Below are 56664 nucleotides of genomic sequence, written 5' to 3' on the forward strand. Positions count from 1 at the left end.
CCGCGACGCCCGCATCGTCGGCGGATGTCTTCGCCATGCCCGTCAGCATCGAAAAGAAAAGCGGCCCGGACGAGCCGCCGACCGTCGACAGCACCTTCGTCGCCGCGAGCTTGAGCGCAGGCGCGAAGGCTTCGGCGTCGATCTGCGCGCGCATTCCGGCGAGCGCATCCATGCCGCGCAGCAGATTGATGATGTGATCGCCGTCGCCGATCGCCTGATCGAGCGACGCGATTTCGTCGGCATGTTCCCTGAGCGATGCGTGGGCCGCATCGATGCACGCCATGACCGTCTTGCCGTTCATGCGCCGATCCTCCGTTCACGAGTTCCGCGAGCAGAAAGGATACAGCGTCACGCGGCCTTGCGCAGCCGGATCAGGTCCAGGGAACGTGCACGCGATCGAGATTCCTGTCGAGCTGATAGGCCGCGCTGATGAGCGCGAGGTGCGTCAGCGCCTGCGGAAAATTGCCGAGCGCCTCGCCGCTCGTCGCCACTTCTTCCGAAAACAGTCCGACATGATTCGCGTAAGCCAGCATCTTCTCGAAGACGAGCCGCCCTTCATCGACACGGCCCGCGCGCGCGAGCGCCTCCGCATACCAGAACGAGCACGCGGAGAAGCCGCCTTCCGTGCCGGGCAAACCATCGAGCGTCGAGCCGCGCGTGTAGCGGAAGATCAGCGGATCGACGCACAAATCGCGGCCGATTGCATCGAGCGTGCCGATCCAGCGCGGATCTTTCGGTCCGATGAAACGCACGAGCGGCATCATCAGCGAGGAGGCATCGAGCGTGGCCGAGCCGGGCGTCTGCACGAAGCTCTTGATGTCGTTGTTCCAGAATCGCTCGTGGATATCGCGATGAATCTCATCGCGCGCACTGAACCAGCTTGCAAGCGGTGCGGGCAGCGAGCGCTTTTCCGCCAGCCGCAGCGCGCGATCGACGGTCACCCAGCACATCAGGCGCGAATGCAGCAACGCGCGCGTGCCGTTGCGGAATTCCCAGATGCCGTTGTCCGCGTCCTGCCAATGCTCGACGACGTAATCGACCGTGCGCGTCACGTGACGCCAGCCATCGTAGGAAATCGCCGCGCCGTACTTGTTGTAGAGATAGACCGAATCGAGCAGCGCGCCATAGACGTCGAGCTGGATCTGTTCGCGCGCCTCGTTGCCGACGACAACCTGCCCCGGCACTTTGCCGACGAGACTCGTCAATTCGCTTTCGGGGAGCGCGTCGGTGCCGTCGACGGAATACATCACGCGCAACTGGCCGTGAGAGCTGCAATCGCGGCTGCGCTCGGCGATCCACTTCATGAAGCGTTCCGCCTCGCCGGTGTAGCCGAGGCGCAGCAACGCGTAGACGGAAAACGCGGCGTCGCGTATCCACGTGAAGCGATAATCCCAGCGGCGTGCGCCGTCCTGCGACTCGGGCAAGCCGAAGGTCGGCGCGGCGACGATCGCGCCGAATTCCTCCGAGCTCAACATCTTCAGCGTCAGCGCCGAGCGCAGCACGACTTCGCGATAACGCCCGCGATACGTCGAACGCGACGACCAGGCTTTCCAGTAATCGATGGTATCGGCAAGGATCGCATCGTGGTTCGTTTCGACGTCGGCGAGCCCTTGCGCATCGCCGAGCGCGAAACAGGCGCAGTCGCCCTCGGCGAAGTCGAGCGTCGCGCAGGCGCCGTTACCGTCGATCGCAAGCGGCACGTTGGCGAGCAGTTGCAAGGACGGCGCGCCATCGTCGCGCACGAATTCGACGCCCTTCTCCACTGCATGCGCCGTATGTTCCACGCGTGCGTACTCGAAGCGCGGATCGCAGCGCACGTCGAGCGTCATGCGTCCGTACACGAGCCGCACGATGCGCAGCACGCAGTTCGGCAAGGCATCGGCGCGCGTCGCGTTCGATGCGACCGGCATCAGATCGAGCAGCTCGCACACGCCATCGCGGGTCATGAAACGCGTGAGCAGCACGTTCGTCTCGGGCAGATACATCTGCTTGACGTTCGCATCGCGCGCGCGTGGCGTGATCGAGAAAGCGCCGCCGTGCTCGCCGTCGAGCAGCGCGGCAAACACCGTCGGCGAGTCGATGCGCGGAAAACACATGAAGTCGATCGCGCCGCACAGCGACACGAGCGCAGCCGTCTTCATGTTGCCGATCATGCCGCGTCCATCGACGGGCAGCGCGGCCGGTGGAACCTGCTCAGGATGGTGTCCCATCGCGAAATGCTCCCGACGAGCCTGGAGTGACATGGTCGGAAGTCGAGCAAGTCATATTCCTGTCGATGGCGACAGTTTCGATGCCTGCGACAAACGCTGGACGCCTCGCGTTAGCGCGCGGCGGTCTGTTCGCCCTGCGTCGTGTCCGGATGCTTCGGCGCGGTGTCGAAACCCGCGGCGCTCGCGGCGCTCTCTTGCGCGGCGAGCGCAGACGTTGCGGGCACGGGCGCATCCGCATGATGCGACCTGCCGAAGCTCGCGATATAAACCACGGCCGCCACGGCGACGCCCACCAATACTGCCGCCACCGCCACGCCCGACGACTTTCGTCTCATTACTCCTCCCTTTCGGATACGATGACCCGGCTCGCGGCCCGGCCCCGCGCTGATGGTAGCAGCGCGACGCGTGCCGCCTGCGTGGGCCGCCGCGCACTGCCGCGCATATTTCACCGCAATCCGAGGACATTCCATGCACGCCGCCACGGCATTCAATCTGGTGCTCGTTTCGCTGATCGCCATCATCGCGCTCGAAGTGCTCGCCCGGAGGCTGAAGCTGCCGCCCGCGGCCGCGCTGCTCGTCGGCGGCGTCGCGATGGCATTCGTGCCGGGCTTGCCGCATCTCGAACTGGACCCGGAACTCGTGCTCGTCGTGTTCCTGCCGCCGCTTCTGATGTACGGCGCGTACTTCTTCGTGTGGGACGATTTCAAGCGCAACCTGAGCGGCATCCTGCTGCTCGCGATCGGCGCGGTCGCGTTCACGACGCTCGTCGTCGGCGTGGCGGTGCATCTCGTCGTGCCCGAACTGCCGTGGGCCGCGTGCTTCGCGCTCGGCGCGGTCGTTTCGCCGCCCGACGCGGTCGCGGCGAAGGCCGTGCTCGAACGTGTCGCGCTGCCGCGCCGGCTGATGGTGCTGCTCGAAGGCGAAAGCCTGCTCAACGATGCGGCCGGCCTCGTGCTCTTTCGCTTCGCGCTCGTGGCCGCGATGAGCGGCGTGTTCAGCGCGCCGCGCGCCGTCGCGAGTTTCGCGGGGCTCGCGATCGGCGGCGTCGTGGTCGGCATCGTCGCGGGTTTCATCGCCGTGAAGCTGCTGCGCGCTCTGGAGGACGATTACCTCGTCATCACCACGTCGATGCTCACGTCGTGGGTCAGCTATATCGCGGGCGAGGAACTCGGCGTGTCGAGCGTCATCGCGACGGTCACGTGCGGCATGGTCGTCGGCTGGCATCAGCACGAAGTGTTCACGGCGGCGCAGCGCATGCGCGGCACGGCGTTCTGGCAGGTCGTCGTGTTCGTGCTGGAGTCGCTGGTGTTCGTGCTGATCGGTCTGTCGCTGCGCGGCATCGCGGTGCGGCTCGGCGGCGTCGGCGATGCCTTCTCGCTGCTTGGACCGGCGACGGCCGCCGTGATCGCCGTCGTGATCGCGTCGCGCTTCGTGTGGGTGTTCGGCGTCGAGGCGGTGAAATGGATCGCGTGGACCTTCACGGGACGCCGGCGCGCGGACGCCGCCGCCGTTCCCGACTGGCGCGCGGCTACCGTCGTCAGCTGGGCCGGCATGCGCGGCGTGGTGACGCTCGCGGTCGCGCTGTCCCTGCCCGAAACGATGCCGGGCCGCGATCTCATCCTCTTCGCCGGCTTCGCGGTGATCCTCGTAACGGTGCTCCTGCAAGGCGCGACGATCGGCCCGCTCATCGCGCTGCTATCGCTCGCGCGCGGCCACGAGCGTTCGTCGCGGCATCTCAGCGAGCCGCAGGCGTGGGCGCGCATGGAAACCGCGCAACTGGCCGCGATTCAGCCGCTCGTCCACGACGCCGACGGCAACGTGATTCATCCGCGGCTTTTGGAGCAATACACGTATCGCGCGGGGCTCACGAAGCGCTTCGAGGACATGGAGGAATTTCCGGCGGACGCGCGTCACGCGCACTACGACGTCGTGCTCGCCGCCATCGCCGCCGGGCGCGCGGAACTGCTGCGGATGCATCGCGCGGGCGAGATCCACGACGAACTGCTGCATTCGCTGGAGCACGACCTCGATCTGCAGGAGATCATCGCGCTCCATTCGCGCGGTTGAGCGCGCTTCAGGCTTCCGCGCCCGGCGTCGCCCCGGATGACTCGTCGCACTGCATCCACGCGTAGGCGGTGACGACCGCGGGCGCGCGGTTCCTCAGGCGAATGAGCCACTCGCCCGCCGTCGCGCGACGCATGCCGCCGCGCGCGGCAGTCGGCGCCAGCGCGACGAGAATCATGTGCCCTGCGCCGCGCGCGCCACGGCCGAGATGCACGACGGTGCAGATCGGCTCGCCGCCGCGCGTGTATCGGCCGATGTCGCCGAGCGTGAACCAGGCGCTCGCGACTCCATCGGGCGGCACGATCTGCACGTCGACGCCGGGTGCGTCGTCATCGCTCGAAAGCCAGATTTCCGCGAGACTCGGCGATGCGGCGTGCGCCCGCACCGGCCAGCGCAATGCCGACTCCGCGCCGTCCGCGATGGTCAGCGCCGCACGGCAGCGCGACAGCTCCAGGTTGCCGGAAGGCAGCACGACGGAGCACGCGCCGGTGTCCATCAACTCGTCGAGCGCGCTTTCGATGAGCGAGCTGCCATCCTGCTGCCACGCGACGTTCCCCGCATGCAGGCTGACGAGCGCATGACACGCCGCGCCGCCGATATCCTGCGCACGCTGCACGACATAGCGGACGGCGTCGAGCACTTCGGCGTCGGGGCACGGGCCGAAGGCGTCGCGCATCGTGCGATAACGTCGCTTGAGCTGCACGCCGATCATCGGCAAGGGCGTGTCGTGATCGGCGCGGGGTTGCGGGGAATCGCCGTCGGGCGCGAAGCCGTAGATGCGCGCTCCGCCGGCCGCGTGCGCCGCTTCGGCATGCGCGCGCGCCTCGTTGAGCAGCGCGTCCATCTGAGGTTTGAGCAACTCGCTTCCGTAACCGAGACCGGCGGCGGAATCGGCGGCATCGTTCTGATTCCAGAAGCACTGGAAGCGCGTGCGCGTTCCGCTCGCATCCTCCGAGAAACGCGGATGCGTGAACGCGACATCTTCGTCGCACACACCGACGATCGCGTTTCCCAGCCCTTCGCGCGTGGGCGCGTGATCGGCGGGCACGCGCTCGATGCGCGCATCGACGTGCGAGGGAATCGCCAGCGCTTCCGTGAAGCGTTCGAACTGACCCGCGAGATCCGTGTGCAGATGCGCGTAGAACTCGCGCGTGACGTGCGCGGTGCAAAAGCGCGTGCTTTCGAGGGCGGCGGGCGGATCGCGATACAGCGCCGACATCCAGATCCAGGGCTGCCAGCCGTTGCGCTCGATCGTGCGCGCGAACTGCTGCGCGGTGTGACCGCCCTGCTTCATCTCGATGGCGATCGGGATACGGTCGCGCGGCATGCCGCCCAGGTCGCGATAGTGCGTCGCATTGGCCCACACGATATATGGATCGATTCGCGCGACGGATGCGAGCGCGCGCGGCGCGATGGGCTCGAAGCCTTCGCTCGCCGTGCCGATCTCCCAATGCGGGCTCATTCGTCCCCCCTCTTGCCTGCGTTCCTGGGAAGCGAGGCCGCGGGTCCATGCCTGATCGCTCGTGCGCGGTTTTTTTCTATTGTGTGGACGATTGATCGCGATGCCGCTACGCGCGAATTCATCGGTGGATAGTTCGGGAACCGAAAGGAATCGGGCGTTCGCTATCGCATAACGTAGTCACTTGGGCGGGGAGAAGCAAGCGGATTCCCGCTTGCGAGCGCGTGGAGTGCGGGGCGGCGCACGGTGGAGGCTTCACCCCGACACGCCATCCAGACGCGCCTGCTCTTGCGTCCGCACATTCCCCTCACGTTTGCCCTTCGCCCGCCTCGAAAGCAGATTCAAACCTTCGACGAATCCCGCGAAGCCCATCGCCGCGTAGATATAGCCCTTCGGTACGTGCGTGCCGAAACCTTCGGCGATCAGCGTCATGGCGATCACGAGCAGGAACGAGAGCGCGAGCGTCACGACCGTCGGATTACGTTCGATGAAGCGCGAGAGCGGTTGCGCGGCAAACAGCATCGTCGCGACCGCGAAGATGACGGCGATGAACATGATCGGCAGATGATCGGTCATCCCGACCGCCGTGATGATGCTGTCCACCGAGAACACGAGATCGAGCAGCAGGATCTGGCCGATCGCCGCGAACGCCGTCATCTGGCCGACGCCCGAGATCACGCCGGGCTCGTCATGGTGATCCCTTCTGACGTGATGATGCATCTCCTTGGTCGCCTTCCAGACGAGGAACAGGCCGCCCGCGAGCAGAATGAGATCGCGCCACGAGAATGCATGATCGAATACCGAGAACACCGGCGTGGTCAGTTGCGCGATCCACGCGACGGTGCCGAGCAGCGCGAGCCGCATCACCAGTGCGAGCATGATGCCGATACGCTGCGTGCGCGCGCGTTGCGCCACGGGCAGCTTGTTGCTGAGTATCGAAATGAAGACGAGATTGTCGATGCCGAGCACGACTTCCATCACGATCAGGGTGACGAGCGCGGCCCAGACAGCGGGATCGGCGGCAAGCGAAAGGAGATATTCCATGAGAGCGCGAAGGTTCGATCGGTTGAATGTATCGCGCCATGTTGGCTGAGATCGGCATGTGGAAAAATCAGCGATAATCGAAACCACACTTCGGTTTTTTCGAAGCATCGGAAGAACGGAAAACGCCCATGCTCAATTATCGTCATCTGCATTATTTCTGGGTCGTCGTGAAGGAAGGCGGTTTCGCGCGCGCGGCGGAGCGGCTCGACATGGCCGTGCAGACGATCAGCGCACAGGTGCGCGAGCTGGAAAAGTCGCTCGGACACCAGTTGCTCAAGCCGGCTGGCCGCGGCGTCACCATGACCGAAGCGGGACAGGCGGCGTTCGCGCGCGCCGAGGAAATCTTTCAGATCGGTCAGTTCATTCAGGACGAAGTGCGAGAAGCCGCGAGCGGCACGCTGGCGCGGCTTGCCGTCGGTCTGTCGGACGGCATCTCCAAGCTCGCCGCGCATGCGCTGCTCGCGCCGGTGCTCGGCAATCCTTCGCTGCGTCTCTTGTGCCACGAAGGCGAAACCGATGAATTGCTCGGCGAACTGGCGCTGCATCGGCTCGATCTCGTGCTCGCGAGTCATCCCGCGCCGCACAATCAGAATCTGCGTCTGACGAGCGAGCGGCTGATCGCCTCGCCGGTCGACTGGTACGGGCCGGCTTCCATCGTGCGCAGAAGCGCGATCGATCACTTCCCGGACAGTCTCGCCTCGCTGCCGATTCTGTTGCCCACCGGCCATTCGTCGCTGCGCGCGCGGCTCGATCGATGGCTCGAGGCGCAAGGCATCGCGCCGCGCATCGTCGGCGAGTTCGAGGACAGCGCGCTGATGGCCGTGTTCGGTGCGCGTGGCCTCGGCGTATTCCCGCTCGCGGAATTCGGCGCCGGCGATGCGCCGCTGTTGCGCGGTCTGCGCTGGCTCGGCCGCTCGCCCGAGGTGAAGGAGGAAGTCCACGCGATCGTGTCGCGGCGCGGGCGGCATCATCCGTTGACGCAACAGGTGCTGGCGCGTGCCGCAGCCTGACTTCGGTTTTTTCGAAGTTCGAGTTCCGTTCTATCTGCTTTTCCGCACCGTCGAGAGGCCTTACGCTGAATCCATGTTCAACGAGGAGGCCTCAATGAAAGTCCTGTTCAAGTCCCGCGACCCCGAAGCCATTGCGATGCACGAACTCGCGAAGGCGCGCAGCGAATTCGTTTTTCGCCGTCTCGCGTGGCTGATCTCGAAGGCGACGGTCAGCCTGTCCGACATCAACGGACCGCGCGGCGGCGTGGACAAGCGCTGTCAGGTCGAAGTGCAGTTGAATCGGGAAAACAAGGTCGTGGCGACGTCGATCGCACGTGACTGGCGCGGCGCGATCGATCTCGCGCTCGCCCGCGCCGTGCGCACGCTCGTGCGCCGGCGCCAGGACATCAAGCCGACGCGCCGCGTGCGTGCGCGCGGATTTGCATGGAATTTCGCGGAGGAGCCGGCGCTGCAGGAAGCCGTCGATCCGCGCATGCGTCTGATGAGGAAGATGACTGGCGCGTAAGCCGCGGTCACGACGGCATCCGGACTTGAAGCAGCATCCGCGGCGCGGTGACCGAAGCCGCGCGCGGCGCTGCCTGTTCGACAGCCTCGAAGCCGCCGTCCGGCACGGCGTCCATCGACATATAGAGTGCGCGCATCTCGCTGCTCAGGCCGTGGAAGTGGCACAGGAACGTGTTCCGGTCCGCGTAGTACCACGGCGTGTTCAACTCCCGGAAGCTTACGAGTTCGGCCGAGTCCATCTCGGGGCAGAGGCCGTGCGCAATCAGTTCCTGCATGAAGATGTATTGGTCGCCTTGACTCGAGAACGTGTATCTGACGTCCTCGATCTCGCGCACCTTCGCCAGCACCGCATCCAGCACGTTCGCGTTCGCTTCGGTATTGCGAAAACCCATCACGCCTGAATTGAAACGCCAGCCGCAGATATCCGCGGTCAACACGCGATCGCGTCCTTCAGTGAACTTCTCGAGCGTCACCGTCTGGTTCATCGCGATGATATCCGCGTCCATCCAGAAGACCCATTCGTGCTGCGGCAGATACTTCCTGAGCAGGAGCGGCTTGGCCCAGTTGCCGCAAGCATCGCGCCCGAAATCCGGCGGCACTTCGCGATGGATGTAGAGCGTATATCCATGCCGCTCGCAGTACGCGCGCAGGCTTGCTTCGCCGAAGCGCGCATAGCTCGCGATGTTCGGCGTGTACAGCATCACGACCGCGATCGAGCGGCCCGGCTGACACACCGAGAACGGCTCGTTCGAATCGGCCGACAACGGTGCCGTGTTCTCGAAGATACGCAAGTCGCCCGACGCATGACAGGCGTTCACATGCCGCGCGAGCATTGCGCGCCACATCGGCCCGTACTTGCTGTAGAGGCGCGGTGTGTAGACGAGCGATACCGCGACGACCTCCCGCCCGCGCAGATCAGGATGCTGCCCCGACCACATCGACGCGATCGGCACGACGCCGTTCAGATCGTCCCAGTCAGGCACGGTCGGCAGCCCTTCGAGCAGTTCTTCTTCCGGCACGAACTTGCCGTAGTCGAAGTATTCGCGGCATCGCGCGGCGAAGCCACGGGCCATGCGCCGGTTCTCTTCGGTGTTTCTCAGCACGAACATTTCCGTGTTGACGCCGAAGTGTCCTTTTGTCAGCAGCATATCCCGGTCCGCCGTGATCTGCCCGAAGTCGTGGAAGCGGATGAAAAGCGCGTTTTCCGTGGCGAAGAGGATGACTTCGCCCTCCTCCGCCTCCCGCAACACGTCGCTCAACAACTGGTACTTGTAGAGCGTGCGCAGTTCGAGCGAATCGATGCAGCTCGACATCGGCTCGAAACGATGTTTCGTGTTCGTGCGCCGGCAATATTCAGCGTGGTTGTCGAGGGACGATGTCGCGTTGCGATCGGAGAAACAGCTAACCAGAGTCACCATGGAAGGGTCAACAGTCGAAAGACGGAAAGCAGGAAACGTGAAACGCGGGCCGGTCTGCCCGCGTGAATCGTGCGAGCATATCCGGCCATGTTTAGTGGATTTGTGAATTATTGAGTCAAACGGGACGAGCGGCGCTAGGATTCGGCCGATTCTCGGAGCTTCTTGAGACAATTCGCCAAAATTTCAAGATGCGGTTCGGACGCGCCCCGATCGGCGCGATTGTCGATGTCCGAACATGGCCGGCATTCGATGAGCGACACGCGCTGTGCCCTGGCGCCCGACGTGCGCGAGACTCAACGAACGGCACCGGAGCCGCGAATTCAACCTGACACCGCGACGCGCGGCCCGCGCATCACCGATGCATCGTCGAGCTGCGCCTTGCCGCATTCGATCGCGTAATTGGCCGCGCCCTGCGCCGTCGGAAATGCGCGCATCGGCCCGATCGCGCGCCGCACGCCGCCGGGCCGCTCGATCAGAAGCGTCGCGACGAATTCTCCAGCCCGATGCTGGACGATGACCGAAAGTTCGCAGCCTCGATATTCGATTGGAGTGGAGTCCATCGCTGACCTCGCTTGCCTGTATGCACTGGGAAGAAGTCAATCTACGCAAGGTCCGCCCAACGCGTAACCCCGCCTGTGAGTGGCTGCGAACGCAGGCCGAGCGATTGTTTCGTCCGACGTCCGCGCAAACGTTTCACCTTCAGATCTGCGGAAATAGGAATTAATCAGATTTCGACGCGAATTTTCCTAAGTCTGTATCCTGATCCGAACAGACCAGACGAAGGATGCCGGCGCCTTCCGGAATCCGCCCTCGCCGATGACAAGAGCCAGGAACGAACGACGTTGCAAAACGGCCGCCTGGCTGATCGCGCTCGCTTCGCTCGGCATGGCGGGCAAGGCGCTTCACGCGCAGGAATTCTCCTTCCTCGCTGGTCCGCTCAAGAGCAATGGTCAGAATACCTACTCGTGGGAAGCGAATTATCGCGAAGGGCTCGGACGCTACGCCGCCTGGAGCTTTTCCTGGCTGAACGAGGGTCATATTCCCGATCATCATCGCGACGGGCAGGCTGTGCAGATCTGGGGACGCATGCCGCTCTGGGACGACCGGCTGGAACTGTCGGCGGGCGCCGGGCCGTATCGATATTTCGACACGAGTCAGGCGCAGGCCGGCGGCGAATACTCGAACACGCACGGCTGGGGCGGCATGTTCACGCTGCGCGCGGCGTATTACTTCGACAACCGCTGGATCGCGGAGATGAAGCTGAACCGCGTGCAGGCGTTCGGCGGACCGGATACGACCGCGCTGCTCTTCGGCATCGGCTATCAGCTCGATGCGCCCGACGGCCGCGGACCGCGCGCGCGTGCCGTGCCGCGCACGACGAATGTCACGAACAACGAAGTCACCGTGATGCTCGGCACGACGATCCTCAACAGCCCCGACTCGGAGACGAATCTGGCGGAGAGCATCGAGTACCGGCGCGGACTGTGGCGCTACCTCGATTTCACCGCGTCCTATCTGCACGAAGGCGGACAGGTTCAGTCGCGCCGCGACGGCCTCGCCGCGCAACTCTGGGCGACCCGCGCGTTCTTCGACGACAAGCTCACGCTCGGCGTCGGCGTGGGACCGTATCTGTCGATCACGCAAAACGACGACCTGCCGCAAAACCGCACCGGCGATGGCCGTTTCTCGGGCCTCGTGTCGGTATCGGCGAGTTATCGATTTACGGACCGATGGCTCGCGCGCGTGACGTGGAACCGCATGATCACGCGTTACGACCGCGATGCGGACATCATCGAAGCGGGCTTCGGCGTGCGTTTCTAGGCCTAGAAAAGCTCTTTCTGGCCGGACATCAGCGCGGTGAAATCGTCGCGCATGAAAGGCAGGATGCCGTCCGCGACCGGCTGAAGCTGCTTGCTCACGTAGTGCTCGTAGTCGATCGGCGCGTGTCGCGCTTCCACCGGCTCGGGGCCGGCCGTCGTCATCACGTAGCTGATCCAGCCGCCGTTCTGATATTGCAGCGGGCGTTTGGCGCGCGCGTTGTATTCATCGGCGATGCGGGCCGCGCGCACGTGCGGCGGCACGTTGCGCTGATAATCGCCGAGCGTGCGGCGCAGCCGCTTGCGATAGACGAGCAGTTCATCCAGCTCGCCGCGCCGCGTGCGTCCGACATAGTCGCGCACGTAATCCGCGTACGCCTCGCCCTTGAACACGCGCATGTACAGCTCCTGCTGGAAGCGCTGCGCGAGCGGCGTCCAGTCGGAGCGCACCGTTTCGAGCCCTTTGTAGATGATTTCCTCGCTGCCGTCCGCGCGCGTCGTGAGTCCGGCATAGCGTTTCTTGCTGCCCTCTTCCGTGCCGCGGATCGTCGGCATCAGAAAGCGTGTGAAATGCGTCTCGAACTGCAATTCGAGCGCGCTGTCGAGTCCGAAGGTTTCGCGCAAATGCTCGCGCCAGTATTCGTTCACATGCGCGACGAGCGCCCGGCCGATGCGCGCCGCGTCGTCCTCGCCGCGCGCGCGCCGCAGCCAGACGAAAGTCGAATCCGTATCGCCGTAGATGACGCTGTAGCCGCGCGCCTCGATCAGTTCGCGCGTGCGATGCATGATTTCATGGCCGCGCATCGTGATCGACGACGCGAGACGCGGATCGAAGAAGCGGCAGCCGCTCGATCCGAGCACGCCGTAGAACGAGTTCATGATGATCTTGAGCGCCTGCGATAGCGGCTTGTTGCGTTGACGTTTCGCCGCTTCGCGCCCTTCCCACACTTGCGCGACGATCGCGGGCAGACAGTGCGTGTCGCGTGAAAAGCGCGCGCCCCGAAAACCCGGCACGGTGTCGGTGTCATCGGGCGTCGCCATGCCTTGCGCGAGTCCGGCCGGATCGATCAGAAACGTGCGGATGATCGACGGATACAGGCTCTTGTAGTCGAGCACGAGCACGGAATCGTACAGACCGGGGCGCGAGTCCATGACGAAGCCGCCGGGGCTCGCTTCCTCGGGCACATCGCCGAGATTGGGCGCGACATAACCGAGCCGATGCATCCGCGGCATGTACAGATGCGTGAACGCGGCCACCGATCCGCCGCTGCGATCCGCCTGCAATCCGGTGACGGTCGCGCGCTCCAGCAAGAAGGAGAGCAGCTCGGTCTTCTCGAATACCTTCGTGACGAGTTCGCAGTCGTTCAGGTTGTAACGCGCGAGCGCGGGCTTGTCCTCCTGAAAGCGCCGCTCGATCTCGTCCATGCGGGCATACGGACTGTCGATCGCCTTGCCTTCGCCCAGCAGCGACTGCGCGACGTATTCAAGGCTGAACGACGGAAAATTCCACGTCGCCGAGCGCAGCGCCTCGATGCCGTCGATCACGAGCCTTCCCGCGATCGAAACGAACCAGTGATTCCGGTTCATGCCGTGCTCGCGCCATTCGACCGTGCCACCGTCGCGGCCGAGCGCGAGCGGCACGCCGTAGTCGTCGGCGTGTCGCTGGAGAATGCGCAGGTCGAACTGCACGACATTCCAGCCGATGATCGCGTCCGGATCGTGTTGCGCGATCCACGCGTTGAATTTGCGCAGCATGTCGGCGCGGGAATCGCAGTAGTCGAGGGCGAAATCCGTTGGTTCGGCGTCGCCGTTCGGCGGCCCGAGCATGTACACCTGACGCGCGCCGCAGCCTTCGAGCGCGATCGAATAGAGATCGCCCTTCACGCTCGTTTCGATATCGAGCGACACCACGCGCAGCGACGGCCGATAGTCCTGCGCCGGCTTCAGTTCGCTGGAAATGTAACCGTCGCGCGCGACGCCCTCGAACGCGACCGGCGCGGTGATGAAGCGCTCCATCAGATAGCGCTCGTGCGGACGGATATCGGCCTCGAAGACATGGACGCCCGCGCCTCGCAGGTTCTTCTCGAGCGCAAGCAACTGGCGATACTGCGGGCAATAGAGCCCGAGCACCGGCTGCTGGCGAAAATCCTTCAGCGGCAGCTCGCGCAGATACGCATCCCGCACACCGGCGACGACGGGCTCCGCCTTCGCGCGATCCTCGGCGCGAATAAACGCGACGCTCGTCTGGAGCGCGATGCGGATTCTTCTCGGACCCTCTTCGGTTGCGAGCCAGAAATCGACTTCCGTCCCGGCTGCGGTGTCGCGCCAGTGACGAGTCAACAGAAAGCCCTGTTGTGCGGAAGCCAAGCCGGAATCTTCGAGAGCGCGTGCCATCGACACATTTTACTTGGCGGCAAAACAAAAAAGCCCGGCGCGCCAATCGGCGCCGGGCTTCGGGATTCGGGAGAACAGAAAAGATAAGTAAAACGCGGTAGCGGCGGCCCGGTCATCCACCATCCTCGCGGACGGTCCCCGGAAGATGGCCGGCGGCCGCTACCGCCTAAGCAGCCTGTGCGACCAGGCCCGCCCGTTGCGGCTGTAACGCCGCTACTGCCGCTACGTTAGCGAGTACCGTGTGCTCCGCAAGCTCCGGCACTTCGTTCTTCGACATCACCACCTCCAGCGCGGCTTCTTTGCTGGCCTGTTTGGCGGCCGCCGCTTTCTTGGTCTTCCCCGCGCGTGACGGCGGCTGGCAGGCCCCGCACACCACGTTGTTCTGCAAATCATGCTTGTGTGCGACAAACTTCCCGGTGCAGCGGCAGCACGGCGTCATCTGCAGCATGCCCGCGTCGAAGAAGCGCACAAGAGTCCAGGCCCGCGTCAGGTCGAGTACCGCCTCGGCACCGCTATGGTTGCAGTGCTCGAGGTACAGCCGATACCCCTTGGTCAGCGCATTGAGATGCGAACAGCCGGCTTCGTTCTTCAGGAACGTATAGGTGTTATAGAAAAGCGATGCGTGGATATTGGCGAGCCACGTCATGTACCAGTCGGCCGAGAACGGCAGCATGCCCTTCGGCGGCGACACGCCCTTCACTTCGCGATACAGGCGGATCATGCGATCGCGCGAGAGCGTGAGTTCGCTCTCCAGCACTTGCATGCGCGCGCCAAGCTCGATCAGCGCGATGGCGCGGAATACTTCCTGGGCGTCTTCAGTGAGGCTCTTCTTCAGCATGGCTCGCTCCGTCATCACTTAAGCGAACTGTTCGGCCGGCTGGCCAGCCAGCAGGATGGCTGCGTGCGTCGGCGCAATGTCCGCGTTCTTCGCGGGTTGCACCAGAGCGGACAGCATCGTGTGATCGTTGAAGCGGAATGCGCAAAGCAGGTTATCCGACGACGCGAGCTTCACGACCTGTGCGAGCGTGAGGCCCGACAGCAGATCGGCGAGCTGCGCCGACAGACCGAGCCGGAACATGCCGATGGCGCGGTCCTCGCGCAACAGACGCTGCGCGAGCATGATGTATGACAAGTTGATTTCCCGGATCGATTCCAGCGTTTCGCGACCGTTCATGGTTGCAACTTCCAGTAAATCCCCGAATTTCCCGCCGGCTTTTTGCCGATATCTTTTTTGTGCCTCACCGGACTCGTTCTGCCCGGCTACGTCCTGCGTAATCTTTGTTTCAGTGAGTTACATCTTGTAACAACCACTGTGAGACGGATTCTAAGAACTGTCTGAATCTAAAGCAAGGGTGTCTCAATAATATTTTGTTGCAAACAACACTTTCGATCGGTAATTTTTTCGGTCTGGAGATTTCTGACGTTTTGCGGGTCGCATCGGTATTTGTCTAACGTTTGCGAGGTCCAGCCGGCGGGCGTTCATTTTTATCGTAATAATTGCCTACAGCGCCATATAACGGGCATTTGGCAGATTCCGTTGACGCCAGAACCCAGCTTTTATTCGCCATTAATATGAAGTTATATGGCAAAAAAATGCCGCGCTATCGGCAATTACCGGTGCGCGGCTCAACGGGTAATAATTACTTTTAGTCCGTAACAACGGTGTTACCGCCAGAAACAGGGGTTTGTTACGGCACGCGTAACGCCTCCTGTTACTTCTGCGGCACGCCTTTGCGCCACGCGCCCCAATGTGTAACAACCTCCTGTATGAAAGGACTGCCCGTTCGATACAGATTTTCGATCGCCGGCGTAAAGCCGCCCTGATCCGCGTAATTGAGCAGATTGTCCGACGCGGTCTGCCCTTCGTAAGGCCGATCGAAGTCGGACCCGGCGCGCAGCACCGCCACGCGCGACAAATCCACCCGTTTCACGCTCGCCGCGCGCTTGAGCGCCTCGTAGGTCGCGTTGTCTTCCTGTTGCGTCGTGCAATAGACGCCGCGCCCGTCGGTCAGCAGCTTCGTCCAGGCGCGCGCCCGCTCGCCGATATATTTGCCGGACCACCACGTATCGCCCGCGAGCGTGTCGCACTGGATCACGCGCGGCGGCTGGTTCGCTGGCGCGTAGCCGAACTTCGCGCGCGCGACCTTGGCCTGGTCGCTGTCCGAGAGCGTTACATTTCGCGAGATGGCGAAAGCCGCATCGGCCAATGATGCGTTGAGCGCGAAAACCTCCGTCCGGTAGTCGAGCGGCGGTTTCTCGTATGGACTCTTGGTGTTGATCCCGAGGAAACCTGTCGGCCAGTCGGCGGGCTTTTCGCGCGCGTCGAGTTCCCACTGGATGCCGAAATCGACGAGATATTTCGCCCACGCCGCCGAACCGAGCGTGCCCTGTTTCGGATCGATGCCCGCGATGCCCGCGACCAGAAAATACGTGTGCCGCAGATTGAAGCGGTCCGAAAACGCGAGCGCCATGATCGACGCGGCTGCGTTCGTATGGCCCATGCCCGTCGTCATGACGCAGACATCGTCGCGATTGCAGTTCACCTCGGGATAATCCGGCGACAGTCCCGGCACCTTGACCGCCTGCCACGGCCCGAGCTTGTCGAGCCAGATCTGCCCTTCGGGCCCGAACATCGTGATGATCATGACCTTGACGTGACGGCCGCCGTCGCCGTGGCCGCTTGATTCGTCGACGTCATTGGACTGCTGGGCGAACGCGCAGCCGGTGAAGCTCGCGAGACTCGCGAGGCCGGCGGCGCAAAGCGTTGCGCAGGCGGTTTTTCTGAGCCTTAGCGCTCGGGGCGTGCCTTGTTGCGCTTTCGATCGTGACGCACGGACTTTTCTCATGGCGGGCTGATCCTCGTAAGGGTTCGACCTTCGAAAGAAGACCGCGCCCGTCGAGAGCGCAGTCAGCCCGCACGATTATAGGAGAGCGAATAAAACGTGTTTCGCGCGATGTCCGCGCGGCCTCAGGTGCCGCTTTGCGACGTGCGCGGCGGCGGCGCGTTCGATGCGACATCCGGCGAGCCTGCCGCTTCGCTCGTCGGATGCTGCGCGGCCTTCGACGGCTCGCCGCGCTGATCCGCGCCCGTATCTTCCGCGTCCTGAACGCCTTCCGGCGCGCCTTCGTGATTGCTCCCGTTCACGATCACGAAGTTGCGCTGCGGATTCGCGATCTCGATGCCGCGCGCCGTGAACTCGTTGAGGATGCGCCGGTTGAACTCGCGCTGCACGGGCCAGCGCGAGCTGTCGCGGCACTGGATCTGGCCCGCGAGCGTGACGGTCGAGCCGTCGACGGCATCGACGCCCCAGAAGCTGAAGTCGGAGAGAATGCCGTCGCGGAAGGCTTCGTCGTTGCGCAAGGCCGAGCCGATTTCCTTCAGCGTGGAGATCGCGAGATCGACATCCTGGCCGAGCGCGATCGACACGCGCACCGCCGCATTGCCGATGCCGCGATTCGTGTTGTTCACCGTCGACACCGAGCTGAACGGCACCGTGTAGAGCGAACCGTCGCCGCCGCGCAGGCGCACCGTGCGGATCGACAGATACTCGACCGTGCCCGACACGCCCGCGAGCGTCACCCAGTCGCCGACCTGCATCGCGTTTTCCATCAACAGGAAGATGCCGGTGATGAGATCCTGCACGAGCTTTTGCGAGCCGAAGCCGAGCGCCACGCCGAAGATGCTCGCGCTCGCGAGCAACGGCGCCGTGTTCACGCCGAGCTCGGAAAGGCCCGTCAGGACGACGACCATCGCGATGATGATGAAGAGGCCGGTGCGCATCATCGGCAGCAGCGTGCGCAGGCGCGCGGCGCGCAGGCGTTCGCCGCTCGCGGTCCATTGTTCGAGCCGCCGCTCGACGACGATATTCGCCGCTTCCCACACGAATACCGCGAACACGGCCGCGATCACGATGGTGATGAGCGCCGACGCGAGCCGGTTGCCCACGCCGCCCGACGTGAAGAAATGCACGATATCGACGTGCCATACCTGCAGCAGCGCAACCACGGTGATGACCGAAATAAGCGCCTGCACGACGCGCCGCAGCGCCGGGTAATAGCGATACGCGCGGCGCCGCGCGATCGACTCGTTCGCGAGATCGTCGTCGTCCTGATGGAAAACGCGGCCGAGCGCGCCGAACGCGACAATTGCCAGCACGCGCGCGCCGACCAGCACGAGCAAGGACACGCCGCCCAGATGAAAGAGCGTCCGGTAACCGTTCTGCACGTCGAGCGCCCAGACGAACCACAGCGCGATCACGAAGAAAATGGCGACGCCCGCCCAGACATCGGCGATCCACGCGCCGAAGAACCGGGTCGAGCGATTCGCCCTCGCCCGCTCCCGGATGCGCTCCGCCACCGACGTGCGGCTCTGGAAGATCACGAACGCGATCATCAGATGCACGATCAGCAGCGTGACCTTCAGCACCGCGATGCGCGCATCGCCGGACAGCCCGATCGGTTCGCCGCCATTGGCAAGCGCGATGCCCGCGCCCGCCACGCACACGATGCGCAGCACCCAGCGATGCGTATAGGCCGCGAAAAAGTCGCGCATCTGGATGAGGCGCAGTCCGGGCGCACGCGGCGCGAGGAAAAATCCGCTCACGATGACAATTGCGCGGCACGCCAGATAGACGTCGATGAGCGCGCCCGCGACGTTCGCCTCGGGCGTGTTGTCGTCGATGAGGATGGACATCAGCAGCGTCACCACGCCGATGAACACGACGAGCGGAACCAGTGACAGCAGCCCGTACAGCAGCGCGCTCGGCAGGCGCTGCAACAGCGTCCAGTGACGCGCGGCGTGACGCTGGCCCCGCGCGGAGTCGGCGTTGCGCTCGGCGAGATGCATCGCGGTCGCGTCGCCGCTGTGCGCCGCGGCGTCTTCCGCGCGCTCGGCGGCGTTTTGTTCGCGCACGAGGCTGGGGTCCTGCGCTTCGGCATCGGCGACGCCGCGTGCGGCGATCCGTGCACGCGGCCGCTTCAGCAGGCGCAGGCACACGAATTCGAGCAGCAGCGCGGGCACCAGCGACGCCAGCACGGTCCACGCAACATGGCCGATCAGCGCACGGCCGTTCTCACTCGACGCCCGATCGCGCCACCACGAAACGACCGAGCCGAAATCGAGCAACGCCACCGTCGAATGCCGCAGACCCGCGCCGATCTGCACGAGCCAGTGCCCGGCCTGCCGCGACAACTGCGATGCGAGCCCGTTCGCCGTCAACGAATGCGCGAGCACGCCCGACGCGCCCGATGCAGGCGCCGCCGCCGATGCCGCCTGCGGTGCGCTCGCGGGCGCGGCCAGCGCGCCTGCCGCCGCGATGGCGCGCAACGTATCCGCGACTTGCGAACGGCGCGCCGGATCGTTGAGCACCGTGAGCGCATCGCGCGCCTGTTGCGGCGTCAGCGCGACGGCCGGCTGCGAGGCGTGCTGTGCGGAAGCGGCTGCGGCGAAGGAGGATTGAGAAAAAATCGGAAGGAAGCTCGATACGACGACGAGCAGCACTGCAAGGAGCAATTTGCGCATGGGTCGATTGAAGATCTCGAAATTTCAGGGACTCGATGCGGACGACGCGCACAACCTATGCTAACGCGAGGCCGTCGGCACGGCAGAAGCGGGTCAGGAGGACCCTGAACGGGTAGCACGCCGCGCTCCTGCCCCGCGCTGTACAGGCTCAGAGGGCCGTCGGCTCGCCGCGATCGCGCGCGACGTCGGGTTCGAAAAACACCCAGCGCACTTGCGGAAAAGCACGCTGCAGGTCGTCTTCGATGACGTTGATCGCATCGATCATCGCGCGGCCGCTCGCGTAGTCGATCATTTCGGCCTGCACCGCGACCACCACGTGTTTGCCCCATTGCAGCGTGATGAGGCTGATGATGCGCGTGATTTCGGGACGCGCGCGCAAGTGCGCATCGATCGCCTTGCGCACTTCGGGGCTCGCGGATTCGCCGACGATCATCGACTTCACTTCGCGCGCGACGAGAAACGCGATGATCATCAGCAGCACGCCGACGCCAATCGAGCCGGCGGCGTCGTAGGCCGGATTGCCGGTGAGCATCGTCATGAGCACGGCGGCGAACGCGATCGCGAGGCCGAGCAGCGCCGCGACATCCTCGCCCGCGACGACGAGCAACTCCGATTCGCGCGTCTCGCGGAACCATCGCCACAGGGTTTTATTTGGTGCGCCCTTGCGGATTTCGCGCACCGCGCCCGCGAGCGAGAACGCTTCGAGCACGACCGAAATGCCGAGAATCACGAGCGCGACGATCGGATTCGACAACGGCTCGTGATGCATCAGCCGATGCGCGCCCTCGTACACCGAAAACGCGCCGCCGACGAAGAACAGCAGCAGCGCGACGATCAGCGCGTAGAAATAGATCTCGCGCCCCGAGCCCAGCGGATGCAGCGCGTTCGCGGGCGCTTGCGCACGCTTCAGGCCGAAAAGCAGCAGCAGCTGATTGCCGCAATCGGCGGTGGAATGGATGGCTTCGGCGAACATCGCGCCCGAGCCGGTGAAGGCCGCCGCCCCGAACTTGCAGACGGCGATGCCGAAGTTCGCGGCGAGCGCGTAGAAAATGGCTTTCGGTGATTCTTCCTTCATGCCGTTTATGTTCGATTAACTCACGTCGATACGGCCGGGGCCGTCTACCATTTCGCCGATCACCGCTGCATCGTTGAAGCCGTCCGCGCGGAAGATGGCGAGCACGTCGTTCACCGCGCCCGGCGCGCACGACACGAGCAAACCGCCCGACGTCTGCGGATCGGTGAGCAAGGCGCGGGCCTCGTCGCCATCGACGTTCAGGGAAATATCGCTGCCATACGCGCTCCAGTTGCGCCCCGACGCGCCCGTATAGATGCCCTCGCGCACGAACTCGCGCACGTGCGGCAGCCACGGCAGATCGGCGTAACGGATGCGCGCCGTCAGCTTCGCGCCGCGCGCGAGTTCGAGCGTGTGACCGAGCAGACCGAAGCCGGTGACGTCGGTGAGTGCATGCACGCCGTCGAGTTGCGCGAGTTCCGCGCCGGGGCGATTGAGCTTGGTGGTCGCGTCGATCATCGCCTTGTAGCCTGCGGCATCGAGCTTGTCCTTCTTCAGCGCCGCCGACAGCACGCCGACGCCGAGCGGCTTGCCGAGCACGAGCACGTCGCCCGCGCGCGCGGCCGCGTTGCGCTTCACGCGCAACGGATGCACGATGCCGAGCGCCGCGAGCCCGTAGATCGGCTCGACGGAATCGATCGAATGGCCGCCCGCCACCGGAATGCCCGCTTCCGCGCACACCGCTTCGCCGCCCTTCAGCACTTGCGCGATCACTTCATGCGGCAGCACGTTGATCGGCATGCCGACGAGCGCCAGCGCGAGAATCGGCTTGCCGCCCATCGCGTAGACATCGGAGAGCGCGTTGGTCGCGGCGATGCGGCCGAAGTCGAACGGATCGTCGACGATCGGCATGAAGAAGTCCGTCGTCGCGACGATGGCCTGTTCGTCGTTGAGCTTGTAGACGGCGGCATCGTCGGCGGTGTCGTTGCCGACGAGCAGATTCGGGAATGCGGGCAGCGGCGTCGCGCGCCTGAGGAGGTCGGCGAGCACGCCGGGCGCGATCTTGCAGCCGCAGCCGCCGCCGTGGGACAGGCTCGTGAGACGGGGAGAAGTCATGTCGGTCATGATCGGGATATCGTGTGTTCAGTCGTGTGACAGGCAGCATTATCGCCGCTAGCCGCCGATGACGCGTTTGAAGAGTCCCGGATAGTCGATCACGAGGCCGCTCTCGTCGACGGTGATTTCGGCCGTGAAGCCCGTATCGAGCCCTTCGTAACGATAGCGGCGATCCGGTTCGATGCACGTATAAGCCTGCTCCACCGCGCTCACGGAGAGTTCCGGCACGCGCACATAGACGACGCGGATCACGCGCCGTTCGCCGCGTTCCAGTTGCAGGCGGCGGATCGGCAGCGTGTTGGTGAAAGGTGTCGCGGTGATATCCACGTCGATGCAGCCGCGCAGCGATTCCTGCGGCGCGCCGTTCGCGTCGGTCCAGGCGTGCGCGTCGCCATTGTTGCCTTCCCGGCGATGCAGATCGAGCGATGCGCCGCCCGCCAGCTTCAGCGCGAGCCGCGTGACCTGCCAGCGCGCATCGCACTCGATGCGATACACGAGGCCGAAGGCATGCGCCTCGTCTTCGCCCACGACCGCGCTCTCGATCACGATGCCATCGCGCGTCTCGTTCAGAACGAGATGCTCGAGCCCCGTGCCGTCCTGTTGCGACCATCGCACTGATTTCATCGCGCGCCTCTGCGTTTTTTGTCGGCATGAAAGGATACAACGCGGCGCGCGATGCTTTCGATCGGCATTCAGAATGCGCGAATCGCTCGACGTCACAAAACGTCACACGGTATACTCCGCGCCATTCCTGCGCAGGCGCGCGCACCGCACTTTCAGCGCCATTCACGCGATCCGTGCCCCGGCGATCCGCGCTCTGCCGAACGTTCCCCGAACGCCTCTTTCCATCGCCCATCGCATGAAGAACATTCTTGCTCCCGCCGTGTTCGCGCTCGCCTTGTCGGCGTCGATGTTTCAGCTCGTCCAGGCACAGGAAACACCGGACCTGTCCGAGGATTATTCGTATCTGACGCGGCTGCACGTGCCCGACGCCGTCGCGCAATGCGTCGCCGCATTCGACCGCTGGGTGGCGCAGGCGCCGAAGTACGACACGCTGATCGTGCCCGACCGCCGCGTGCTCTCCGCGAAGATCGACGACGATACTGCGATCTTCAGTGTCGGCAATCCGATTCCGGTCGACAAGGTCATCGTGATGCGCGCGTTCGCGAAGGCGCGCGGCAAGGAGCAATGGACGCGCGTGGACAGCCGCTGCGGCGTGCGCGATGGTCAGGTGGTCGGCGTGTCGCTCACGCCGAACATGAAGCCGAAGATCGTCCGCTGAGGTCTGTCAGTTCTTCGCCGCGCGCCGCTGATGCGTGCGTTCGTCGAGCCATTTGACGACCTGCGGGCCGAACGTGCGCGGCGCTTTCGCATGAACGCGGCCCGCCAGATCCGATAATCGATCCGCCGCGAGCGCCTCGCGCATGCGCTTCTCCGCGTTCTTCATCACCGCGTGAACGGCGCATACGCCGCTCGTCGCCCAGGGCGGCGCGTCGTCGCCGAACACCGCGCAGCGCGCGCGAATCTCCCTGCAATCGAAGAGTGGCTTGTCGCCGTCGATCGCGTCGACGACATCGAGCACGCTGATCTGCGCCGACGGCCGCGCGAGCGCAAAGCCGCCGCGTGCGCCTTCCGTCGCGACGACGAGTCCCGCCTTGTGCAGCTTCGTAAAGAGCTTCGCGACGTATTCCGCGGGCACGCCCTGCAATTCCGCGAGATCGCGCACGCTCGCCTCACGCACGCCGTGCGGCGGTTCCGCGAGATAGAGCATGCAGTGCAGCGCGTACTCGACGCCCGTGCTGATGTGAGACATAGCCACTCCGACATTTCGAATCGGAGTTCAGGATAACGCGTCGCGCGTTCGCGTGCAACGGCGGCGCCGTTTGCAGCCGGCGATCGTAAATATTTCACATTACACGTTTGCTTACAAACGAACACGGCTTGTCATTTTGCGAACCGCTAAATTGATCTCCATGGATTCACACGGAGAAACCCATGAAGAAACTAGCGATTCTTGCAGCGTTGAGCGTGTTGTTGGGTAGCACGCTATCGGGCTGCATCGTCGTGCCGGACGGTGGCGGTTATCACCATCATCACGATTACTACCGCTGATGGTCCCGTTCTGAATCACGCATGAAATCTCGGTGGAACTGCTACCTCATGACTCGCGGTTTCGTCTGCAAAGCAAACGGGAAACAAACGACCAAGGAGCAAACATCATGACCAAGACGAAGAAGAGCCTGCTGATCGCTTCCCTTGCCGCCGCGCTCGGCATGGGCCTCGCCAACGTGGCGTCGGCCGACGTGCGCCACGACGCCCCGCATCACGTGACGGTGAACGTGGGCTGGCACGGTGACCGCTACTGGGACGGTCATCGTTACTGGGAGCGTCGGGAGTGGGAGCGTAATCATCACCATGTCGCGCCTCCGCCGCCGCATCGCTACTACTGAGCTCGATGAAACATAAAAAGGCCGCAGCGACGAACATCGCTGCGGCCTTTTTTGTCGATTCGCGGCTTACCAGCTCTTGGGATCGCCGCCGAGTTCCTTGCACGTGTCATAGGCGATCGCCTGCAGCTTCGCCTCGCCGATCTGCCCCGAGAGCGCATACCCGACGCGGTCCCACGCCCAATAAAACGTCGTGCGCTGGCCGTCCTTCAGCGTGCGGATCTTGCTGTCGTTGCGTCTGATCGTGGCGGTCGTCATGTAGAGCGTGAGACGCTCGCCCGCCGCGTTCTGATACATGAACTGCGCCGCCGGCCCCTCTTCGTCCGGCAACAGGCGTCCGCCGACGAGCTGAAACCCGTACTCGGCCAGCGACGGAATCGTTACCGCGCGATTCAGCCGCTTCGATAGCCACGTCACGAGATGATCCTGCTGCGACGCCGCCACTTCGACCGCGTGACGCTGCTCGGGCGCATAGACGGCATAGGCGATATCGGCGCGCTCCGCGAAGCGCGGCTCGTCGCCGAAAAGCGCGGGCAGCAGCATGTGCATCAGAAATCCACACGCGACGCCGACGACCATGAAGCACGCCGCGATCAGATAACGCTCGCGCGAGCGCGGACGCAGGCGCACGATCTGCGGTTCGCCCTGATCGGCGAAAAGCGCACGCAGCGCATTGTCCTGCGCGCGATACGCGGCGGCGGTCGCCTCGCTCGCGGGATCGTTCGCGATGCGTTCGGCCACGGCGTCGCGTTCGTCGCCGTGCAGTTCGTCGTCGATGAAGGCGGACAGCGCCTGCAGATCGCGATCGGGTTTGGGCGGCCCCATACGGTCGCCGCCTTCGGATGGACGGTCTTGGTTGGTCATGAGCGGCTCACCACTTTCAGCGACGACGGCGACGCCTTGCGGCCCGTTTCCTCACCGAGCAGAACGCGCATGTGCTCGCGCGCTCTCGACAAGCGCGACATCACGGTTCCGGTCGGCACGTTCAACACCACGGACGCCTCCTGATAACTCATTTCCTCGACACACACGAGCAGCATCACTTCGCGCTGCTCGACCGGCAGACAGTAAAGCGCGCGCTGCACGTCGCGCAGCACGAGGCCATCGACTTCGCCGCGCGGCGCGGCCATCTGCCGCCAGGGCGCGGTTTCGTCGTCGACCGCGATATCGCGGCGCCCGCGCAACTGATCGATATACAGATTGCGCATGATCGTGAACAGCCACGCGCGCAAATTCGTGCCCGCATGGAACGACCTGGCGCGATTGAGCGCGCGCTCGGTCGCGTCCTGCACGAGATCGTCGGCCCAGGCGCGGTCGCCCGTCAGCGCGCGCGCGTAGCGACGCAACTGCGGCAGATGCGCGAGAAGATCGCTCTCGAAACTCAAGGCCGTGCGCTCGCTCGAATGCGGGCAGCGCGAGAAGCGTCCGGCATCAGTAGCTTCCTCCGCCCGCCGGCGCGCCCGGTCCGCCCGATGTTCCGGGTGCGGTTTGCGTGCCGGTCGCGCACCCCGCCGCGCCGAGCGCGAGGCTCAACGCGATCAGGAGCGCCGTCACTCCGATCGATCGTTTCATGATCGTTACCTTTGATTGAAAGACTGGCGGACTCGCCGGTTTATTCCGCGAGCCCGCATCGACGCGAAAGGCGCTTCAGGGCTTCACGACGTGCCAGACGTCGCGGAAGTTGTCCCCGTTCTTGTCGCCGGGCTTCGTGTCCTTCGAGAATCGATAGACGCGCTTGCCGTCGTAGGCCCACTGCTTGCCGCCGTCGGCGGCTTCTGTGGTCCATTTGCCACTCGGCTTGTCGGAGTCGCTCGCCATCGCGGCGGGCCAGGCCTGCGCGCAGCCGCCGCTGCACGCACTCGGGCCGCCTTTCGTGTCCTTGTCGAAGGTATAGAGCGTCATGCCGTTTTCATCGACGAACGTGCCGTTCGATTCTTTCGGCGCCGCGGCATAGGCGGATGAAGCGAGCGAAGCAAAAGCGGTGGCGACCGTTGCGGCAGCGGCGAACATCTGGATGCGCTTCTTCATTTCATCTTTCCTTGTTGTAGAAGTATCCGTAGAACGTTCGGAAGCGCTGCACTATTCCGCGGACGATGAAATAAACCGATGCGGCAGCGCCGTCGCATCGCCAGTCGGCAATCCATTCAAGACCATTCGCGCGCGCTCGGCCAGTGTTTCATTGAAATTTCGTCGATCATGCGCCGGCGGCGGCCGCGGTTGCGTCGCGCCAGCGCCGCGTGTCGCGCAGCGGCGGCGCGCCGAAGAGCCGGCTGTACTCGCGGCTGAACTGCGACGCGCTCTCGTAGCCCACGCGATGCGCGGCCGTGGCGGCGTCGACGACATCGAGCATCATCAGGCGGCGCGCTTCCTGAAGCCGCAACTGCTTCTGATATTGCAGCGGGCTCATCGCGGTGACGGCCTTGAAATGATGATGCAGCGACGACACGCTCATGTGCACGTCGCGGGCGATGTCCTCCACGCGCAGCGGCTGGTCGAAATGCTGGCGCAGCAACTGGATCGCCTTCGCGATGCGCTGCGTCTGGCTGTCCTGCAGCGCAATCTGCCGCAGCCGCGCGCCCGACCCGTTCATCAGCAGGCGATACAGAATCTCGCGCTTGACGAGCGGCGCGAGGATCGGCACGTCCTCGGGCGTGTCGACGAGCCGCAGAAGGCGCAGCACGGCGTCGAGCATCGAGTTGCCGAGACGGTTGACGTAGAGGCCGCGCGAGGCGTCGGTCTGCATCGCGGGCGGCAGGCTCTCGTCCTGAATCAGGGACGTGATTTCGTCGACGTCGAGTTCGAGCCGCATGCCGAGATACGGCTCGGACTCGCTCGCCACCGAGACCTGCCCGCACACCGGCAGATCCACCGACGACACCAGATAGTGCATCGGATCGTAGATATAGACCTCGTCGCCGACCATGAGACGCTTGCTGCCCTGCGCGATCAGCGCGAGCGCGGGCGTCTGGATGCCGTGCTTCGGCCCGCCCGGATTCATGATGCGATGCAGGAACAGCCCCGGCACCGGCGTTTCGATCGAGCCTTCGCAGCCGATGGTGAAGCGATCGAGCAGCGCGACGAGATCGAGGCGCGCCTGATCCAGCGCGGGATCGTGGCGTATCTCGTTCGGCTGATCGTGACTATCTTTTCCGGGGAGGCCCGGTGTGTCGTTCAAAGCCATGGTTTGCGGACGATTTTTGGGAAGGATGAGTCTGCCTAGCTTACTCGCGCGGGCGCGGGATTGCTCGGGACCACCCCGGGCGTTTGCAGAAACAGGCAAGGATTGAACAGGATCAGGCTATGAACCGGCCGCGCGGCGGGACGATACTGCATTGCCGGCGCGGAACGTCTTGCTTAGGTCATGCACGCCCGCGCCTTTCCAGTCATTCAGGAGCCACCATGCGTTACAGGAAATTCGGCAATACCGGTCTCTTCGTCTCCGAACTGTGCCTGGGCACGATGACGTTCGGCGGAGGCACGGGCGGAATCTGGGACAACATCGGCCAGTTGCAGCAGGCCGATGCCGACAAGCTGATCGGCCGATCGCTCGATGCCGGCATCAATTTCATCGATACCGCCGATGTCTACGCCGACGGCCGATCCGAAATCATCACGGGTCAGGCGCTGAAGAACCTCAACGTGCCGCGCGAAAACGTGGTCATCGCGACGAAGATCCTCGGCGAAACCGGCACGAAGGGCGCGAACTCGCGCGGGGCGTCGCGCTATCACATCATCGATGGCGTGAAGGCGAGCCTGAAGCGCCTGCAGCTCGATCACGTCGACCTGTACCAGATTCACGGCTTCGATCCCGCGACGCCGATCGAGGAAACGCTGCGCGCGCTCGACAATCTCGTGCAGCACGGCCATGTGCGCTATATCGGCGTATCGAACTGGGCCGCGTGGCAGATCATGAAGGCGCTGGGCATTTCCGAACGCCTCGGCCTTGCGCGTTTCGAGTCGCTGCAGGCGTATTACACGGTCGCGGGCCGCGATCTCGAGCGTGAAATCGTTCCCTTGCTGCAAAGCGAAAACGTCGGGCTGATGGTCTGGAGCCCGCTCGCGGGCGGCCTGCTTTCGGGCAAGTTCACCCGCGAAGGCGGGAAAGAGGAAGGCAGCCGGCGCACCACGTTCGATTTCCCGCCCGTCAATGTCGAACGCGCGTACGACTGCGTCGACGTGATGCGCCGTATGGCGGAGACGAAAGGCGTGTCGGTCGCGCAAATTGCGCTCGCGTGGCTGCTGCACCAGAAGGTGGTGTCGAGCGTGATCATCGGCGCGAAGCGGATCGAGCAGCTCGAAGACAACATCGCGGCGACGAAAGTCCGGCTCAACGAAGACGAACTCGCCGCGCTCGATGAGGTGAGCCAATTGCCCGCGGAGTACCCGGGATGGATGCTCACGCGGCAGGGCGAATACCGGCGGAATCAGTTAAAGGAGGAATCGGCGGAGTGAAGCCGTTCGACGCGGGCCGCGCGCCCGCGTCCGACTAAGGATTTACCCGTAGTACGGCTCGATTTCGAGCGTTTTGGGGCCTTTATCTCAAAATCAGATAGACCTTATCCTCCCTATCGCGTTGCGGCATAAGGCCGCTCTGCCGACACTGTACGCACAACATCATCACTGCCTCACGGAGACAATCATGCGTACTCAAGTCGGTATCGTCGGCGCGGGCCCCGCCGGGCTTCTTCTCTCTCACCTGCTTCATCTGCGCGGCATCGAATCGGTCGTGCTCGAAGCGCGCAGCCAGAACGATATCGAATCGACGATTCGCGCCGGCGTGCTCGAGCAAGGCACGATGGACACGCTCACTCAGGCCGGTCTCGGCGCGCGCATGCAGGCCGAAGGCGCGCTGCATCACGGTTTCGAACTCGCATTCGAAGGCCAGCGCCGCCGCATCGCACTGACCGAACTGACCGGCCATTCGATCACGGTCTACGCGCAGCACGAAGTCATCAAGGATCTGGTCGCGGCGCGACTCGCGGCCAACGGCGCGCTGAAGTTCAATGTGTCGAACGTGTCGCTGCACGACTTCCAGGACGGCAGCGACCGCAAGCCGCGCATCAAGTATCAGCACGAAGGCCGCGACGAAGAGCTGGAATGCGACTTCATCATCGGTTGCGACGGCTCGCAGGGTGTTTCGCGCCAGTCGATTCCCGAAGCGGTCCGCCAGGATTATCAGCGTATCTATCCGTTCGGCTGGTTCGGCATTCTGGTCGAAGCGCCGCCCTCTTCCGACGAACTGATCTACGCGCGTCACGATCGCGGCTTCGCGCTCATCAGCACGCGTTCGCCGGGCGTGCAGCGCATGTACTTCCAGTGCGACCCGAAGGATACCGTCGATGGCTGGTCCGACGACCGCATCTGGGCCGAACTGCACGCACGCGTCGATACCGCCGACGGCTGGCAGATCACCGAAGGCAAGATCTTCCAGAAGAACATCGTCGGGATGCGCAGCTTCGTCTCCACGCCGATGCAGTCGGGCAAGCTCTTCCTCGCGGGCGATGCGGCGCATATCGTGCCGCCGACCGGCGCGAAGGGCCTGAATCTCGCGGTGTCGGACGTGCGTGTGCTGAACGCGGCGCTCATCGACTTCTACAAGGAAGGCGCCACCGAAAAGCTCACGCGTTACACCGAGACGGCGCTCAAGCGCGTCTGGCGCGCCGAGCACTTCTCGTGGTGGATGACGCGCATGCTGCACAAGCTCGACGACACTTCGCCGTTCGAGCAGCGCCTGCAAGTGGCGGAGCTTGAGCACGTGACGACATCGCGCGCGGCCGCGACCGCGCTCGCCGAAAACTACGTCGGCAGCGTCGCGGTTTAACCCTGGACGGGACGCACGGCGTGATGTCGATGCCGTGCGTCCCCGACGTCACAGCACGGCGACGACCCGCACGTCTCCTTCCACCGATGGAATCACCTGCCCGCCGACGCGCCGGAAAGTGATCGTCGCGGTCTTGTCGCCCAGACGGAGATCGCCGATTTCCAGCCAGTCGATGCCTTCGGGCAACTCCGGCCGGTCGATGCGCACTTCATCGTTGATGGCATCGACGGTCATGCCGAGACACGCTTCCAGAACCATGAAAGGCGCGCCGGCCGCCCACGCCTGAGGCAGACACGCCACCGGATACGCGATCGGCCTCTCACCGCGCTGGCGCGTGAATCCGCAGAAAAGCTCCGGCAGACGCATGTCGAACGTGACGGCGGCTTCGAACAGCGACTGCAACAGGCCGACGGCGGCGCCGCGATCACCGTAACGGGCGAGGCCGCGAGCGCAGAGCGCCGTGTCGTGCGGCCACACCGAGCCGTTGTGATACGACATCGGATTGAAGCGCGGCTGCCCCGCCGCCAGCGTGCGCACGCCCCAGCCAGTGTGAAAGAGCGTCGATTCGAGCTGACGCGCGACAGCCTCGCCCCGCTTGCGTTCGACGAGATCGAATGCAAGCAGATGCCCCGCATTCGACGACAGCACGCGGCACAGGTCGCCTTTGCCATCGAGCGCGATGCCGTAGAACTCCATCTCCGGCATCCAGTACATCTCCTCGACGCGTTCGCGGATGTGACGCGCGCGACGCTCGAACTCCTGCGCACTGTCGTCTTCACCGCGTTCGCGGGCGAGGCGCGCCATCGTCGAAAACGCCGTCGATGCGTAGCCTTGCACTTCGACGAGCGAGATCGGTCCGACCGGAAACTTGCCGTCCGCATGAAACACGGAATCCTGGCTGTCCTTCCAGCCTTGATTCGCGAGGCCGTGCTCGGATGCGCGCTGATAGTCGAGCAACCCGTGCGGATTCTTGTCGCAATGGCGCGCGACCCATTGCGACGCGAGTTGCAGCGCCGGCCAGATTTCATCGATCAGCGCTTTGTCGCCGGTGCGCTCCGCGTACGCGCCCGCCAGCACGATGAAGAGCGGCGTGCTGTCCACCCCGCCGTAATACAGCGCGAACGGAACCTCTCCGGTCGCCGCCATCTCGCTCTTGCGCGTCTCGTGCATGATCTTGCCGATTTCGGCATCGCGGAACGCCGAATCCTCGCGCGCCTGATGCGCGGCGAGAAAGCGCAGCACGCCACGCGCGAGCGTCGGATGCAGCCAGAGCATTTGCAGCGATGTGATGATCGCGTCGCGCCCGAACGCCGTCGAGAACCACGGAATACCCGCGTAGGGATACGGGCCGGTTTCGAGATCGGTCGTAAGCAGGCCGAGATCGGCGAGCGAACGGTCGATCCATTCGCTGAAGAGCGGATTGCTCGACCGCACGCGCGCGCTCGCACGGCGTCGGTCGCGCATACGGCGATGCGCCTCCACCAGCGCCTCGCGAATCGCCGGACGGCCTGATTCCGGTGCGCATTCGGCCGCTTCCGCTGCATTGCGCTTGCTTTCCTCGCTGGCATCGGAGAGCGCATGCGTCACCGCCGTCACCGACAGATACACGGAAATCGCCGTCTCCGACTGGATATGCAGCGCGTAATCGGCGCGAGTGGGCGACAGCACGTCCGGCGCCGGCGTGAACTGGATGCGCGCCGTGCGCTCCACCTCGTCCAGACCGATATAGCGCAGCACGACCTCGCCGTTCTCGACCACCGGCGGACGCAGACTGCCGCGCTTGCCACGTTTCGCGCCACGGACCTCGAACATGTCGAGAAAATCCGCCTTGAAGGAGATCGAGAGCGGCACCGTGGACGGCTCCGTGCCGTAATTGGTCAGCACGATGCTCTCGTGCAGCACATGCCCCGACAGCACGCGCTTGCGCTCGACGTGAATCACGCCTTCGGGCGTTCGCGCCCCGCCGATGGGCGGCAGCGGACGGTTCGTCAGATGCGCTGTGAAGACGGCGTTGTCGCTCGATACGCTGCCCGAAAGCAGCGACGGCGCGCGCCCGCCAAACGTCAGCACGAGTTCCGAAAGCACGCGCGTGTCGTTCACGAAGAGGCCGTCGTCGCCGCCGCGAATATCGCCGTTCGCGTCGTAGACGGCGAACGTATTTCCCGACTTCAGCACGAACTGGCGTTCGCTCGGAATGTTGGGATGCTCGGTCGGGATGAACGCCTCGTCCGGCAGTTTCGCTTGCGACTCCTGCGACTGTTGTTGTTGCTGCTGTTGCGACTGTTCCTGTGTATTCATTGCACCTTCCTGAAAGTAATCTGAAGGGTGTTCGTGAAGCGCTCTGGACCGCGCCAGAGCGCCTGGCATGCTGCAATCGTCCGGTCGCGCGTAGCTTTCATGCAGCAAGTGAGCCGCTTACCCGCTATCATCGACGGTTTTTCGACCCAACCACGCCTGACGGGTTCTCCGCGCGCAATGTCATTTCCGCATATCGACTTACTTTATTCTGCCTCAGGACTCGCGGTAGGTTTCCTGGTCGGGCTGACGGGCGTGGGCGGTGGCTCTCTGATGACGCCGCTGCTCGTCCTGCTGTTCGGCATTCATCCGGCGACCGCCGTCGGCACCGATCTGTTGTACGCTGCCGCGACCAAGACCGCCGGCACACTCGTTCACGGCATCAAGGGCTCGGTCGACTGGCGCATCACTGGCCGTCTCGCGGCAGGCAGCGTGCCGGCAGCGGCTATCACACTGTACTTTCTGCATGAGCACGGCATTACATCGCCGGGCACCGCGCGGCTCATCCAGTTGATACTCGGCACGGCGCTCCTCATCACCGCCATTTCGCTGATCTTCAGGCCGCAACTCGCACGCTTCGCCTACAAGAAGGGGCATGGCCGTCCCGAACACCCCGTTCGCACGGCCGCCTGGACGGTAGTCACCGGCGCGATTCTCGGCGTGCTGGTTTCGATCACCTCCGTGGGCGCGGGCGCGATCGGCGTGACCGTGCTGCTCCTGCTTTATCCGCGTCTCGCGACGGTGCGCATTGTCGGCTCCGACGTGGCCCACGCCGTGCCGCTCACGCTCATTGCCGGCGCCGGTCACTGGATGCTCGGCTCGGTCGACTGGGACTTGCTCGCCTCGCTCCTCGTGGGCTCGATTCCAGGCATCGCCGTTGGCAGCATGCTGTCTTCGAAGGCGCCGGAAACCCTGCTGCGACGCGTGCTCGCCGCGACGCTCGTTCTCGTCGGAGCAAAGCTCGTGTTCAGTTGATGTTAGTCACGGTCGTTCGCGCTTTCCAGTCGGCCAAAAGACATAGGCGGATTCGCACGAAATTCCTGTTTTTCTCCTATGCCGTTCGGCCGGGTTTCATGCGGCGGCGCGATGCGGCATCATCCCCACTCAGTTGAACCGCGAGCAGCAAGGCGGTCAAGTCGGGGCGCCGGTAACGGGCGCGTCATCTTTCGGCGTCGATAATGCGGGCGTGCGTCATCGGGCGTGCGCCGCTTGTTCACGAGGAGTCAGGCGATGAATGAAAACGATCATCCGCAGCACGAACTTCCGTCTGGCAATGACACTCCAGTTGGCGATGCGCCCACCGACCCCTCGCGGCGGCGGCTGCTCGCGGCTGGCGTGGGTCTCGCGGGGCTGTCGCTCGGCGGGTGCAATCTGTTCGACAGCAAGCCTTCCACTCCGAAGACGGCAGCCGATCTCGCGCTCGACCGCACGCTCGCGGCCAAGGTGCAGCACATCGTCGTGATTTACGCGGAGAACCGCAGCTTCACGAATCTCTACGGCAACTACCCGGGCGTGCAATATCCGCTCTCGGCCGTGCCCGCATCGCATTACACGCAGTTCGACCGCGACGGCGTCACGCCCATGCCCACGCTCCCGAAAATCTGGGGCGGGCTCGTGCCTCAGGCGCAGGAAGTCGGCGGCAAGCATTACGCGATCACCGAGCAGCAAATCGCCGACTTGCGGAACGCGCCCTTCGAGATCGCGGATGCGCACGGCGCGCCGCTGCCCAATTCCGTCATCACGCGGGATCTCGTGCATCGCTTCTATCAGAACCAGATGCAGATCAATGCGGGACGCAACAATCAGTTCGCGGCGTGGGGCGACTCGGGCGGCCTCGTGATGGGCCATTACCGGAATTCGCCGGACACGCTGAGATTGTGGGGACTCGCGCAGCAATACACGCTCTGCGACAACTTCTTCATGTCGGCGTTCGGCGGTTCGTGGCTGAATCACATCTTCCTGATTTCCGCGCAGGCGCCCTTCTATCCCGACGTGAAGGGGAGCCCGGCGGCGAAGCTGCTCGCGGTCGTCGAAGGCGACGATCCCACAGGTTCGCGTCTGAAGCTCGCGCCCGATTCACCGAAATCCGCACTCGAAGGGCCGCCGAAATTCGTTCGCGACGGCGCGCTCACCGCGGACGGCTACGCGGTCAACACCATGTTTCCGCCGTATCAGCCGAGCAACGTACCGCCACCGCAAGGCGGCGATCCACGTTACGCGGATCGCTCGAACGCGTCGGTTTTGCCGCCGCAGACTTACGCGACCATCGGCGATCGTCTGTCGGACAAGAATGTCGACTGGGCGTGGTACAGCGGCGCATGGCAGTACGCGCTGGAGCATCGCGACACCGGCGCGGTGCCCGATTTCCAGTATCACCATCAGCCGTTCAATTATTTCGCCAGCTTCGCGCCGGGCACGGAGGCGCGCGCCCGGCATCTGCGCGACGCCGGCCTGGGCGACGATCCGTCGACGAACAAGCTGCTCGCGGACATCGACTCTGGCCGCCTGCCCGCCGTCACGTTCTACAAGCCGCAGGGCAATCTGAACATGCACGCGGGTTATGCGGACGTCGCTTCGGGCGACCGGCATATTTCGAACGTGATCGAACATATCCAGCGCGGGCCGCAGTGGGCGAACACCGTGGTGATCGTCACCGTCGACGAGAACGGCGGGTGGTGGGACCACGTCTCGCCACCGAAGGGCGATCGCTGGGGACCCGGCTCGCGCATCCCGGCGCTCGTGATTTCGCCGTTTGCGCGAAAGGGCTACGTCGATCACACCGTGTACGACACGAACTCGATCCTGCGCTTCATCTCCCGCGTGCACGATCTCGCGCCGCTCGACGGCGTGGCCGCACGGGATCGCGCGTTCGCCGCGAGCGGCCAGGCGCCGCTTGGCGACCTGACAGGCTCACTCGATCTTGCGTAACGGGAAAGGCTACGCGCGTTCGACCCACGCGCGCGCGGAGATTTCCAGCAAGTAACCGTAGTGCAGCGCGCCGACCGGCACCACGGCGCGCGCCGGTTTCCACGCGCCGAAGTGCCGTGCGTAGATCTCGTTGAACGCCTTCCAGTGCTCGACGCCGACGAGATACACCGTCACCTCGATGCAATCGGCGAGACTCGCCCCCGCCGCTTCGAGCACAGTGCGTAGATTGGAAAGCGTCTGCTCGGCTTGCGTTTCGAACGGAAGATCGCCGGTATGGGTGCCGTCCGGCCGAATCGGCAACTGGCCGGATACGCAGACGAGGTTGCCTGCGCGCGTCGCGTGGCTGTAATGACCGGCCGGAATCGGCAGGCCGGGCGCGTTGATGAGTTCGATCGATGGCATCGTGGGTCCGGATTGCGTCGATGGATTCGGATTGTTGATTCTGAGTCAAGTTTCATTTGAGACTATCGCTGTTTTTGCGAAAGTCGAAGCGGCTCATACTGCGCTCATCGCAGTTTGAACCTTTGACGGAGCAAGAACATGAACATCTTTATCACGGGCGCGGGCGGTTTCATCGGCGGCTCGATCGCGGCGGGACTCGCGCAGGACGGACATCGCGTGCGCGGGCTGATCCGTCGCGCGGAACAGGCGGACGAACTGAAACGGCTGAACATCGAACCGGTCATCGGCAGTCTGGACGATACCGCGCTGCTCGCCGCCGAAGCGCGCGCCGCCGATGCGGTCATCAACGCGGCCAGCAGCGATCATCGCGGCGCGGTCGAAGCGCTGATCGGCGCGCTCGAAGGCTCGAACAAGCCGTTTTTGCATACGAGCGGATCGAGCATTGTCGGCGATGCGTCGGGCGGCGAAGCGTCGGACAACATCTACACCGAGGACGGTCTGCCCGAACCGACGCCGGACAAGGCGCCGCGCGTCGCAATCGACAATCTCGTGCTCGACGCCGCCAAGCGTGGCGTGCGCTCGGCCGTACTCTGCAACACGCTGATCTACGGCCACGGCGCGGTGCGGGATACGGCGAGCGTTCAATTGCCGCGTCTGGAGCGTCAGGCGCGCAAGAGCGGCATCGTCCGTCACGTGGGACGCGGCTTGAATATCTGGTCGAACGTGCATATCGACGATGTCGTCGGCATCTATCGGCTTGCGCTCGAGAAATCGCCGGCGGGAACGTTCTACTTCGTCGAAAGCGGCGAGGCGCAATTCCGCGACATGACGACCGCGATGGCGAAGGCTCTCGGTCTGCGCGGGCCGGAAGACTGGCCGTTGCCGGCAGCGATCGAGGAATGGGGTTATGAAATGGCGTCCTACGGACTCGGGTCGAACAGCCGCGTGCGCAGCAAGCGCACCCGCGAGCTGCTCGGCTGGCAGCCCAAGCGCACGTCCGTGATCGAATGGATCGAAAGGGATCTGGTCGTCTGAACCCGAGCGGCGCGGCAAACTGGCTTGACCAATTTTCCGCGCCGGCTCGCATTCGAGTTACTTCAGCGCGTCCGCAAACTTCGCGATGTCCGCTTCCGGCATGCCTGATTGCGTCGCCGAATCGCGGATTTGCTTCCACGTCGTCGGATCGATCGCGATGCCGTTCGCGCTGCGATCCGCGCGACGCGCCTCTTCCGGCTCGCCCGGCGCGTAGATCGCATCGATACCTTCGGCGCGCGGCGACGCCTTCATCCATTCGAGAAACGCCTCGGCTTCCGCCTGGGCCTTGGGCGCATCGAAAGCGTTCGGATCGACGATCACCGAAGTCATGCAGTTGATGATCGCGCTCGACTGCTCCAGCGTGTCTTCGTGCGTCGTATAGCCGCCCGAGAGCGCGCCGCCGAAAATCTCGCACAGCGCCGCCAGTCCCGAACCCTTGTGCAGGCCGAACGCGGTGAGCGAGCCGAACGGCTCCTCGTGCATCACCTTCGGCTCGATGGTCGGCTTGCCTTCGTGATCGAGCAGCATGCCCGGCGCGACCTTCACGCCCTTGTTGTACGCGACGCGCGTCTTGCCATACGCGATGCCCGCAGTCGCAAAGTCGAGCACGAGCGGGCTCTTGCCGTCGCGCGGATAGGCGGCGCAGAACGGATTCGTGCCGAAACGCCTGTCGATGCCGCCAAAGGGCGCGACGAGCGGATCGCCCGCGACGTTCACGAAGTGGAACGACACGAGTCCCGCCTTCGCGCACTGTTCCGCCCAGTGGCCGATGCGCCCGATGTGATGCGCATTGCGCAACCCGACCGCGCACACGCCGAGCTTCTTCGCCCGTTCGATGCCGTGCTCCATCGCCTCGTAGGCGACGACCTGGCCGAAGCCCTTGCGGCCATCCACAGTCAGCACCGCGCCGGCGTCGCGCACGATTTCGGCATGCGTGTTGAGCTTCAACTGCCCTTCGGCGAGCGATGCGACATAGCGCGGGATCATGCCGACGCCGTGCGAATCGTGGCCCGACAGATTCGACATCACGAGATGATCCGCGACCAGTTCGGCCTCGCGCGGCGCGCTGCCGGCGGATTCCCAGATGGCACGGACATAGGCGTGCAGCGTGTTCGCGTCGATGCGCTGTTCGGCGGCCGAAGGGGTGGACGTGGGGGATGCGTTCATTGCGACACTCGTCTCCATAGTTGATGGCTCGCGCGCTCGTTTTTGAGATGCGCGCGGGCTATCACTTTACAGACGATCAACTGGCCTTACCAGTTTGTTTTTACAAAATCGCTGAAAACCGACGAAAAAAAGCCCGGGCGAACCGGGCTTCCCAAACGAAACGAAGGCTGAACGCTCTTCCCCTCAAGGCGCAGCCGCGATCACCTCGGCAACCGAGGCGGTCAGCTTCTTCGCATACGGCACATGCAGGAACTCGTTCGGGCCGTGCGCGTTCGACTTCGGACCGAGCACGCCGCACACCATGAATTGCGAGCGCGGGAAGCCTTCCTTGAGCGTGTTCATCAGCGGAATCGTGCCGCCTTGGCCGATATACGCGACATCCGCGCCGAAATGGCGTTTCGATGCCTCGTTCAGCGACGTCCGCAGCCACGGCGCGAGATCCGGTGCGTTCCAACCCGTCGCCGCGCCCACTTCGGGCTTGAACGTGACCTTCGCGTTGTACGGCGGATCCATTTCGAGCAGCCGCTGCAGCCTCACGACCGCACTCGCCGCGTCGACGAGCGGCGGCAAACGCAAGGACAACTTGAACGCCGTGCGCGGCGCGAGCACGTTGCCCGCATCGGCGAGCGGCGGCAGGCCCGACGCGCCCGTCACCGTGAGCGATGGACGCCACGTCGAATTGAGCAGCGCTTCGCGCGGATCGGTGGTCGTCGGCAGAACGCTGCCGCCATCGGCGCCGCAGGCCCACGGCAGCTTCTTCCAGACGTCGTCGCCGAGGATGCGCGCGGTCATTTCGGCTTCGCGCCGGCGCGGAATCGGAATCGGACAGTGGAAACTCTCCGGCAGCAGATTGCCGGTGCTCGAATCTTCGAGGCGCTCGAACAATTGCCGCAAGATGCGGAACGCCGACGGCGCGATGCCGCCATAGCCGCCCGAGTGGATGCCTTCGTCCAGCACCTGCACTTCGAGATCGCCCGCGACGAGCCCGCGCAGCGAAGTCGTGAGCCAGAGCTGATCGTAATTACCCGCGCCGGAATCGAGGCAGATCACGAGGCCGACATCGCCGAGCCGCTCGCGCAATGCGTCGATGTAAGGCAAAAGATCGTAGCTGCCCGATTCCTCACACGTTTCGATGATGCCCACGCAGCGCGGGCGCTCGACGCCCTGCGCATCCAGCGCCGCGAGCGCGGTGATGCTGGCGTAGGTGGCATAGCCGTCGTCGGCTCCGCCGCGGCCGTAGAGCTTGCCGTCTTCCAGCTTGGGCGTCCACGGGCCGAGGTCGCTGCGCCAGCCTTCGAACTCCGGCTGCTTGTCCAGATGGCCGTACAGCACGACCGTTTCCGTGCTGCCCGAGCGCGTGGCGGGCGCTTCGAAGAAAATCACCGGCGTGCGTTCCGGCAGGCGCACGATCTCGACCTTGAGACCTTTGACCGGCTGCGTTTTGATCCAGTCGACCGCGTCCGTGACCACGCGTTCGATGAAGCCGTTGCGCGCCCAGTCGCTGTCGAACATCGGGCTCTTCGCGGGCACGGCGATGTAGTCGGTCAGTGCAGGCACGATCTCGTCGTTCCATTTGCGATCCACGAATTCCCGCAGCGCGGCGGAATCGATCCGTACTGCTTCATCGTGTTGCGTGCTGTCGCCGATAGTCATGACCGTGTATCCATTCGAGGCAAACTTCAATAATAGACGGGATTTGCCCGCGTCTCGACCCGGCGCCGCGCGCCGCATGCGTGTTTTGCGCGGTTTTTTCAATGTTTTGGCGAGCCGGTCCCGCCGTCGCGCGTTCCTGAAATGGTGATGCGCGTCGTTGCCGGCTCGGAATCGATCGCCTGTTCGGTGAACGGAAAGCGCGACCAGCGTTTCGCGGCGAACGCGCGCGTCGCGTCGCCCGAGTGCGGCGAGGCCGGATCGTCCGATTCGGAGTGCGACAGCATCGTGTCGGCTTCCACGCCGTTTTCGCCGAACGTGACCACCTGGACATAGCTGTCGCCCTGGCCGCTGATGTCCATCGGATAACCCTTCGCGTCGAGCGGACGCCGCGCGCAGACGATTCCGAAGTAGCCCGCTTCGTCGCATCCGCCGTAGAGCGGCACGCGCGCGCCGTTGCGCGTCGTGTAAAGAATGTCGCCGCGCCGCGAATCGAGCGCGAAGCCGTTCAGCTTCAGCGCGAGCGCCGCGCCGCCCAGCGCCTGGCGCAAGTCCTGCACGACCGCCGGATTGTCGACGTTGAAGCCCGCGGGCGTCGCGAGCGGCTTATTCGGATCGAAGCTCGTCTCGTACAAACGCTCCGGCGCGATGCGCTGCGCGCGCAGCCAGAACTCGTCCCACAGATTCGCGCCGCGCGAGTCGGCATCCGCTTTGCCGTCCCAGTTGCGCAGCACCGTGCAGGCTTCGTGCAGCGGCCCGATGGCTTCGTCGACGGTGCAGACCGCGTCGAGCAGCGGCTGACGGAAGAGCCGCTCGGACATCGAATTCGTCGCCAGCACCGCCGATTCCAGCGCCTCGCGCGTCACGCCGCCGCGCTCGCGTTGCAGGCGCGCCGCGAGCATATGGCCGTAGCGCGTGCGCAGCGACTGCTCGACGCGCGTCGCGCCCGCGATGCGCGGATAGCCCGACAGCGGCGCATTCGCGTTGGTGAGCCAGTAGCTGTCGTTGAAGTTGCCGACGTAATCGCCGCGCACGATGTTCGGCAGTTGCTCGACGGGCAGCGCGCCCGGCTGCACGCTCGCCGGATCGACGGACCACGCGCACGCGCTTTTCGAGCCGTCGAGGAACGGCACGCCCGGCACGCGGCCCGCGAACGCGCGGCCGGCGGGCGTCGTGCAGGCCTGTGCGAGCGCGTCGGGCACGTCCGGGATCGGGCCGATGTCGGCGAACCAGACACGGTCGTCGCCGCGCCCGATGGCGAACGTGTTGACCCACGGCATGCCGGCGTAGCGCTTCTGGATCGCCATGAAGTCGACGAGCGAACGCGCCTGATTCCACGCGAAAAAGTTCTGGAACGCGCGCGTGTTGTCGATGTTCACGTCGGCGAATGCATAGGCGTGTTGCGCGGTCCAGCCGAGGCCCTGCGCCATCGGCGAAAGGTCGATGACCGGCCCGAAACGCGTCCTGTACAGCGTGCGCGACACGGATTCGTAGGTGCCGTCGGCGCGGCGCGAGCGCACGGTGAGCGGCACGGGCGTCATCGCTTCGCTTTGGCCGTCGACGAGATAGCGCGTCGGATCGGCGGGATCGAGCGCCAACTGAAAAATGCCGAAGCGCCGCGCGCTCGACACCGTGTGCGTCCACGCGATGTTTTCGTTGAAGCCGAGCACGATCAGCGGCACGCCGAGAAACGACACGCCCGCGACGTTCACCTGTCCGGGAATCGTCAGTTGCGCCTGATAAAAGCGGTCGGGGCCGCGCCAGAACCAGTGCGGATTGCCGAACAGGATGCTGCGTTTGTCGCGCGTGATCGGCGCGCCGAACGCGAGCGCATTGCTGCCGATGCCCGAATGCTCGCCGATGGGATATCGCAACGATTCCAGCTTCGTCTGCGCGCTATCGCCCCGTGAAGACGCCGCTGCCGGCTTCGGCGGCTGGGCGATGACGATCGGCGTCAGAAAGCGCGCCGAGCCCCCCGCCAGATTCGCCGCGATCAGGCGCAGGTAGATGTCGTCGGCGCTGATCTTGTCGACCCACGGCTTGCCGCGGCACGCCGCGTGGGCATCCGGGAACTTGCCGGCGTTCAGATCGGCGAGATAGCGGTCGTAACCGTTCGCGAAACCGTCGATCAGATTGCGGAGTTCGGGAGATTGCGCCGCGCGATAACGTTCGACGCTCGCCTGATCGCCCACCAGCCGAAAGAAGAAATCGGCGTCGATGTTGCGCGGCTGGCCGAAGGTCGCCGGGGAAGCCGGCCGCGCGTCGGGACCGAAATACGCCGAGCGCTCGCCGCGATAGGTGACGAAGCCGTCAGCGAGCGTGCAGAGATTGTCCTGCGCCTGCGCGTACCCGAAACCGAAGCCGAGGCTGCCCCAATCGGCCGCGCGAATATGCGGAATGCCGTCCTGCGTGCGGCGGATTTCGGCGCTCCAGGCGTTTTGCGCGTTCGAATTCGTCTGGTCCGGACCGCCCGGCGCCGGCGCGACGCAGCCGGCCAGCAAGGCGCTCGTGAGCGCGGCGAAGAGCGCAATGCCGACGATCTGATTCATCGCGTGAGTCCCTCGGTTCGATCGCCAGAGTCTAGCCGCCCGCGTGCGCCCGGCAAAGCCGATGCACAATGGAGCGATGAACGATTCATCCAGTCATACCGACGATCCGCGGCCGTCGCCGCCCGAATGTCCGTTGCCGGAAGACTGCTGCCAGAGCGGCTGCAATCCGTGCGTCTTCGATTTGTACCAGGACGCGCTGGACCAATACAGTGCCGATTTGCGCGCGTGGGAAGCGCGGAATCTTTGAGACTCCCCGGCGATTCAAGCAATCAACCGTGCGCGGCGCTATGCTTGTCTGCCCTGTCGCTGTCGAAACCCGAACCTCAAGGAGCGCAAGCCCATGTCCCTTACGATGTATCGCGCCTCGATTCCCGTGTTTATCCGTGGACTCGAAGTGTGCTCGGATTTGCTGAAGAAAGGCGCCGCCTTCGCCGATGAAAAAGGCCTCGCTCACGCCGATGTGATCAGCGCGCGTCTCGCGCCCGACATGCTGCCGCTCGCCGCGCAGATTCAGCGCGCGAGCGATACGGCGAAACTCTCGGCGGCGCGTCTTGCCGGCGTCGAGGCGCCGCGTTTCGAGGACGACGAGGACAGCTTCGAGACGCTGCAGGCACGGATCGAGAAGACGATCGCGTTTCTGAAGAGCATCGACAAGGCGTCGCTGGCCGGTTGCGAAACGCGTACCGTCACGCTGAAGTTTCCGGACTTCTCGCCGTCGTTCTCGGGCGACGATTATCTCTTCGGCTTCGGGCTGCCGAATTTTTATTTTCACGTCGTGACGACGCACGACATCCTGCGTCATCTCGGCGCGCCGATCGGCAAGCGGGATTATCTCGGCCCGCTCAAGTAAGCGGGCCGCGGCGTGGCGCTGCGTTATCCTTGCCGCGCCGCGATCTGCTTGCGCCAGCCCGCGAGGATGCGGCGCGCGAGCGCATCGTAGTCGCCGCCGAAGTGGTGATCGCCCGGCAGCTTCACCACTTCGATGCCCGTCTTCGTCAGCGCGGGACACAGCGTATCTTCTTCCTTCTCGCCGTAGATGCACTGCACCATCGACGGCGGCAGTTTGTCCAGTTCCGGCCGCACCTTGAGCGCCTTCTCGCTCGCCTTCATGCCGAGCCAGCCGGTCACGCGAATCTGAAAGTCCGCGTCGGGCGCAAAGCCCATCAGCGAAATGTACGACACCTGCGCGCGCGCCGCGTCCGGCAGACGGTTGTACGCGAACGGCATCACGTCCGCGCCGAACGAATAGCCGACGAGCGCCACATGGCTCGTATGCCAGCGCGCGTTATACGTGCGGATCACGCGGGCGATGTCGTTGGCGGTTTGCTGCGGCGTCTTCTCGCTCCAGAAATAGCGCAGCGAGTCGATGCCGATCACCGACACGCCATCGCGTTGCAGCGCGAGCGCCATCGTCTTGTCGAGATCGCGCCAGCCGCCGTCGCCGGAAATGACGATGGCGAGCAGATCGGTCGGCTGCGCGGCGCGCAGTTCGATCAGCGGCAGATCGGAGACGTCGCTTTCGGTCGCGGGCGGCGCTTTTTTCAGATGCGGCGCCGTCATCGCGACGAGGGCGTCGGCCTTCGTGCGGCCCGTTTCCAGCAGAGCCGTGTACTCGAAGAAGCCCGGCAAGCCCTTCGCGTGGATGATGGTCGAATCGGGCGCGCACGGATTGAAACGCGCGTCGAGCATCGGGTCGGCGGCGAGCGACACGGCGCCCGCCACGGTATTGTCCGGCGCCTGCTTCAGCGCGCTTTCCGCGATCGTCGCGCCCTGCCCCGTGCCGACGAGGATCGGCGAAAAATAATGATTCGACTGCACGGTGCGTTCGAGCTGATGGCTCATGTTCTCCGCATCGCCGACGAGGTTGTGGCAGGCCTTCTCGGTCTTGTCGGCGGCAATGCGCGCGGCATAGCGCGGCGTGTCGACGCCGATGACCATCGCGCCCTTGGCGGCGAGCGCATCGGCGGCCTGCTGATCGGCCGGTGTCCAGCCGCTTTTCTCGGAGAACAGCACGACGAAGCCGGTCATGTCGCCGATGGGCTTAGTCAGCTTCACCTGACCATAACGACCGCCGGAAATCGATTCGGCGGCATGCGCCATACCGGTCAGGGATGCACCACAGACGGCGGCCACCAGGAGCGCCGCCGCTTTCTTGCCAAGGAATTTCATGAACGCCAGCCGCCCGCGAGCAGCGAAAGATCTGCCAAAGTGAAAAATACGCCGACCGAACCGGACGCCGCCAGATAGCGCGGCTCCCAGCGCGGCTGGAACTTGCTTTTGAATCCGCGCAAACCGCGGAAGTTGTAGAAACGTCCGCCGAAGCGCCACACGAGGCCCGCGAGCCGATGCCAGTGCGATGCGAGCGGCGTCGGCTCCATGCCCGAAAGCGGCGCGATGCCGAGCGACAGCGACTTGAACCCCGCATCCTTCAGATGCAGCGCGAGCTTGGTGAAGAGGTATTCCATCGCGTAAGGCGACGCGGCCGACACATGGCGCATCACGCCGACGGTCGCTTCGGTGTTCATGTCGGTCGTCATGAACGTGACGAATGCGACCGGCTTGCCCGCCTGACGCACGAGCAGCACCGATTGCGCCGCGAGATATTCCTCGTTGAACGCCGCGACCGAGAAGCTCTTTTCGCGCGCGGAACGGCTATCGAGCCAGTCGTCGGAGATGGCGCGCAGCATCGGCATGCTTTCGGCGATCCGCTCTACGCCGATGACTTCCGTGTCGAAGCCATCGCGCTCGCCGCGCTTGAGCGCATAACGCAAATGCGAGCGATGCGCGCCCTTCAGATCGAAATCCGACAGCGCGACGTGCGCTTCCTCGCCGAGCTTCATCAGCGTGAGACCGGCGTCGAGATAGAGCGGCAGCGCATCGGCGCGCACCTGATAGAAAGCCGCGCGGCCGTTGTGTGCATGCGCGAGCTCGACGAACTTGCGGATCAGTTCCGCCCATTCGCGGCGCGGACCGACCGGATCGTGCAGCGCGGCCCATGTGCGGCCGTGCTTCGCGTACATCAGGAAGGCTTCGCGCGACTCGGAGAAGAGGAAGCTCTTGTCGCCCATCATCGCGAGGCCAGCGTCGCTGCGCTCCTGCGCGCGGAAGATGCGCGCGGCATCGGCGAGATCCTGCGGCGCGGGCTTCACGAAGCGGCCCGCCGCGGGGCGCAGCAGTTGCCACACGGCGAAGGCGGCTGCGAACAGCGCCGCCGCGAGCGTCGCGCGCAAGGCACGCGGGGCGCGCTCGTCGAAGGCGAACTGCCACCAGAGATCGCGGCTGTACGGCACGTCGCGGAACGCGAAGAACATGATCCAGACGGCGAGCGCCATCACGACGCCGATAGAAATGAGCCACGTCGCGGTGAAACGCTCGGCGAAGAGCGACGAACGGCGATTGAAGCGCTCGCGCGTCAAAACGAGCAGCACGACGAGGAACGCCAGCACGCCCGCTTCGACGAACGCGAGACCCTTCGCAAGCGATAGCGCGAGGTTGGTCACGGCGAGCACGAGCGCGAGCCACCAGGCGGCGTCAAGCCGGCGCATCAGGCCGCGCGCGACGAAAAGCAGCAGCACGCCGAACACCGAACCGAGCAGTTGCGAGCTTTCCAGCACCCACAGCGGAACGATGGTCTGCAACAGCGCGATGCGCATCTTGAACGCGGGCGTCGCACCCGAGATCACGAGCATCGAACCGGCCGCGAAGGTGACGATCGACAGGAACACTGGCGCGAGCTGCGACACGCGAGCCGGGCTCAGGAAGTTGAAACGGCCTTTCAGCGCCCGGCCTTCGAACGCGGCCATGACGCCGGCCGACAGGATCAGCGGCAGGCCGAAGTAGATTGCGCGATACGCGAGCAGCGCGGCGACCACGTCCGGCGTCTCGACGCTGCCGCCGAGCGCGTACACCATCGCCGCTTCGAACACGCCGACGCCGCCCGGCGTATGGCCGATCATGCCGAGCAGCATCGCCGCCGAGAAAACCGTCATGAATTCGCCGAAGCCGACTTGCGGGTTCGGCAGGAGCGCCCAGAGCGCAAGACCGGCGCCGAATACGTCGACGACGGCGAGCGCCGTCTGCGCGACGAAATCGCGGCGCGCCGGCACGGTGAACGACAGCCATTTCCAGCGCGATTGCAGCGTGCGCGGCTCGCGTCCGCAGACGATGACCATTGCCGCGAACACCGCGAGCAGCGCCGCGCCGATCGCGCGCAACACGACGGGCGACAGATGCAGCATGCCGGAGAGCGTGCCCGCGCCGAAAAGCATGCCGGCGGCGGCCATGAATGCGAGCGACAGCGCGAGCGTGACGCTCGTGAAGATCGTCAGGCGGCCGACCTGCGCGGGCGTGACCTCGGCCGCGCCGTACACGCGGCAGCGTACGGCGCCGCCTGTCAGCGCGCCGAAACCCGTCACGTTGCCGAGCGCCGAACCGACCGTCGCGCCGACCCACAGCAACGAGCGCGGCACCGAAACGCCGATATGACGCAGCCCGACCGCGTCACGCCCGGCGAGCGCGGCGAAACTGAGCGCCGTGGCGAGAAGCGCCGCGACCCAGGCTTGCGGCGTCATCATGCGCAGTGAGTGGATGACCGACTTGTAATCGACCGAGCGCGAAAGATGCTGGAAGACCACGAGCAGCAGCACGCAGATCACGACCGTGAGTACGGGCGCGGCGAGCCGCTGAAGATCGACACCGCCGGACGGACGTCCGAGCGGGGAAATGGCGCGAAGCCGGGCGAGCAACTTTGTGCGAGACATGCGTTCTATCAAACTGGCTCACGCTGCCGATCGTCAGCAATTTGGCGACGACAGCGAGACATCACGATTATCGGGACCCGCGCACGACTCGCGGCCGGTGAGCGCCATTTCGGCTCCCGCCGCCCGCGCTCGCGCCATACAAAAGGCTTCAAAGCATGAAACGCCTATATAACGGCGACGGTTGACCCGACTTGACTAATATTGGGAAAACTACGGATCGAAAGCTTACTTTCAGATCTGGCGCGGTTTTCCGGACGGCGCGAGCGGCACGAACGAGCGATCGTGCGCGCTTTACGGTTTGTCAGGGAAACGGTTAGGATCGACAGCCGCATGGCGTCGGATGAACATGGGACGGTAGCTTAAGCGGACACTACAGAAAAAGGCATCGGAATCATGAGAAAAACCACAGCAATCTTGCTTTCCGCCATCGGCGCGTCTTTTTTGAGCGCCTGCGTCTCGACCGACGACGCCCTGCTCAAGACCGTGCCCTTCGGCTCGGGGACGTCGCAATACAGGCCGTACGACTTCATCCGCTGCGTGAAGGAAAAATGGACGCCGATCGCGCCGCGCGTGCGCGAGTACTCGCCGAGTTCGGATACGCTGGCCGTTTCCGTGCCCAGCGGCGGCATGACGAGCCAGTCCGTGGTGCTCGTCATCGCGCAGGCATCGGCGAGCGGCACCGGCTATACGATTTACGGCGATATCGCGGCGGCGGGCCGATACGTCACGGCGACGCACACCTGCGATTAATCCCCGTTTTCGCGCTCAGGACGGCTTGCCGTTGCGCATGTCGATGCCAGCCTGATGCGTCCCGACGACGCGTCCGATCAGATATCCGTCCGATGCGCACGCGTTGACGCGTTCCTTGCCGTCCCACTGGATCTTGTACTGATCGTCCTGGGAGTGGACCGCCGATGCGTCGAATTTGCGCTTCGCCTTGCCGCCGTTGCGCGCGTCCTCGCCGACGAGTCGGTTCCAGGTGAGCGCGTAGCCGTAGCGCACGCCGTCGGCGAAAGCGTCGTCGTCGCAGACTTGAGATGGTGGCGTCGTCTTTATCATCAGATGATAGCCATTCGCGGTGCCGACCATGATGCGCTGCTCGCCCGGCTGCGCCGAGGATGCGGGCGCCTTGGTCGCCGCGCGAATCGCCTGCGCGGTCGCCGATGCAGACGCCGCCGCGGCTGCGTCGGTGTCGGTCTGCTGCGGAAGCGGCGCGCATGCGCCGAGAAGCAGCGCCGCTGTCACCGTGAATGCCGTGCCGGCGCCTTGCGTTTTTATGAACGTCATCCTGCGAATCACCTACGCTGACTCCATCTCAAATTAAATTCGGGCTCTACCTTACCATCCCGGGCTGCATTCCTCGGAACGATGAAAAAAACGCAGCGCGGATGCAACGACGCGGGCGCCCTTTCGGAGCGCCCGCGTCGAAGAGTACGAACGGAAGTCAGGAGGCCGACGACGTATTGCTCATCGGCATTTCGATGCCGCGCCGCGCCATTTCGACGATCAGAAACGTTCGCCGCGTGACGTGAAAGCGCGCGAGCAAGTCGCTCGAGTATTCCTTGGCGGTGTTTTCGCTGATGTTCATCTTGCGCGCGATCGCCTTGTTCGACAGCCCTTGCAGCAGATAGCGCAGCGTCTCGGTGAGGCGCGGCGGCAGATCGAGCGATTCGACCGTCACGCCCGCATGCGGCGAAACGGGCTTTGGGCTGTGGCCGCCCTTGCCCAGCACGGTGTTCGGCAGATAGACGCGCCCGTTCAGGATCGTCTTCAGCGCTTCGCGAAACACGCCCGCGCCCTGCTCGCTGCCCTTCGAGATGAATCCGCACGCGCCGTTCTTGATGCATTCGAGCACGGTGTCGCGGTCGTCCTGCGCCGAAAGCATGATCGTCTGGACTTCGCGCTCTTCCTCGCGGATCCAGTTGAGCAGATCCATGCCGGTGTCCTGGCCGCGCAGGTGGTAATCGAGAAACATCAGATCGTAGGTATTGGCGGAAAGCTTGGCTTTCGCCTGCTCGAAGCCATCGGCTTCGTCGATTTCGAGCAATGGCTCGTTCGCCAGGATGAGGCTTTTCATGGCGCTCCTGGTGAGCCCTTCGTCCTCAACTAGCAACACAGTTTTGAAATAGCCATTTTCCATTGCGACGCTCCGAGAACGTTTCCGATATTACGCGCGCCCTGCACGGATTCCACCCTCCTTTCGCAGGGATACATTCGGCAGTCTCCCAAAATCCTCCGTCGTCCCCTCCCGTGCCGGGTTTAGCGATTGGCACGTCCGGTCGAAACTGGTCGCAGTCGAATCACCACGTAACCCAAAACGAGAATGGAGGATGAGATGTCAAGCCGTCTGGCCGCCAACGAAAGCGAATTCGCCTTGTGGCGTATCAAGCGAGCGCGCACCGGAGATGCATCGCGCCGCGTGCTGATCGCCCACAAGGACAAGTCGATCGGCGATTCGCTCGCCGTGCAACTTCGGCTCAAAGGCTTGCAGGTCATCCTTTCGCAGGATCTGAAATCCGTGCGCGCGCTCGTCAATAGCTGGCAGCCGCACGCCCTTCTTCTCGATACGAGTCTCGACAACGAATCCGGCTACGTCTTTCTGCGCACGCTGCGCACGGACGGCGACGTGACCGGCCGCCTGCTCGTCGCGATGAGCAACGTCTGGCCGGCCGATCCCGTGCAAACGCTGAAGGACGCCGGTTTCGACGCCCATTGCCGCCGGCCTTGCGCGACGTGGCGCATCGTCGATCTCGTTGAATCGTTCTTTTCGATGCCGCTCACGCGCTGATACGCACACCGGATGGAGGTGCCGCCATGAACCGAGATGCTTGCCTCGTCGTCGGGAGTCCGTTGCCGGCGAATGCGTCGCGCGTTCCGGCGGGCGCACGCGCCTGTGTCGAGGCGCGCGTCAGGCGGCGTCGCCGTCGCGCCGGGCCAGGTTCGCGCCGGCTGCCATCACGAGCGACGCCGCTATTTCACTACCTGGCTCGATGACCGCAACGCCGGTTCCTGACAAGCCGTTCGCCGCGAGGTTGAAGCCGTCGCTGACGTGCGACACCGGTTCGACGCATAGATACGCCGCGCCCGCCGGACAATGCACGACGACGTGGTTCAGCGGATCGTCGGCGGTCAGTTCGAGTGTGCGGCCGTCCGCGTAACGCAGCGTCGCGCGGCGGTCCCAGCCGCTCAGATAGCGCGTGTAGCCTTCCACCTCGCGCTCGTGAAGAGGCACGGGCCGCTCGGGCGTCGGTTCGATCGCGATTTCCGCTTCGTGGCGCCAGTGCGTCGTCGTGTGGAGCTCGGCTTCCTGCGCGTCGAAGTAAGGATGAAAGCCGAAGCCGACGGGCATCGCGCTCGACGAGCGGTTCGCAATGCGCATCGACAGCCGCGCGCCCTGAGCGTTCGCCTCGATCATTTGCACGGCCTCGAACGCCCACGGCCAGCCGTGCTCGCCCTCGCCGTGCACATAGCGCATGACGACGCAATCGGCCTCCTGAAGCTCGACGGTCCACGGCGCAAACTGGCCGAAGCCGTGCAAGGCGTGCGTCATGCCGGGAAACGTCGCCAGCTCGACGACGGAACCGTCCGGTGCGGGAAAACGCGCATCGCGCACGCGATTCGAAAACGGCACGAGCGGATAGCTGCCGCCCTTGGGCCACGCATCGCACGGCCAGCCGGCGAGCGTCACCGGCACGAGCCAGTCACGCAGTCCGCGCGCGTCCTGCGTGGCGAAGCGCGTGATGCGCCCGCCCGCCATCGGCGCGATTTCGATGACATGCGGCCCGCTGGAAATGCTCAGGCGCGGCTCTGCGTCCAACGCTACGACTTCACGGAATTTCGTCACTTTCTGTACTTCTATACGGAAAAAGCCCGCGCGGCGGCGCGGGCGCACATCACTGTTTCTGTTCCTTCACGCGCGACACGAGCTGCGTCGGGCTCACGAACTGCAGCGCGATCAGCACCCAGATCATCGTGATGGCCATGTAGATCATCGCCATTGCGTCGATGGACTGCGGCGCGCGCACGCCCGTCGAAAACACCGCGTAATACAGCGCGACGACGAGCGTCTGGGTCGTCGGCCCGGCGGTGAAGAACGTCAGCTCGAACATGCCGATGGTGCGCACCAGCACTAGCAGGCCAGCAGCCAGCATGCCCGGCACGAGCAGCGGCAGCAGTACGTAGCGGAAGTAGCGCAGCGTGTTCGCGCCGAAGATGCGCGCGGCCGATTCCAGATTCGGATCGATCTGCTCGATGAACGGCGTCATCACGAGAATGACGAACGGCAGCGCAGGCACCAGGTTCGCGAGGATCACGCCGGTCAGCGTGCCCGCGAGATGGAACTTGTACATGACCGTCGCCATCGGGATGCCGTAGGTCACGGGCGGCACCATCAGCGGCAGCAGGAACACGAGCATCGCGAAGCGCTTACCGGGGAACTGCACGCGGGCGAGCGCGTAGGCCGCCGGCACGCCGAGCGCGATGGACAGCAGCACCACCGCGCCCACCACTTCGAGCGTCACGAGCAGCACGCTCGAAAGCTGAAAGTCGCTCCACGCCTGCGCATACCAGTGCAGCGTGAAGCCTTGCGGCAGCAGCGTGCCGAACCAGCGCGTCGCCACCGAATTCACGGCGACGGTCGCGATCAGCAGCAGCACGTTGACGAGGAAGAAGGCCATCGTCGTCCAGACGAAGAACTTCCACAATCTGTCGCGCAGGCTCGCTTGCTGTTTCATCGGTTTGCCGGGGCTTTGAGTCAGGGCGCCGGCCTGCCAGCCGGACGCCGCACGGTTATCGGTTGTCATTATCCCTTGCCTCCCGTCACCGGGCCCGTATAAAAGAAGCGTCGCGCGCCGAGCATGCCGCCGACGACGAGCAACTGCACGAAGCCCATCACGATCGCGATCGTCGATGCGAGCGCGTAGTCGTAGCTCTCGAACGCAGCCTCCGATGCGGCGATCGAGATCACGCGCGTCGGGCCGGCGGGAGCGCCGAGCAGCACCGCGGACGGAAACACCGAAAACGCCTGCACGAACGAAAGACACGCGGTCATCGTAAGGCCGGGCAGCAAGAGCGGCAGATAGATCTGACGGAACTGCTGCCACGGACTTGCGCCGAGCGTCGCGGCGGCGCGCGCGAGCGTAGGATCGATGCCCGTCACGTACGACAGCGTCAGCAGAAACGCGAACGGAAATCCCGACACGATCAGCGAAATCAGCACGCCCCAGTAGTTGTGCGTGAGCCGCACTTCGTCGCCATAGAGATGCAGCGCCTGCAACGCCTGCGGAAACCAGCCGTTCGGGCTGAAATAGGTCAGCATGCCGTCGGCGATCAGCACCGTGCCGAGCGTCACCGGCACGACGAGCAGCGTCGTCACGAACTTCTGCCACGGCGACGTGCGGCGCAGCGCGAACGCCACCGGCACCGACACGCCCACGTTGATGATCGTCGCGGGCACGGCGAGCTTGAGCGTGACGATGATGGTCGGCCACATCGACGAGTCGGTAAAGAACGTGACGTAGTTCGTCCACATGCTGCCGCCGTTCATCGGATTGAACGACAGCATCAGCCCGTATGCGAACGGATAGATGAACAGCGCGAGAATGAAGATCAGCGCCGGCGCGACGAGCCAGCCCTTCGGATCGCGTTGCTGCGCGGGAAGCGCGATCATTTTTCTTCTCCGTACACGAGCGTCTTAGAAGGCGCCACGCGCAGCGAAATGCGCTCGCCTTCGCTGCATTCGCCCGCGATGCGCGCCCATAGCTTGCCGAACGCCGTTTCGACGATGATGAGCGAATCGCGTCCGCCGTACTCGACGACTTCGACGTGCGCATCGAACGCGTTCTCGGCGCCGGGCGTCGTGCGCTCCATGTCCTCCGGACGCAAGGCGACCGAAACGCGCTTGGTGTCGAAACCTTCCATCGGCGTGCCGAGCAGGCGCACGCCGTTCGCGTTCACCGCGACGCAATCGCCCTGCGTGCCTTCGAGCGTCGCCTGCACGACGTTGCGAAAGCCCATGAATCGCGCGACGTGCAGGTTTTTCGGCCGCGAATAGACTTCCTTCGGCGACGCCACCTGTTGCACGACGCCCTCCTTCATCACGACGATGCGATCGGCCATCGAGAGCGCTTCGTCCTGATCGTGCGTCACGTAGATCGTCGCGCGCTCCAGCTTGCCGTGGATGCGGCGAATTTCGGCGCGCATCTCGATGCGCAGCTTGGTGTCGAGGTTCGAAAGCGGCTCGTCCATCAAGACGAGCGGCGGTTCGATGACGATCGCCCGCGCAATCGCGACGCGCTGCTGCTGGCCGCCGGAAAGCTGGCCGGGCAGCTTGGCGTCGTGGCCGATCAGCTGCACGAGCTGCAAGGCGGCCTTCGCGCGCTTCGTCGCCTCGGCCTTCGATACGCCGCGCATCTTCAGCCCGAAGCCCACGTTATCCAGCACCGACATGTGCGGAAAGAGCGCGTAGTTCTGAAACACCATGCCGAAGCCGCGCTTTTCGGGCGGCAGAACGTCGATACGTTTTTCATCGAGCCAGATGCCGCCGCCCGTCAATGGCTGCAATCCGGCGATGCAGTTCAGCGCGGTCGACTTGCCGCAGCCCGATGGCCCGAGCAGCGCGATGAATTCGCCGCGCTGGATGTTCAGATCGAGGCCCTTCAACGCCGCGAGCTGCTGCCCTTCCGCGTTGGTGAAGCTGCGCGACACCGAGTCGAGGCGCAACTGCTCAAAAGTGTGCTTCATGACAATTTCCCGCGCTTTTTTGTACAAGCGGCGACGCTCCTCGCGAGGAACGTCGCCGTCTCATTACAGCGATACGTCGACTTTTACTTCGTCTTCGCCGCGCCGATCTCGCGGTCCCATTTCTGGAACGCCGCGACCATGGCCTGTGCGTTCAGCGGCAGCACGTGCGGACGGTCGGCGAGCAGCTTCGCGTACTCCGGCCGGCCGAACTTCTGGATGACTTCCTGGCTCTTCGCGGGCGCCATCGACAGCGGCACGTCCTTCACCGCCGGACCGGGGTAGAAATAGCCGTCGTCATAGGTCAAGGCTTGCTGCGCCGGCTCGAGCATGAAGTTCATCAGCTTGTAGAGCACGTCGAGCTTTTCCTTCGGCACGCCCTTCGGGATCACCATGTAGTGCGCGTCGTTGACCCAGGTCATGTTGTCGAATGCGCCGATCTTGAATTCCGCCGGCACGATGCCGAGCGCGCGCGGGTTGATGTCCCAGCCAGTCACCGTGACGGTCATGTCGCGCGTGCCTTCACCCAGCTCCTTCATCACCGCCGACGTGCCACCCGGATAGTACGGGATGCAGTCGTTCAGTTGCTTGAGGAACGCCCAGGTCTTGTCCCAGCCGTTGATCGGGTCCATCGGGTCCTTGTCGCCGAGCACGTACGGCAGACCCATCAGGAATGTGCGGCCCGGGCCGGAGTTCGCCGGACGCGCATAAATCAACTTGTTCGGATGCGCCTTGCACCACGCGAGCAGTTGATCCGGCGTCTTGGGGACGTCGGTGACCTTGGCCGGGTTGTACTCGAGCAGCGGTCCTGCCGGCATGTAGGTCACTTCGAGACCGTAGCCTTGCGCGATGTCCTGCATCTTGCGCGGACCGGGCGCGTATTTGTCGAGCACGCCGGGGAACGCCTTCGCGTTGTCGGGCAGCAGCTTTTCCCACAGGCCTTGCTGGATGCCGGCCGCCAGCGCGTCGGTGCCGGTCACGACGAGGTCGATGTCCGAGCGCCCCGCTGCCTGCATCGCCTTGATCTTGCCCGGCAGTTGCGGCGCGGGCGCGTTCGTGAACGTGATGCTGGACACGAGGTCCGGGTATTTGGCCTTGAACGCCTCGAAGCCCTTTTGCGTCAGTTGCAGATTGCCTGCAACGTCGACGATGTTGATCGATACGGGATCGGCCGCGTAGGCCGCGCTCATGCCGAAAGCCGCGCTGACAGCGACGCACATCGCCGCCAGTTTCACTGACAGTCCTGCCTTGAAAGCCATTTTGTCTCCTCACTTCTCTCGCAACCACGGTCGGGAAGAGGTCCGGTCATTGGGTCGACTTGGTGAATGTGTCGATTGTGTTGATCGCCGGCCTGTTTGTTTGTACTTCGTTCTGATCTTCGCGTGTCTTTAGGCGCGTGCGTCCTCGCTTGCGACTGGGATGCTGAAAAATAGCTAACGGGGTTATAGGATGTCAAGCAAATCCGGCCCGGCGCGGCTGTTACCGAAACAGTCCCAAAGCGCTTTTTCCTCTGCCGATAGCACTTTGCAAGCTTTCTCGGGATATACCCCGAGCGCGTGTTACCTCGGCGTTTAACCTGCATTTAACTGGGGTTTCCTGCAGGTTTCGCCCTCAGCTACGATTTGCGAAGCGATTCGTCGAACGCGAGTAACGCACGTGCTTCCCGTGCGATGGCGGGCAACGCGCCTTCAGGCGATGCGCTCAGTAGCGGCAGGATCGGTCCCATATCGGCGATGCCGGATAGCGTCACGGCATCGTGCAGCACGCGGATCAGCGAGATGTCGTCGCGAAGCGTCTCAAGCGGCAGAAAGCGCTCGTAGAGCGCGCCCGCGTCCTTCCCTGCTTTCGCGGCATGCAGCAACGCGGTCACGGCATGCGGCGCGACGCATCCTGAACCCGTCGTCCACGATGCAAGCCCGAAGTCGCGCACGTGAATCAGCGCCGGGCGCTCGCCCATGCCCGACACGACTTTCGATGCCGGCACGCTTTGCAGCAATCGCCGCAGATAGTTGTCGTCGGCCGGATCGTTCTGCACGATCGCGTATTTCACGGCGAGCAGCGTGCCGTCATCGACGAGTCCGGCGAGCGTGTCCACATCGACATAACTTTCGCTTTTGATATAGAGCGTGAACGGCATGCCGGCGATATCGGTGAGACGCCTGAGGCCGGTCGCGACGCCCTCGGCGGTCGTGAAGCCCGCGAGCGGCAGGATCATCGCAGCGCGGTAGTGGGTCTGAGCGAGAATCCGCGCCTGATCGAGCATCTTGCCGTAATCCGGACCGACGGCGGGAATCACGCGCGTCCCCGGCGCTGCGAGCGCAGCCAACATGTCAAGCAAATCGCGAAATTCGCCCACCGCGACGTGGTACAGGTTTGCATTGCCGCCATAAAGCAACGTGCGCACCCCACCCGCTTCGATGTGCGCAATCAACTTTCGGTTTGCTTCGACATTCAGCGAATAGACCGCGCGACGCGCGAGAGGCGGCACCGCCACGACGGATTCGGACAACTCGCTGACAACGATGGGATCGGTATTCATGAGACCTCGCAGGATCGACGGACGGTGCGCCGAAGTTAGCAAGGCAGTTCTAAGTTGTCAAACAACTTTGCCGTCCGTCTCCCGATTTAGCGTCGATTAGCCAAGGTTGTGTGACAACCGCCCAGACGCGGCTAATCGCCGAACATGCGGTCGAGCGCGTTTTCGAGATGCGTCCTCATCGCTTTGCCGGCGCGCGCGGGATCACGGGCGCGGATGGCTTCGAGCACGTCGAGATGTTCCCGCTGAACGACACGCTGCCGTTCGAGCGTTTTTACGAAGGACAAATTGCGCGACAGGTTCATGCTGACTTCGACCTGCTCCTCGATGAACGACAGGACGGTGATAAAAAACGCGTTCTTCGACGCCCGCGCCACCGCGAGATGGAACGCGAAATCGTCTTTTGCGCCGATGCCTTCCTGCGTCTCGACGACCCGTTCGAGTTGGTCCCAGGCTTCCTGAATCGCGCGAATATCCTGCTCTTCGGCCTTGATGGCAGCGAGTTCCGCCGCGCCGGACTCCGTCACGACGCGAAATTCGTAGCACCGGCGAATGTCGGATAGTGTTTCGAGCGGTGCGAAACGGCGCACGTCGGGATCGGGGCGGCGTCCGACTGTCGTCCCCGATCCGCGCCGCGTCACGATGATGCCGTCCGCGCGCAGCCGCGCGAGCGCTTCGCGCACAGTTGGGCGCGAGGTCGCGAAACGTTCGGCCAATGCGTGTTCGGTGAGGAGGCGGTCGCCTTCTTTGAACTCGCCTTCCATGAT

52 protein-coding genes (2 of these 52 cut by a window edge) are annotated in these 56664 nt (G+C 64.3%); 15 read left to right on the forward strand and 37 right to left on the reverse strand.

The features are described from left to right. The 3 genes from dhaL to AWB76_RS20035 all read right to left on the reverse strand — a co-directional run. A protein-coding gene (gene dhaL, locus AWB76_RS20025) for a dihydroxyacetone kinase subunit DhaL (RefSeq protein WP_061161874.1) crosses the window boundary here: on the reverse strand, nt 1–301 show its 5' portion. The gene continues 329 nt to the left of window position 1, outside the view; only the first 301 of its 630 coding nucleotides appear in the window; it begins with the start codon at nt 299–301; its stop codon lies beyond the left edge, outside the window. 70 nt (nt 302–371) lie between these two features. Continuing rightward, nucleotides 372–2210 carry a glycoside hydrolase family 15 protein gene (locus tag AWB76_RS20030; protein ID WP_061161875.1) on the reverse strand — a complete coding sequence of 613 codons (1839 nt, stop codon included), beginning with the start codon at nt 2208–2210 and terminating at the stop codon, nt 372–374. 110 nt (nt 2211–2320) lie between these two features. Next, entirely contained in the window at nt 2321–2545 is a 225-nt protein-coding gene (locus AWB76_RS20035; protein ID WP_061161876.1) for a hypothetical protein, read from the reverse strand. A 133-nt stretch (nt 2546–2678) separates the two neighbouring features. Between AWB76_RS20035 and AWB76_RS20040 the strand changes: the two genes are divergently transcribed. After that, nucleotides 2679–4277, forward strand: a complete 1599-nt coding sequence (locus AWB76_RS20040; protein ID WP_061161877.1) for a Na+/H+ antiporter — start codon at nt 2679–2681, stop codon at nt 4275–4277. A 7-nt stretch (nt 4278–4284) separates the two neighbouring features. On the opposite strand, the gene AWB76_RS20045 is transcribed toward AWB76_RS20040, so the two are convergent. Continuing rightward, nucleotides 4285–5736, reverse strand: coding sequence for a hypothetical protein (locus AWB76_RS20045; protein ID WP_061161878.1), 1452 nt, complete (start codon nt 5734–5736; stop codon nt 4285–4287). A gap of 252 nt (nt 5737–5988) precedes the next feature. After that, the gene (locus tag AWB76_RS20050; RefSeq protein WP_061161879.1) at nt 5989–6777 is read right to left on the reverse strand and encodes a TerC family protein; all 789 of its coding nucleotides are present in this window, start codon (nt 6775–6777) and stop codon (nt 5989–5991) included. Nucleotides 6778–6905: 128 nt separating this feature from the next. Here AWB76_RS20050 and AWB76_RS20055 point away from each other — a divergent pair, with 128 nt between their 5' ends. Continuing rightward, a complete protein-coding gene (locus AWB76_RS20055; RefSeq protein ID WP_061161880.1) occupies nt 6906–7787 on the forward strand; it encodes a LysR family transcriptional regulator in 882 nt (293 codons plus the stop codon). Between the two features lie 94 nt (nt 7788–7881). Beyond that, on the forward strand, nt 7882–8292 hold the full coding sequence (locus AWB76_RS20060) for an HPF/RaiA family ribosome-associated protein (protein WP_061161944.1): 411 nt from the start codon (nt 7882–7884) through the stop codon (nt 8290–8292). Between the two features lie 7 nt (nt 8293–8299). On the opposite strand, the gene AWB76_RS20065 is transcribed toward AWB76_RS20060, so the two are convergent. Together AWB76_RS20065 and AWB76_RS20070 are read right to left on the reverse strand one after the other, a co-directional pair. Further along, a complete protein-coding gene (locus AWB76_RS20065) occupies nt 8300–9709 on the reverse strand; it encodes a glycosyltransferase family protein (protein ID WP_061161881.1) in 1410 nt (469 codons plus the stop codon). 320 nt (nt 9710–10029) lie between these two features. Continuing rightward, nucleotides 10030–10269, reverse strand: coding sequence for a hypothetical protein (locus AWB76_RS20070; RefSeq protein WP_061161882.1), 240 nt, complete (start codon nt 10267–10269; stop codon nt 10030–10032). A 256-nt stretch (nt 10270–10525) separates the two neighbouring features. On the opposite strand from AWB76_RS20070, the gene AWB76_RS20075 reads away from it, so the two are divergent. After that, nucleotides 10526–11530 carry a hypothetical protein gene (locus AWB76_RS20075; protein ID WP_061161883.1) on the forward strand — a complete coding sequence of 335 codons (1005 nt, stop codon included), beginning with the start codon at nt 10526–10528 and terminating at the stop codon, nt 11528–11530. Between the two features lie 2 nt (nt 11531–11532). On the opposite strand, the gene AWB76_RS20080 is transcribed toward AWB76_RS20075, so the two are convergent. From AWB76_RS20080 to AWB76_RS20115, 8 genes are all read right to left on the reverse strand, one after another. Beyond that, entirely contained in the window at nt 11533–13920 is a 2388-nt protein-coding gene (locus tag AWB76_RS20080; protein WP_061161884.1) for a DNA polymerase II, read from the reverse strand. Nucleotides 13921–14086: 166 nt separating this feature from the next. Continuing rightward, nucleotides 14087–14758 (reverse strand): flagellar transcriptional regulator FlhC, encoded by a 672-nt coding sequence (flhC, locus tag AWB76_RS20085; protein ID WP_061161885.1) that lies wholly within the window; start codon nt 14756–14758, stop codon nt 14087–14089. Nucleotides 14759–14776: 18 nt separating this feature from the next. Beyond that, complete coding sequence (flhD, locus tag AWB76_RS20090) at nt 14777–15094, reverse strand: flagellar transcriptional regulator FlhD (RefSeq protein ID WP_061161886.1); 318 nt, start codon at nt 15092–15094, stop codon at nt 14777–14779. 538 nt (nt 15095–15632) lie between these two features. Beyond that, nucleotides 15633–16766 carry a purine-nucleoside phosphorylase gene (locus AWB76_RS20095; protein ID WP_374729936.1) on the reverse strand — a complete coding sequence of 378 codons (1134 nt, stop codon included), beginning with the start codon at nt 16764–16766 and terminating at the stop codon, nt 15633–15635. 122 nt (nt 16767–16888) lie between these two features. Beyond that, a complete protein-coding gene (locus AWB76_RS20100) occupies nt 16889–19441 on the reverse strand; it encodes a mechanosensitive ion channel family protein (protein WP_061161887.1) in 2553 nt (850 codons plus the stop codon). Between the two features lie 148 nt (nt 19442–19589). Further along, the gene (locus AWB76_RS20105) at nt 19590–20516 is read right to left on the reverse strand and encodes a cation diffusion facilitator family transporter (RefSeq protein WP_061161888.1); all 927 of its coding nucleotides are present in this window, start codon (nt 20514–20516) and stop codon (nt 19590–19592) included. A gap of 15 nt (nt 20517–20531) precedes the next feature. Beyond that, entirely contained in the window at nt 20532–21578 is a 1047-nt protein-coding gene (gene selD, locus AWB76_RS20110; RefSeq protein WP_061161889.1) for a selenide, water dikinase SelD, read from the reverse strand. 48 nt (nt 21579–21626) lie between these two features. After that, nucleotides 21627–22193 carry a putative glycolipid-binding domain-containing protein gene (locus tag AWB76_RS20115; protein ID WP_061161890.1) on the reverse strand — a complete coding sequence of 189 codons (567 nt, stop codon included), beginning with the start codon at nt 22191–22193 and terminating at the stop codon, nt 21627–21629. A gap of 235 nt (nt 22194–22428) precedes the next feature. On the opposite strand from AWB76_RS20115, the gene AWB76_RS20120 reads away from it, so the two are divergent. Next, on the forward strand, nt 22429–22851 hold the full coding sequence (locus tag AWB76_RS20120) for a BspC domain-containing protein (RefSeq protein ID WP_061161946.1): 423 nt from the start codon (nt 22429–22431) through the stop codon (nt 22849–22851). 6 nt (nt 22852–22857) lie between these two features. Here AWB76_RS20120 and AWB76_RS20125 read toward each other — a convergent pair whose 3' ends face one another. Continuing rightward, nucleotides 22858–23382 carry an RrF2 family transcriptional regulator gene (locus AWB76_RS20125; RefSeq protein WP_061161891.1) on the reverse strand — a complete coding sequence of 175 codons (525 nt, stop codon included), beginning with the start codon at nt 23380–23382 and terminating at the stop codon, nt 22858–22860. A 406-nt stretch (nt 23383–23788) separates the two neighbouring features. Between AWB76_RS20125 and AWB76_RS20130 the strand changes: the two genes are divergently transcribed. Further along, complete coding sequence (locus tag AWB76_RS20130; RefSeq protein ID WP_061161892.1) at nt 23789–24019, forward strand: hypothetical protein; 231 nt, start codon at nt 23789–23791, stop codon at nt 24017–24019. Between the two features lie 66 nt (nt 24020–24085). Here the strand turns inward: AWB76_RS20130 and AWB76_RS20135 are convergent, their stop codons facing one another. The 5 genes from AWB76_RS20135 to AWB76_RS20150 all read right to left on the reverse strand — a co-directional run bounded on the left by AWB76_RS20135 (nt 24086) and on the right by AWB76_RS20150 (nt 27197). Further along, nucleotides 24086–24880, reverse strand: a complete 795-nt coding sequence (locus tag AWB76_RS20135) for an anti-sigma factor family protein (RefSeq protein ID WP_082864474.1) — start codon at nt 24878–24880, stop codon at nt 24086–24088. Further along, entirely contained in the window at nt 24877–25401 is a 525-nt protein-coding gene (locus tag AWB76_RS20140) for an RNA polymerase sigma factor (protein WP_061161893.1), read from the reverse strand. The genes AWB76_RS20135 and AWB76_RS20140 overlap by 4 nt, the downstream gene beginning before the upstream one ends. A 46-nt stretch (nt 25402–25447) precedes the next feature. After that, complete coding sequence (locus AWB76_RS41015) at nt 25448–25588, reverse strand: hypothetical protein (RefSeq protein WP_157696167.1); 141 nt, start codon at nt 25586–25588, stop codon at nt 25448–25450. 75 nt (nt 25589–25663) lie between these two features. Beyond that, nucleotides 25664–26044: a COG4315 family predicted lipoprotein gene (locus AWB76_RS20145; RefSeq protein WP_061161894.1), complete on the reverse strand. Its 381-nt coding sequence runs from the start codon at nt 26042–26044 to the stop codon at nt 25664–25666. 166 nt (nt 26045–26210) lie between these two features. Further along, nucleotides 26211–27197, reverse strand: a complete 987-nt coding sequence (locus AWB76_RS20150; RefSeq protein WP_208606586.1) for an AraC family transcriptional regulator — start codon at nt 27195–27197, stop codon at nt 26211–26213. A 218-nt stretch (nt 27198–27415) separates the two neighbouring features. Between AWB76_RS20150 and AWB76_RS20155 the strand changes: the two genes are divergently transcribed. Further along, nucleotides 27416–28468: an aldo/keto reductase gene (locus AWB76_RS20155; RefSeq protein ID WP_061161895.1), complete on the forward strand. Its 1053-nt coding sequence runs from the start codon at nt 27416–27418 to the stop codon at nt 28466–28468. Between the two features lie 187 nt (nt 28469–28655). After that, nucleotides 28656–29837, forward strand: a complete 1182-nt coding sequence (locus tag AWB76_RS20160; protein WP_061161896.1) for a 4-hydroxybenzoate 3-monooxygenase — start codon at nt 28656–28658, stop codon at nt 29835–29837. 48 nt (nt 29838–29885) lie between these two features. On the opposite strand, the gene AWB76_RS20165 is transcribed toward AWB76_RS20160, so the two are convergent. Then, nucleotides 29886–32135 carry an amylo-alpha-1,6-glucosidase gene (locus tag AWB76_RS20165; protein WP_061161897.1) on the reverse strand — a complete coding sequence of 750 codons (2250 nt, stop codon included), beginning with the start codon at nt 32133–32135 and terminating at the stop codon, nt 29886–29888. 177 nt (nt 32136–32312) lie between these two features. Between AWB76_RS20165 and AWB76_RS20170 the strand changes: the two genes are divergently transcribed. Then, a complete protein-coding gene (locus AWB76_RS20170) occupies nt 32313–33107 on the forward strand; it encodes a sulfite exporter TauE/SafE family protein (protein ID WP_061161898.1) in 795 nt (264 codons plus the stop codon). 255 nt (nt 33108–33362) lie between these two features. Beyond that, nucleotides 33363–35060: an acid phosphatase gene (locus AWB76_RS20175; RefSeq protein WP_061161899.1), complete on the forward strand. Its 1698-nt coding sequence runs from the start codon at nt 33363–33365 to the stop codon at nt 35058–35060. 9 nt (nt 35061–35069) lie between these two features. Here AWB76_RS20175 and AWB76_RS20180 read toward each other — a convergent pair whose 3' ends face one another. Beyond that, entirely contained in the window at nt 35070–35462 is a 393-nt protein-coding gene (locus tag AWB76_RS20180) for a RidA family protein (RefSeq protein ID WP_061161900.1), read from the reverse strand. A gap of 138 nt (nt 35463–35600) precedes the next feature. On the opposite strand from AWB76_RS20180, the gene AWB76_RS20185 reads away from it, so the two are divergent. After that, nucleotides 35601–36497, forward strand: a complete 897-nt coding sequence (locus AWB76_RS20185) for an NAD-dependent epimerase/dehydratase family protein (protein WP_061161901.1) — start codon at nt 35601–35603, stop codon at nt 36495–36497. A gap of 57 nt (nt 36498–36554) precedes the next feature. Here AWB76_RS20185 and AWB76_RS20190 read toward each other — a convergent pair whose 3' ends face one another. The 3 genes from AWB76_RS20190 to AWB76_RS20200 all read right to left on the reverse strand — a co-directional run bounded on the left by AWB76_RS20190 (nt 36555) and on the right by AWB76_RS20200 (nt 41863). Next, nucleotides 36555–37664 (reverse strand): malate/lactate/ureidoglycolate dehydrogenase, encoded by a 1110-nt coding sequence (locus AWB76_RS20190; protein ID WP_061161902.1) that lies wholly within the window; start codon nt 37662–37664, stop codon nt 36555–36557. Between the two features lie 183 nt (nt 37665–37847). Next, nucleotides 37848–39317 carry a M20 family metallopeptidase gene (locus AWB76_RS20195; protein ID WP_061161903.1) on the reverse strand — a complete coding sequence of 490 codons (1470 nt, stop codon included), beginning with the start codon at nt 39315–39317 and terminating at the stop codon, nt 37848–37850. A gap of 98 nt (nt 39318–39415) precedes the next feature. Further along, entirely contained in the window at nt 39416–41863 is a 2448-nt protein-coding gene (locus AWB76_RS20200; protein WP_061161904.1) for a penicillin acylase family protein, read from the reverse strand. Nucleotides 41864–41924: 61 nt separating this feature from the next. Here AWB76_RS20200 and AWB76_RS20205 point away from each other — a divergent pair, with 61 nt between their 5' ends. Together AWB76_RS20205 and AWB76_RS20210 are read left to right on the forward strand one after the other, a co-directional pair. Continuing rightward, a complete protein-coding gene (locus AWB76_RS20205) occupies nt 41925–42110 on the forward strand; it encodes an oxidoreductase-like domain-containing protein (protein ID WP_061161949.1) in 186 nt (61 codons plus the stop codon). A gap of 93 nt (nt 42111–42203) precedes the next feature. Further along, complete coding sequence (locus AWB76_RS20210) at nt 42204–42713, forward strand: DUF1993 domain-containing protein (RefSeq protein ID WP_061161905.1); 510 nt, start codon at nt 42204–42206, stop codon at nt 42711–42713. A gap of 23 nt (nt 42714–42736) precedes the next feature. On the opposite strand, the gene AWB76_RS20215 is transcribed toward AWB76_RS20210, so the two are convergent. Then, a complete protein-coding gene (locus AWB76_RS20215) occupies nt 42737–44032 on the reverse strand; it encodes a virulence factor family protein (protein ID WP_061161906.1) in 1296 nt (431 codons plus the stop codon). Beyond that, nucleotides 44029–46623, reverse strand: coding sequence for a bifunctional lysylphosphatidylglycerol flippase/synthetase MprF (gene mprF, locus AWB76_RS20220; RefSeq protein ID WP_082864475.1), 2595 nt, complete (start codon nt 46621–46623; stop codon nt 44029–44031). Before mprF ends, AWB76_RS20215 begins: the two co-directional genes overlap by 4 nt. Nucleotides 46624–47016: 393 nt before the next feature. Between mprF and AWB76_RS20225 the strand changes: the two genes are divergently transcribed. Beyond that, the gene (locus AWB76_RS20225; protein ID WP_061161908.1) at nt 47017–47373 is read left to right on the forward strand and encodes a hypothetical protein; all 357 of its coding nucleotides are present in this window, start codon (nt 47017–47019) and stop codon (nt 47371–47373) included. Nucleotides 47374–47388: 15 nt separating this feature from the next. On the opposite strand, the gene AWB76_RS20230 is transcribed toward AWB76_RS20225, so the two are convergent. Both AWB76_RS20230 and AWB76_RS20235 read right to left on the reverse strand, forming a co-directional pair. Next, nucleotides 47389–47910, reverse strand: coding sequence for a hypothetical protein (locus tag AWB76_RS20230; RefSeq protein ID WP_061161909.1), 522 nt, complete (start codon nt 47908–47910; stop codon nt 47389–47391). Between the two features lie 157 nt (nt 47911–48067). Continuing rightward, nucleotides 48068–48763 carry a response regulator transcription factor gene (locus tag AWB76_RS20235; protein WP_061161910.1) on the reverse strand — a complete coding sequence of 232 codons (696 nt, stop codon included), beginning with the start codon at nt 48761–48763 and terminating at the stop codon, nt 48068–48070. A 195-nt stretch (nt 48764–48958) separates the two neighbouring features. Here AWB76_RS20235 and AWB76_RS20240 point away from each other — a divergent pair, with 195 nt between their 5' ends. Then, nucleotides 48959–49411, forward strand: a complete 453-nt coding sequence (locus tag AWB76_RS20240) for a response regulator (RefSeq protein ID WP_061161950.1) — start codon at nt 48959–48961, stop codon at nt 49409–49411. A 120-nt stretch (nt 49412–49531) separates the two neighbouring features. On the opposite strand, the gene AWB76_RS20245 is transcribed toward AWB76_RS20240, so the two are convergent. The 7 genes from AWB76_RS20245 to AWB76_RS20275 form a co-directional block, all read right to left on the reverse strand. Beyond that, nucleotides 49532–50467, reverse strand: coding sequence for an aldose epimerase family protein (locus AWB76_RS20245; protein WP_061161911.1), 936 nt, complete (start codon nt 50465–50467; stop codon nt 49532–49534). A gap of 49 nt (nt 50468–50516) precedes the next feature. Then, nucleotides 50517–51356: an ABC transporter permease gene (locus AWB76_RS20250; RefSeq protein WP_374729938.1), complete on the reverse strand. Its 840-nt coding sequence runs from the start codon at nt 51354–51356 to the stop codon at nt 50517–50519. 68 nt (nt 51357–51424) lie between these two features. Beyond that, nucleotides 51425–52291, reverse strand: coding sequence for an ABC transporter permease (locus AWB76_RS20255; RefSeq protein WP_061161913.1), 867 nt, complete (start codon nt 52289–52291; stop codon nt 51425–51427). Further along, entirely contained in the window at nt 52288–53364 is a 1077-nt protein-coding gene (locus tag AWB76_RS20260; protein WP_061161914.1) for an ABC transporter ATP-binding protein, read from the reverse strand. The genes AWB76_RS20255 and AWB76_RS20260 overlap by 4 nt, the downstream gene beginning before the upstream one ends. An 83-nt stretch (nt 53365–53447) precedes the next feature. After that, nucleotides 53448–54581, reverse strand: coding sequence for an ABC transporter substrate-binding protein (locus AWB76_RS20265; RefSeq protein WP_374729939.1), 1134 nt, complete (start codon nt 54579–54581; stop codon nt 53448–53450). A 395-nt stretch (nt 54582–54976) separates the two neighbouring features. Further along, nucleotides 54977–55900 (reverse strand): hypothetical protein, encoded by a 924-nt coding sequence (locus tag AWB76_RS20270; RefSeq protein ID WP_061161916.1) that lies wholly within the window; start codon nt 55898–55900, stop codon nt 54977–54979. Between the two features lie 131 nt (nt 55901–56031). Next, nucleotides 56032–56664 carry the 3' portion of a FadR/GntR family transcriptional regulator gene (locus AWB76_RS20275; RefSeq protein WP_061161917.1) on the reverse strand. It continues 60 nt past the right edge of the window, so the window shows 633 of its 693 coding nt (coding positions 61–693); its start codon lies beyond the right edge, outside the window; the stop codon is at nt 56032–56034.

The organism is Caballeronia temeraria, assembly GCF_001544795.2.
Classification (GTDB): domain Bacteria; phylum Pseudomonadota; class Gammaproteobacteria; order Burkholderiales; family Burkholderiaceae; genus Caballeronia; species Caballeronia temeraria.

Bases quoted from the DNA above. Each gene is read 5' to 3' on its own strand.
- AWB76_RS20060 (WP_061161944.1), top strand. From the start codon at position 7,882: ATGAAAGTCCTGTTCAAGTCCCGCGACCCCGAAGCCATTGCGATGCAC.
- AWB76_RS20125 (WP_061161891.1), bottom strand. From the start codon at position 23,382: ATGTCTCACATCAGCACGGGCGTCGAGTACGCGCTGCACTGCATGCTC.
- AWB76_RS20225 (WP_061161908.1), top strand. From the start codon at position 47,017: ATGAGAAAAACCACAGCAATCTTGCTTTCCGCCATCGGCGCGTCTTTT.
- mprF (WP_082864475.1), bottom strand. From the start codon at position 46,623: ATGTCTCGCACAAAGTTGCTCGCCCGGCTTCGCGCCATTTCCCCGCTC.
- AWB76_RS20255 (WP_061161913.1), bottom strand. From the start codon at position 52,291: ATGATCGCGCTTCCCGCGCAGCAACGCGATCCGAAGGGCTGGCTCGTC.
- selD (WP_061161889.1), bottom strand. From the start codon at position 21,578: ATGACCGACATGACTTCTCCCCGTCTCACGAGCCTGTCCCACGGCGGC.
- AWB76_RS20200 (WP_061161904.1), bottom strand. From the start codon at position 41,863: ATGAATCAGATCGTCGGCATTGCGCTCTTCGCCGCGCTCACGAGCGCC.
- AWB76_RS20155 (WP_061161895.1), top strand. From the start codon at position 27,416: ATGCGTTACAGGAAATTCGGCAATACCGGTCTCTTCGTCTCCGAACTG.
- AWB76_RS20135 (WP_082864474.1), bottom strand. From the start codon at position 24,880: ATGACCAACCAAGACCGTCCATCCGAAGGCGGCGACCGTATGGGGCCG.
- AWB76_RS20115 (WP_061161890.1), bottom strand. From the start codon at position 22,193: ATGAAATCAGTGCGATGGTCGCAACAGGACGGCACGGGGCTCGAGCAT.
- AWB76_RS20190 (WP_061161902.1), bottom strand. From the start codon at position 37,664: ATGAACGCATCCCCCACGTCCACCCCTTCGGCCGCCGAACAGCGCATC.
- AWB76_RS41015 (WP_157696167.1), bottom strand. From the start codon at position 25,588: ATGAAACGATCGATCGGAGTGACGGCGCTCCTGATCGCGTTGAGCCTC.
- AWB76_RS20030 (WP_061161875.1), bottom strand. From the start codon at position 2,210: ATGGGACACCATCCTGAGCAGGTTCCACCGGCCGCGCTGCCCGTCGAT.
- AWB76_RS20185 (WP_061161901.1), top strand. From the start codon at position 35,601: ATGAACATCTTTATCACGGGCGCGGGCGGTTTCATCGGCGGCTCGATC.
- AWB76_RS20040 (WP_061161877.1), top strand. From the start codon at position 2,679: ATGCACGCCGCCACGGCATTCAATCTGGTGCTCGTTTCGCTGATCGCC.
- AWB76_RS20120 (WP_061161946.1), top strand. From the start codon at position 22,429: ATGAAGAACATTCTTGCTCCCGCCGTGTTCGCGCTCGCCTTGTCGGCG.
- AWB76_RS20170 (WP_061161898.1), top strand. From the start codon at position 32,313: ATGTCATTTCCGCATATCGACTTACTTTATTCTGCCTCAGGACTCGCG.
- AWB76_RS20070 (WP_061161882.1), bottom strand. From the start codon at position 10,269: ATGGACTCCACTCCAATCGAATATCGAGGCTGCGAACTTTCGGTCATC.
- AWB76_RS20055 (WP_061161880.1), top strand. From the start codon at position 6,906: ATGCTCAATTATCGTCATCTGCATTATTTCTGGGTCGTCGTGAAGGAA.
- AWB76_RS20235 (WP_061161910.1), bottom strand. From the start codon at position 48,763: ATGGAAAATGGCTATTTCAAAACTGTGTTGCTAGTTGAGGACGAAGGG.
- AWB76_RS20150 (WP_208606586.1), bottom strand. From the start codon at position 27,197: ATGGCTTTGAACGACACACCGGGCCTCCCCGGAAAAGATAGTCACGAT.
- AWB76_RS20175 (WP_061161899.1), top strand. From the start codon at position 33,363: ATGAATGAAAACGATCATCCGCAGCACGAACTTCCGTCTGGCAATGAC.
- AWB76_RS20065 (WP_061161881.1), bottom strand. From the start codon at position 9,709: ATGGTGACTCTGGTTAGCTGTTTCTCCGATCGCAACGCGACATCGTCC.
- flhC (WP_061161885.1), bottom strand. From the start codon at position 14,758: ATGCTGAAGAAGAGCCTCACTGAAGACGCCCAGGAAGTATTCCGCGCC.
- AWB76_RS20105 (WP_061161888.1), bottom strand. From the start codon at position 20,516: ATGAAGGAAGAATCACCGAAAGCCATTTTCTACGCGCTCGCCGCGAAC.
- AWB76_RS20180 (WP_061161900.1), bottom strand. From the start codon at position 35,462: ATGCCATCGATCGAACTCATCAACGCGCCCGGCCTGCCGATTCCGGCC.
- AWB76_RS20160 (WP_061161896.1), top strand. From the start codon at position 28,656: ATGCGTACTCAAGTCGGTATCGTCGGCGCGGGCCCCGCCGGGCTTCTT.
- AWB76_RS20080 (WP_061161884.1), bottom strand. From the start codon at position 13,920: ATGGCACGCGCTCTCGAAGATTCCGGCTTGGCTTCCGCACAACAGGGC.
- AWB76_RS20205 (WP_061161949.1), top strand. From the start codon at position 41,925: ATGCACAATGGAGCGATGAACGATTCATCCAGTCATACCGACGATCCG.
- AWB76_RS20215 (WP_061161906.1), bottom strand. From the start codon at position 44,032: ATGAAATTCCTTGGCAAGAAAGCGGCGGCGCTCCTGGTGGCCGCCGTC.
- AWB76_RS20270 (WP_061161916.1), bottom strand. From the start codon at position 55,900: ATGAATACCGATCCCATCGTTGTCAGCGAGTTGTCCGAATCCGTCGTG.
- AWB76_RS20045 (WP_061161878.1), bottom strand. From the start codon at position 5,736: ATGAGCCCGCATTGGGAGATCGGCACGGCGAGCGAAGGCTTCGAGCCC.
- AWB76_RS20130 (WP_061161892.1), top strand. From the start codon at position 23,789: ATGACCAAGACGAAGAAGAGCCTGCTGATCGCTTCCCTTGCCGCCGCG.
- AWB76_RS20195 (WP_061161903.1), bottom strand. From the start codon at position 39,317: ATGACTATCGGCGACAGCACGCAACACGATGAAGCAGTACGGATCGAT.
- AWB76_RS20260 (WP_061161914.1), bottom strand. From the start codon at position 53,364: ATGAAGCACACTTTTGAGCAGTTGCGCCTCGACTCGGTGTCGCGCAGC.
- AWB76_RS20035 (WP_061161876.1), bottom strand. From the start codon at position 2,545: ATGAGACGAAAGTCGTCGGGCGTGGCGGTGGCGGCAGTATTGGTGGGC.
- AWB76_RS20250 (WP_374729938.1), bottom strand. From the start codon at position 51,356: ATGAAACAGCAAGCGAGCCTGCGCGACAGATTGTGGAAGTTCTTCGTC.
- AWB76_RS20075 (WP_061161883.1), top strand. From the start codon at position 10,526: ATGACAAGAGCCAGGAACGAACGACGTTGCAAAACGGCCGCCTGGCTG.
- AWB76_RS20240 (WP_061161950.1), top strand. From the start codon at position 48,959: ATGTCAAGCCGTCTGGCCGCCAACGAAAGCGAATTCGCCTTGTGGCGT.
- AWB76_RS20100 (WP_061161887.1), bottom strand. From the start codon at position 19,441: ATGCGCAAATTGCTCCTTGCAGTGCTGCTCGTCGTCGTATCGAGCTTC.
- AWB76_RS20165 (WP_061161897.1), bottom strand. From the start codon at position 32,135: ATGAATACACAGGAACAGTCGCAACAGCAGCAACAACAACAGTCGCAG.
- AWB76_RS20210 (WP_061161905.1), top strand. From the start codon at position 42,204: ATGTCCCTTACGATGTATCGCGCCTCGATTCCCGTGTTTATCCGTGGA.
- AWB76_RS20095 (WP_374729936.1), bottom strand. From the start codon at position 16,766: ATGAGAAAAGTCCGTGCGTCACGATCGAAAGCGCAACAAGGCACGCCC.
- AWB76_RS20230 (WP_061161909.1), bottom strand. From the start codon at position 47,910: ATGACGTTCATAAAAACGCAAGGCGCCGGCACGGCATTCACGGTGACA.
- flhD (WP_061161886.1), bottom strand. From the start codon at position 15,094: ATGAACGGTCGCGAAACGCTGGAATCGATCCGGGAAATCAACTTGTCA.
- AWB76_RS20265 (WP_374729939.1), bottom strand. From the start codon at position 54,581: ATGTGCGTCGCTGTCAGCGCGGCTTTCGGCATGAGCGCGGCCTACGCG.
- AWB76_RS20050 (WP_061161879.1), bottom strand. From the start codon at position 6,777: ATGGAATATCTCCTTTCGCTTGCCGCCGATCCCGCTGTCTGGGCCGCG.
- AWB76_RS20145 (WP_061161894.1), bottom strand. From the start codon at position 26,044: ATGAAGAAGCGCATCCAGATGTTCGCCGCTGCCGCAACGGTCGCCACC.